Origin of the sequence: Hominisplanchenecus murintestinalis, assembly GCF_943193015.1 — a bacterium.
GTDB lineage: Bacteria > Bacillota > Clostridia > Lachnospirales > Lachnospiraceae > Hominisplanchenecus_A > Hominisplanchenecus_A murintestinalis.
The window spans coordinates 1-57,671 of the sequence record NZ_CALPCM010000012.1 but is presented as its reverse complement, the minus strand read 5'-3'; the positions used below and the strand labels follow the sequence as shown (position 1 = coordinate 57,671).

At 49.4% G+C, this 57,671-nt stretch carries 27 protein-coding genes (1 of these 27 running past the window's edge); 25 read left to right on the top strand and 2 right to left on the bottom strand.

The features are described from left to right. Positions 1-416 carry the 3' portion of a tyrosine-type recombinase/integrase gene (locus tag NFR99_RS06590; protein WP_120482788.1) on the top strand. The gene continues 322 nt to the left of window position 1, outside the view, so the window shows 416 of its 738 coding nt (coding positions 323-738); its start codon lies beyond the left edge, outside the window; it ends in the stop codon at positions 414-416. 68 nt (positions 417-484) lie between these two features. Here the strand turns inward: NFR99_RS06590 and NFR99_RS06585 are convergent, their stop codons facing one another. Next, the gene (locus NFR99_RS06585) at positions 485-1,438 is read right to left on the bottom strand and encodes a 3'-5' exonuclease (RefSeq protein ID WP_243126583.1); all 954 of its coding nucleotides are present in this window, start codon (positions 1,436-1,438) and stop codon (positions 485-487) included. Between the two features lie 198 nt (positions 1,439-1,636). Between NFR99_RS06585 and NFR99_RS06580 the strand changes: the two genes are divergently transcribed. From NFR99_RS06580 to NFR99_RS06460, 24 genes are all read left to right on the top strand, one after another. Next, positions 1,637-2,749: an ABC transporter ATP-binding protein gene (locus tag NFR99_RS06580; protein WP_120482786.1), complete on the top strand. Its 1,113-nt coding sequence runs from the start codon at positions 1,637-1,639 to the stop codon at positions 2,747-2,749. Positions 2,750-2,817: 68 nt separating this feature from the next. Then, the gene (locus tag NFR99_RS06575) at positions 2,818-3,906 is read left to right on the top strand and encodes a PucR family transcriptional regulator (RefSeq protein WP_120482784.1); all 1,089 of its coding nucleotides are present in this window, start codon (positions 2,818-2,820) and stop codon (positions 3,904-3,906) included. Between the two features lie 90 nt (positions 3,907-3,996). Beyond that, positions 3,997-4,923: a DUF7916 family protein gene (locus NFR99_RS06570; RefSeq protein WP_251353255.1), complete on the top strand. Its 927-nt coding sequence runs from the start codon at positions 3,997-3,999 to the stop codon at positions 4,921-4,923. Positions 4,924-5,012: 89 nt separating this feature from the next. Continuing rightward, positions 5,013-7,304 (top strand): hydratase, encoded by a 2,292-nt coding sequence (locus tag NFR99_RS06565; protein ID WP_251353254.1) that lies wholly within the window; start codon positions 5,013-5,015, stop codon positions 7,302-7,304. Positions 7,305-7,621: 317 nt separating this feature from the next. After that, entirely contained in the window at positions 7,622-15,409 is a 7,788-nt protein-coding gene (locus NFR99_RS15315; protein WP_277613454.1) for an InlB B-repeat-containing protein, read from the top strand. A 525-nt stretch (positions 15,410-15,934) separates the two neighbouring features. Next, on the top strand, positions 15,935-39,043 hold the full coding sequence (locus NFR99_RS06550) for an SdrD B-like domain-containing protein (protein ID WP_251353253.1): 23,109 nt from the start codon (positions 15,935-15,937) through the stop codon (positions 39,041-39,043). Between the two features lie 375 nt (positions 39,044-39,418). Further along, the gene (locus NFR99_RS06545) at positions 39,419-40,900 is read left to right on the top strand and encodes an NlpC/P60 family protein (RefSeq protein WP_135975895.1); all 1,482 of its coding nucleotides are present in this window, start codon (positions 39,419-39,421) and stop codon (positions 40,898-40,900) included. A gap of 310 nt (positions 40,901-41,210) precedes the next feature. Next, a complete protein-coding gene (locus tag NFR99_RS06540; protein ID WP_120482772.1) occupies positions 41,211-42,158 on the top strand; it encodes an L-lactate dehydrogenase in 948 nt (315 codons plus the stop codon). Positions 42,159-42,271: 113 nt separating this feature from the next. Next, a complete protein-coding gene (locus NFR99_RS06535) occupies positions 42,272-43,069 on the top strand; it encodes a CoB--CoM heterodisulfide reductase iron-sulfur subunit B family protein (protein ID WP_251353263.1) in 798 nt (265 codons plus the stop codon). After that, positions 43,066-43,455 carry a 4Fe-4S dicluster domain-containing protein gene (locus NFR99_RS06530; RefSeq protein ID WP_135975894.1) on the top strand — a complete coding sequence of 130 codons (390 nt, stop codon included), beginning with the start codon at positions 43,066-43,068 and terminating at the stop codon, positions 43,453-43,455. The genes NFR99_RS06535 and NFR99_RS06530 overlap by 4 nt, the downstream gene beginning before the upstream one ends. A gap of 7 nt (positions 43,456-43,462) precedes the next feature. Then, complete coding sequence (locus tag NFR99_RS06525; RefSeq protein ID WP_251353252.1) at positions 43,463-45,451, top strand: CoB--CoM heterodisulfide reductase iron-sulfur subunit A family protein; 1,989 nt, start codon at positions 43,463-43,465, stop codon at positions 45,449-45,451. Then, positions 45,442-45,885 carry a hydrogenase iron-sulfur subunit gene (locus NFR99_RS06520; protein ID WP_120482766.1) on the top strand — a complete coding sequence of 148 codons (444 nt, stop codon included), beginning with the start codon at positions 45,442-45,444 and terminating at the stop codon, positions 45,883-45,885. Before NFR99_RS06525 ends, NFR99_RS06520 begins: the two co-directional genes overlap by 10 nt. Next, entirely contained in the window at positions 45,873-46,847 is a 975-nt protein-coding gene (locus tag NFR99_RS06515) for a 4Fe-4S dicluster domain-containing protein (RefSeq protein ID WP_120482764.1), read from the top strand. Before NFR99_RS06520 ends, NFR99_RS06515 begins: the two co-directional genes overlap by 13 nt. A 3-nt stretch (positions 46,848-46,850) precedes the next feature. Beyond that, on the top strand, positions 46,851-47,891 hold the full coding sequence (locus NFR99_RS06510) for a 4Fe-4S dicluster domain-containing protein (RefSeq protein ID WP_251353251.1): 1,041 nt from the start codon (positions 46,851-46,853) through the stop codon (positions 47,889-47,891). Next, positions 47,891-48,745 (top strand): FAD/NAD(P)-binding protein, encoded by an 855-nt coding sequence (locus NFR99_RS06505; protein ID WP_135975891.1) that lies wholly within the window; start codon positions 47,891-47,893, stop codon positions 48,743-48,745. Before NFR99_RS06510 ends, NFR99_RS06505 begins: the two co-directional genes overlap by 1 nt. Before the next feature lie 171 nt (positions 48,746-48,916). After that, positions 48,917-49,591 (top strand): 2Fe-2S iron-sulfur cluster-binding protein, encoded by a 675-nt coding sequence (locus NFR99_RS06500; RefSeq protein WP_120482827.1) that lies wholly within the window; start codon positions 48,917-48,919, stop codon positions 49,589-49,591. Between the two features lie 12 nt (positions 49,592-49,603). Continuing rightward, entirely contained in the window at positions 49,604-51,214 is a 1,611-nt protein-coding gene (locus tag NFR99_RS06495) for an FAD-dependent oxidoreductase (protein WP_251353250.1), read from the top strand. A 167-nt stretch (positions 51,215-51,381) separates the two neighbouring features. After that, a complete protein-coding gene (locus NFR99_RS06490; protein WP_243126582.1) occupies positions 51,382-52,545 on the top strand; it encodes an aspartate-alanine antiporter-like transporter in 1,164 nt (387 codons plus the stop codon). Between the two features lie 32 nt (positions 52,546-52,577). Then, complete coding sequence (locus NFR99_RS06485) at positions 52,578-53,420, top strand: fumarate hydratase (RefSeq protein WP_251353249.1); 843 nt, start codon at positions 52,578-52,580, stop codon at positions 53,418-53,420. A 1-nt stretch (position 53,421) separates the two neighbouring features. Further along, positions 53,422-53,979 carry a Fe-S-containing hydro-lyase gene (locus tag NFR99_RS06480; protein ID WP_251353248.1) on the top strand — a complete coding sequence of 186 codons (558 nt, stop codon included), beginning with the start codon at positions 53,422-53,424 and terminating at the stop codon, positions 53,977-53,979. 3 nt (positions 53,980-53,982) lie between these two features. After that, positions 53,983-54,666 carry a YoaK family protein gene (locus tag NFR99_RS06475; protein WP_251353247.1) on the top strand — a complete coding sequence of 228 codons (684 nt, stop codon included), beginning with the start codon at positions 53,983-53,985 and terminating at the stop codon, positions 54,664-54,666. Between the two features lie 73 nt (positions 54,667-54,739). After that, positions 54,740-55,327: a hypothetical protein gene (locus NFR99_RS06470; RefSeq protein ID WP_251353246.1), complete on the top strand. Its 588-nt coding sequence runs from the start codon at positions 54,740-54,742 to the stop codon at positions 55,325-55,327. A gap of 112 nt (positions 55,328-55,439) precedes the next feature. Beyond that, positions 55,440-55,778, top strand: a complete 339-nt coding sequence (locus NFR99_RS06465) for a hypothetical protein (RefSeq protein WP_251353245.1) — start codon at positions 55,440-55,442, stop codon at positions 55,776-55,778. Further along, positions 55,747-56,838 carry a HigA family addiction module antitoxin gene (locus NFR99_RS06460; protein ID WP_251353244.1) on the top strand — a complete coding sequence of 364 codons (1,092 nt, stop codon included), beginning with the start codon at positions 55,747-55,749 and terminating at the stop codon, positions 56,836-56,838. The genes NFR99_RS06465 and NFR99_RS06460 overlap by 32 nt, the downstream gene beginning before the upstream one ends. A 33-nt stretch (positions 56,839-56,871) precedes the next feature. On the opposite strand, the gene NFR99_RS06455 is transcribed toward NFR99_RS06460, so the two are convergent. Then, a complete protein-coding gene (locus NFR99_RS06455; RefSeq protein ID WP_251353243.1) occupies positions 56,872-57,546 on the bottom strand; it encodes an ABC transporter ATP-binding protein in 675 nt (224 codons plus the stop codon). Positions 57,547-57,671: the final 125 nt, after the last annotated feature.

Here is a 57,671-nt window from a genome sequence, read left to right as displayed (position 1 = left end):
AACAGGCTTACCGTGTATTTAAAGGAGTGGGAAAAAACATGGGGCTGAATTCTATCGGTGCGCAGACAATGAGAAAAACTTTTGCGTGGAGATATTATAAGGCGACCAACGATATTTATTATCTACAGAATCTTTTAAATCACGCGTCCCCGTCCATTACATACCGTTATATTGGTGAAAAGCCCAATGTAGAAGTAGTGTTAAAGAAAATGACGCCAGAAGAAAATGAACGCAGCCGTTATATTTTGTACAAGGACGGCATGGGAAAGAAGCGTATCAAAGAGCTGATGGATATGCTGGAGTACTTGAATAGCGAGCTGGATAACCCTACGAATAATGATGCGTTTTATGGGAGAGTGGACTGTCTGTTAACAGAAATGGAAGAACTGGCGGATAATTTTAAACACACTGTATAAAAGATGTTATTGTGGGTGGATTGAACAGAGTAGCGAAAAATGAGAAGCTGGCGGCTGGTACCGGCTTCTCATTTTTTGTGTTTGCATTTCATGGCGTCCTTTTTCTGCCGTACTTCTTCGGCTTCTTCCGGAGTGATAAGTTTTAAGATTTTTATACAGAAGTAGTTTCCGCTTTCGGCTTTCCGCAGTTTGATCTTTCCTTTCAGCCAGCCGTGTTCTTCACAGTAAGAAAGGCTGAAATAGCTGCCGTTTCCGTTGGAGAACCAGCGGATTTTGCGGCGGGCGTTCTTTTTACAAAGGAAACATCTGGTGGAAGTTACTTTCCAGTCTTTCATGGCCTGGACTTTTGAGGAAAATTCACGGGATACGAATTTGGCATAGTTGTCGTATACAGCATAGATTTCTTCTTTCCGGCTTTTAGGATTCTGGAAATAATCAATGGAAAAATTTTTCAGGACGGTTTCACTGGGAAGGCGTTTCAAAATTTCGGCAGTGTATACAGAATCGTTTAAGGCATTATGAAAACGCTCTCCCTTTTCGAGCTTCAGGAAGTCTGCCGCATGTTCCAGGGAGCGCCTTACTTTTCTGTCGTCGTAAACGATGCTGAAAATTTTCTGGATATCATAAAACCGGAGCGGAGCACGGAATGGATTTTTCATTCCATGATAGCGCATATTCCGTTGGAGTTCGTACAGATCCGAGACGCCCCAGGTGCAGAAATGAACCCGTTTCCCGCACCAGGACAGGAAATCCGCTGCTGCTTCAGGAAAGGTACGGGCATTTTTCAGGCTTTCCATGTCTATATGAAGGAGATCCTGTGTGTATTCATGCATAGAAGTGTACACCGCGGGACAGATTTGTTCGTGGAATCTGCCAAGTTCATGATAGTTGCTGTCAAGCTTTATGGCCCCGATTTCCAGAATTTCAAAAGGAAGCGATGGGTCTTCGAATTCTTTCCCGTCAGGGCACTGGTTCCATTCTAAATCAAATATAATGTAGTTCATAATACTATGAGTATACACGGCATTCGTCATTTTGTATAGAGTATTTGAGGGATTTTCGGCAGAATTACCGAAATGGGTTATTATTTCTACATTCATAAGCATATTTTACAATCCAAAAAGGAAATCTTTGTATAATTCGGGTATGGCTGAAAAGCAGGTTATCTAGTATACTAAGAACAGTTAAACGGCAGTTGAAAATTTTAGGAGGTTAGGAAAATGGCAAGTTTATCATTACAGCATATTAACAAAACATACCCGAACGGATTTGAAGCAGTGAAGGATTTTAACCTGGAGATAGAGGATAAAGAATTTATCATTTTTGTAGGTCCTTCAGGATGCGGAAAGTCTACGACACTGCGTATGGTAGCGGGACTCGAAGAGATTACAAGCGGCGTTTTGAAAATCGGAGACAGGGTTGTAAATGATGTAGAACCGAAAGACAGGGATATTGCGATGGTATTCCAGAACTATGCGCTGTATCCTCATATGACAGTATATGATAATATGGCGTTTGGCCTGAAGCTCAGGAAAGTTCCGAAAGATCAGATTGACAAGATGGTAAAAGAAGCAGCAAAGATTCTTGATTTGGATAAATTGTTAGACCGTAAGCCGAAGGCTCTTTCCGGAGGACAGAGACAGCGTGTTGCTATGGGGCGTGCCATTGTGCGTGACCCGAAAGTGTTCCTGATGGACGAGCCGCTGTCAAATCTGGATGCGAAACTGAGGGTTCAGATGCGTATTGAGATTTCGAAGCTGCATCAGAGACTGGGTGCGACTATTATTTATGTAACCCATGACCAGACAGAGGCTATGACACTGGGAACCAGGATTGTTGTTATGAAGGATGGTGTGGTACAGCAGGTAGATACGCCGCAGAACCTGTACAACTACCCTGATAATTTATTCGTAGCAGGATTTATCGGTTCTCCGCAGATGAACTTTATGGATGCGCAGGTTGAGGTAAAAGGAAACGATGTGAAACTGGTTGTCGGAGAGTTCAGCATTAAGCTTCCGGCTGACAAGGCAAAGAAGCTGATTGACGGCGGATATGCAGGAAAGACTGTAACTATGGGAATCCGTCCGGAAAATGTATATGATTCCGAGGAGTTCATTAAATCCTCACCGGATACTGTTATAGAGTCTAAAATCAGAGTATATGAGCTGCTGGGTGCAGAAGTATTCTTATACTTCGATGTAGAAGGATATAATATGACAGCGCGCGTAAATCCGCAGACCACGGCAAGGACAGGCGATACCGTAAGGTTTGCCCTGGATGCTACGAAGATTCACGTATTTGATAAAGAGACAGAGAAGGTTATCACAAATTAGTCTTTTGAGAGCGATAGGCCCTCCCGATGAAAGTTGGGAGGGTTTTTCATTAGACAGGAAGGGGAAACATGATTTCAAGTCAGGTTTTACAGACGGCAATTGATGAGCTGAAAGAGATTACCAGGGTGGATTTATGGATCATGGATTTGGAGGGGCATACACTCCTGTCTACATTTACCGATGAAAATATTCCGGCAGATGCCGTGAAGCTGTTTGCAGACTCAGTGGCAGACAGCCAGGTAATACAGGGATATCACTTCTTTAAAATTCTGGATGATAAATCATTGGAATATGTTCTGGTGTCGAAAGGTTCCGGTGAGGATGCATATATGATAGGGAGAGTAGCGGTCAGCGAAATCCAGAATCTTCTGGCAGCGTACAAGGAGCGGGTTGACAAAAATAATTTTATCCAAAATCTTCTGTTGGACAATATGCTGTTGGTGGATATCTATAACCGTGCAAAGAAACTGCATATTGAAGTGGAGGCGCCCCGGGTAGTTTTTATTATTGAGACAAGGCGGGAAAAAGATAATATTGCGATGGAGACGCTGAAAACGCTGTTCGCGTCCAGGACAGGGGATTATATTACCGCAGTGGATGAAAAGAGTATTATCCTGGTCCGTGAAGTGGAAGAAAATGAATCTTACGGTGATTTAGAAGCGGCTGCCCAGATGATGCGGGATATGCTGAATTCAGAAGCTATGTCTGCGGTGCACATTTCTTACGGTACGATTGTGGAGCAGATTAACCAGGTTTCAAAGTCTTATAAAGAGGCTAAAATGGCTCTTGACGTGGGAAAAATTTTCTATTCGGAAAAGGACATCATCGCATACAATACACTGGGTATCGGACGGCTGATCTATCAGCTTCCGGTACAGCTTTGTGAAATGTTTATGAAAGAAGTATTTGGAGAAAACCTGCCGGATACGTTTGATGATGAGACGCTTGTGACTATCAGCAAATTTTTTGAAAATAACCTGAATGTGTCTGAGACGGCGAGGCAGCTTTATGTCCATCGGAATACGCTGGTGTATCGGTTAGAGAAGCTTCAGAGAAGCACGGGGCTGGATATCCGGGTATTTGATGACGCGCTTACTTTTAAAATCGCGCTGATGGTTGTCAGCTACATGAACTATATGAAGAATCAAGAGTATTAAGACAGGCTTTCGGGGAATGCTTCTATAATATAGTAAGACATATAGATATAGGTTTTGAGATTATCATACAGAATGAAAGGCAGGATATTTATGGCAAAACGGGTTTTAAATATGACACCGAAGGAATTGATAAATTTATCAAAAGAGGAAATAATCGCTGCAATCGCGGGCAGCGAGGGGCGGGTGCTGGCAAGTGAGACAATCGGTATTACGATTCCGCTGCTCAGCGATGTGACAAATGCAGAGTTTGCGGCGTCTATGGGAGCGGATATGATTCTCCTGAATATGTTTGATGTACAGGATCCCGTAATTCTGGGGCTTCCGCAGACAGACAGACAGGAGACCGTAAGGAAAGTGAAACAGCTCACCGGACGGATGGTGGGAATTAATCTGGAACCGGTGGATGATGCGGCGGCGTCCGAGAATGCAGAGACTTTGTGGGCTATGAGCGCGGGACGCTATGCTACTGTAGAAAATGCGGCGCTCGCTCAGAAAATGGGTGTAGATATGATAGTTCTCACAGGGAATCCCGGAAACGGCGTAAGCAATGATGCAATTGTTTCATCTCTTCGGGCGATTTCCGCTGAAATCGGGGACAAGATTGTGCTTGCTGCCGGAAAAATGCACGCATCGGGAGTTATCGGTGAAGGAGGAGAAAATATCATCACAAAAGAGGATATCCGCCTCTTTGCCGAGGCAGGGGCAGACGTGATACTGATGCCTGCGCCCGGGACTGTTCCGGGGATTACTACCGAATATATCAGGGAGCTGGTAAGCTATGCCCACAGCCTGGGGAAACTGACGATTACCGCTATCGGAACTTCACAGGAGGGGGCAGATACAGATACGATAAAAAGGATTGCGCTGGAATGTAAAATGACAGGAACAGATATCCACCACATTGGGGATTCCGGCTATGTGGGAATGGCTTTGCCGGAAAATATTATGGCGTATAGCGTAGCAATCCGGGGAATCCGGCACACGTACCACAGGATGGCGCAGTCGGTGGAGAGGTAGTCCCGGCAATCCTGCAAAAAAACTTGCTTTTTTCCTACCGTGCCTTTATACTGGATGCAAGAACAGGATAAGGAACAGGAGGAGATTTCATGGTAAAGTTATATGATGGCGGTGCATATCTGATAAATGGCGCAGAGATTGTGGCAGATAATCAGGATGCAGCAGCTGTTTTGAAGAGTAGATTAGGCGATTGTGTTCCAGAGAAAGCAGAAGCTGCCAGGAACACAATCGCTTATGGTATTTTAAAAGAGCATAATACTTCGGGAAGTATGGACAAGCTGAAAATTAAGTTTGATAAGCTGACTTCCCATGATATTACGTTTGTAGGAATCATCCAGACGGCACGCGCGTCGGGCCTGGAAAAGTTTCCGGTGCCTTATGTGCTGACCAACTGCCATAACAGCCTTTGCGCAGTAGGCGGAACGATTAATGAGGATGACCACATGTTTGGACTGACTTGCGCGAAGAAGTACGGCGGCGTGTATGTACCGCCTCATCAGGCAGTTATCCACCAGTTTGCCAGGGAGATGCTGGCAGGCGGCGGACGGATGATTTTAGGCTCGGATTCCCATACCCGTTACGGGGCTCTGGGAACTATGGCGATGGGCGAGGGCGGCCCGGAGCTGGTGAAGCAGCTTCTTAACCAGACCTATGACATCAACATGCCGGGCGTAGTCGGGGTTTATCTGGACGGGGAGCCGATTCCGGGTGTGGGGCCTCAGGACGTAGCGCTGGCGATTATCGGCGCGGTGTTTGCAAATGGTTATGTAAATAATAAGGTAATGGAGTTTGTAGGCCCGGGCGTAGAGAAATTAAGCGCGGACTTCCGTATCGGCGTGGATGTTATGACTACGGAGACGACCTGTCTGTCTTCCATTTGGAAAACGAATGACGAAAAAATTAAAGAATTTTATGATATTCACGGCAGGGAAGATGACTACGCGGCGTTGGAGCCGGGAGCTGTGGCATATTATGATGGCATGATTTATGTGGACTTGAGCCAGATCCGTCCTATGATTGCTATGCCGTTCCATCCGAGCAATACATATACGATCGAAGAGCTGAAAGCGAATCTGATGGATATTCTGGATGATGTAGAGAAGAAGGCGTTGGTGAGCCTGGACGGAGCCGTAGATTTTACCTTAAAAGATAAGGTGCGGGATGGAAAGCTTTACGTAGACCAGGGGATAATCGCAGGATGTGCGGGCGGAGGATTTGAAAATATCTGTGCGGCAGCCGATATTCTGAAAGGGACAAGTATCGGAGCCGATGAATTTACGTTGAGCGTTTACCCGGCAAGTACGCCGATTTATGTAGAACTGGCGAAAAACGGAAAGCTGGCGGATTTGATGCAGACGGGAGCTATTGTAAAGACGGCATTCTGCGGGCCATGCTTTGGCGCCGGAGATACGCCTGCAAACAATGCATTTAGTATCCGCCACTCTACCAGAAACTTCCCGAACCGTGAGGGAAGTAAGCTGCAGAATGGACAGATTTCTTCGGTAGCGTTGATGGATGCGCGTTCTATCGCGGCAACTGCGGCAAATAAAGGGTACTTGACAGCAGCGACAGAGATTGATGCGAATTTCAGCAATCCGAAATATTTCTTTGATAAGACAATTTATGAAAACCGTGTATTTGACAGCCACGGCGTGGCGGATTCCTCTGTGGATATTAAGTTTGGCCCGAACATTAAGGACTGGCCGGCGATGTGCGCATTGACGGACAATTTGGTGCTGAAAGTAGTATCTGAAATCCATGACCCGGTGACAACCACTGACGAGTTGATTCCTTCCGGCGAAACGTCCTCATACCGCTCGAACCCGTTGGGACTGGCAGAGTTTGCGCTGTCAAGGAAAGACCCGGCATATGTGGGGAGAGCCAAAGAGGTTCAGAAAGCAGAGAAGGCAAGGGAAGAAGGAAAATGCCCATGTGAGGCGTTTCCGGAACTGAAACCAATGTGGGACAAGATAAAAGAGGCGTTCCCGGAAATGGGCAGTGAGAATACCGGAATCGGAAGCACTATTTTTGCAGTGAAACCGGGCGACGGTTCTGCCCGTGAACAGGCAGCTTCCTGCCAGAAGGTTCTTGGCGGATGGGCAAATATTGCAAATGAATATGCAACGAAGCGTTACCGCTCGAATCTGATTAACTGGGGTATGCTTCCGTTCCTGATTGAGAAGGGCGATTTGCCGTTCTCGAACGGAGATTATATCTTTGTTCCGGATATCAGAAAGGCGGTTCAGGAGAAGCAGACAGAGATAAAAGCCTATACAGTAGGCGATGGATTAAAAGAGTTCACGTTAAGGATGGGCGAGCTGACGGACGATGAGAGAGAAATAATCTTAAAGGGCTGTCTTATTAATTACAATAGAATTTAATAAAAATAATATTACAACAGCCGGCAGGCATTATGGCCGGCTGTTTTGCTATGTATATACATGCGCTTTATTAAGAATTTATTAATTTTTGCGTAATATCTTGAAACGAAAAAACAGAGTGCTATAATTAACGTAAAATACACCGTACAGCATATCTTACATATTATAGTACCAGGGTGTCAGATGCCAAATGTAATCCTCACGGAATTCTATAAGGATTGCATTGACATAGATTACAGGGATAGCCTGAATGATTAGGTATCTCTGTTTCTGCATTTTTTAACAATAAAGCAAAACGAAAGGAGAGAAAATGTAAGATGAAAGGTAGGGAAATGAGAAGGCGGTTATTAGCATTGTTCCTCTGCTTTATCATGGTTTTGGGATGTGTTGGAGGATTTGCTCCCATAGGAGTATCAGCAGCAGTCAACGCCGGAAATAATCCGACGCCAACGATTGATATCGCTGTCAATGTGCCGAGCGATTATCCGGGAACCTTTTTGGAATTTAAAGAAGAATTGACGCAGAAGCTGTTGGAACAGGGATTGGAGCCGGGTTCGTTCCGTATCACAGATACGAAGGTATCGATTGATACAACGGACTTGAATGGATGGTACGTATATGATCACTATTACAGCCAGGGAACATACGATGCGCTGAATCTGTCGGATGAACAGAAACTGAAACAGCCGCTTCGTCTGGCGAGTGATAGATCGCAGAATGGAACGCAGGTACAGATTGAAAATTATTTCCAGAACGGAGCACTTCCTACGACTGTTTATAATTATAACCATCATATTCTTTCTTATCAGAAGGATGGGACGGCGAATATGGCGTTCGTGGGTTATGCGACGCCGGCATGGGCGGATTTTATGATTTATCCGGCGCCGAGTGATTCCACCAGGAATTTTAGTTTCAACTTGGATGCGTCGTATTTAGATACGCATACGCTGCATGGCGGCGGTTTCCTGATGAATGCCGGAATCGTAGACGGTAAACTTTACGGATATCTGCTTTATTACAGCGGAATCAATACCAGCAGCGGTGCGGCGACATTAGGAATTTATAAAGTGAACGGCGTTACTCCGGCGGCAAATACAGTTACAACAAGCTACCTTGGCAGCGTAGTAGCATCAAAGGGCACAAGTCTTGGAAACGAGAAAAAGGCCCGCATCTCTGTGGAGCTGAAGAGAGACGAGATCACCGTACAGTCCCAGGCATACGATGCATCGGGAAATCTTGGGGCGATTACAAACATTTACGATAAATATAAGATTCCCCAGGTAATGGAAGATAATACCTTGAATGGATTTGGACCTTTCGTCGGTTATTCGGCGCATGGGTGCGCTTCCCTTTCTCGTTTCCAGTACACGGATCTGGAGATGAGTTATGAGACGACAGCCTTTGACGCATTGAAGAATGTGCAGTACTATCAGGGGGCAGATTATAAATATTTCGTGAACCTGGCGGGAGAGAGCAATGATCCTAATATTCCCTTAGAGACGGATCCGTCTTATCCCGACGGTATTAAGCGGTTGAATGAAAATGAGATTTTTTATGTCTCAAATGTAGACGATGGTAAGATCCTGACAGATACGAAGAAGGATGAGGACGGAAACATTATCCATCAGGGTATAGGTTCTTCAAATGGCTTTATTGCAAACGGCGATGATTATGCGGGGCTGATGGCACAGTACATTTATAATAACTATATAGAAAATGTGAAATTTAATCAGGCTCCGATTATCAGTGATATTCCACTGGCAAACTTTTATATGAAGGATTCCAGCACTGGCGAGCAGATTATGACAATTCATCTGCAGCATTTGAAAAACAGTAACCAGTCGATACCGGTGAATATTGTCGATAAGTCAAAACCCGGTACCCTGGCGGGTGATGACGGCAAGATTAGCCAGTGGAGTTATAAAGTATATGACCCAAAGAATACGGTGGTATACCAGAGCGGCTGGGTAGACAGCGTGGATAAATTGAATGATTATATATTTAATGGCAGCAGCGCTTCGGGTCGATGGACTTTTGAGCTTTCAGTGCGGGATCAGGAAGGGAATGAGTCAAAATCTTCCCAGACTTACCTTGTGGCATTTCTGGATAATGAAGCGCCGTTTATCAAAGGGGAGAACACAGGGAAGAATATCGCTACGATTACTCTGACAGATACCGGAATGGGTATTGATGAGGACGGAATCACATTCATGGAGGATGGACGCGGTTCTGGCGTAGCTGCTTACTGGATTACAAATGACAATAGCGCAACTCCCGGCGAAGATGACTGGGAAGAGCTTGAAAGTATAGATCACAGCTATGCATTTGATTATGAAATCGACAGCAACCTGCCTGTGATTGTATGGGTAAAAGACGAGTGTGGAAATATAGGCAATAAAGCTATTTTCCAGCCAATTCATGTAGTTGTTGAGGATGCGGACGGAAATCCGATTGATGATTATTATGTAATAGGTGATAACCCAATCATTGTGCTGCCGGAAGATGAGGACGTGCCGCCGTCAGAGGATGATGAGGAAGAGTTCAGCGGATGGGTTATACCAGGCAAAAACCCGGGTGAAGATCCGGATCCTATCACACCGGGGGCGCAGCCGGAAGGCGGAGAGGACCATACGATTATTATCCGTCCGAGCTATTCCAAAGATAAGGCGAAAATCGTGTATGTATCCAACGGCGGTGTGATTACTACTTCTGCAGGCACAGAAGTTCTTACCGATACTTACGAGGTTACTTCCGGCGCCAGCATTCAGACAAAAATTGATGATCATAATATCCTGCCTACGCGGGAAGGGTATGCTTTTGCAGGATGGAAGCTGTTGAATACGGATAATTCTGACAGCGTAAGTAATAGCGCATATATCAACAACGCTGCAAACTTGCTTCCGGTTGAAACAGCAACGGCGGTAAAAGAAACAAATGAGGCAGGTATTACCACAAGAGACACGTATTATCTGATTGCGCAGTGGACAGTTGGAAATTATACATTAAAACTTGACGCGAATGGCGGATCTTTAGGAAATGTGAGATCTATTACAGACATTGCATATGGAACGTCATTTAGTACGCTGGCAATTCCGATTCAGGGGCGCGGCGTTCCGACGAAAGCCGGATATATTTTCCAGGGATGGTCAGAAACCAGTACGAATGATAATGCGGCTATCTTTAAATTCGCAAGCGGAATTTCAGGTACGGCAGCAGCTATGCCGGTGATGCCGGCGCATGATAAAACGGTTTATGCGGTATGGAAAGAAGATACAAGCAAGTTTGTAGTAAGCTTTAACAGCAACGGAGGAAGCAGGATTTCTGATCAGGCATACCAGACAGCGACAGCGGCGAAGTACAATACATTCCTGGTACCGCAGAGAGCAGGTTACACGTTTGACGGCTGGTATATGAAGAGCGTTCTGGATGCAGCAGGAGAAGACGTAGCAACTAATGAAAATGGCATCCTGTCATTTGTGGGGGATGCAAAGGATAAGTATACGGCATATGCCGGAGGCGAAAATATCGAAGCGGCGAATAAAGTGAACCATACATTTGTCGCTATGTGGACGCCGAAGACAGATGTGAAGTATACGGTGGATTCCTATATCAATTCTGGAAAGAAAGATGCGAACGGCAAGTATATTTATACGAAGGTAAGCGAGACCGGAGTGACCAAAACCTATACGGCAGCTACGGAAGAAGTAGTGTCTGTTCAGGCGGGTGATAAGACGGCAGAGCTTACAGTAGGAGGGACGAAATACTGGTATAACGAAGAGAACGAAAATAATGTACTTACCGGAGCAGTTACCGGAAGCCCGGCATTGTCTCTGAAACTTTACTATGACAGATATTTTGACATTGCAGCAACTTCAAAGGGAGAAGGTACTGTAACGGGAGCTACGGGACAGAAAGAAGGTTCTACGCCTACCGTTAGCTGGAAAGCAGCAGATGGATGGTATGTATCTAAGGTTCTGGTAGATGGAGTGGTGAAGGATGATTTGATTTCGGAAGAGAGTTATACGTTCCCGGAAGGAATCCATGAGAACCATAAAATTTATGTAGAATTTGAGAATAATGCAGAAAACCCGAATCCGAATCCGCCAACTGATCCGGATGATCCAAATCCGAATCCCGGAGGAGATACGACTGAGAAATTTTACAGAATCAGTACCGCCGTCATAGGGTGCAGCGATAGCAGCAAATATGAAATCACGCCGACTACAAGTGTGAAATCGGGAGATAATCTGGAAGTCAGCTGGAACGTTAAGGATTCCAATTACCAAGTAGTTAAAGTTGAGGTAGACGGACTTCCATATAGTAGCATGGAAGGACCGATTTCATTCACAGGAATCAAGGCAAACCATGATGTGGTTGTTACGGTTGAGGCATTGCCGACAATTGGAGGCGGCAGTACGGAAGGACAGTATACCGTAACAGTGAACCGCTATGGCGGAGACAGCAACGTAATACTCAGCCCCAGCCAGGTAGTTGACAAAGGCGCGGCAGCAGCAGTGTCATGGGATGCGACAGGTACGAAGTACCGCGTTTACAAAGTCGTTGTAGACGGAGAAGAAGTCACGATACCAGACAGGCAGAAAGTCACAGGAACTTACAAGAAGAGACCTTTAACGAACATTCAGGCGAATCATGTGGTGGATGTTTACTTTGCAGAGGTCAATGACGAGAATGAAGTGATTCCTCCAAGTTTTTCTGAGGAAGAGTATGTGAAGCTGACGACGCAGATTATCGGTGGATCCGGCGAGATTACCGGAGGCGCGGTTATCAGCAAGGATGAAGAGGCTGGAACGGTATCCTGGGATCTTCGGAATCCGGATGTGTCACATGCAGATGAAGACGACTACACCTACTATGAAGTAGAAAAAGTAGTGGTTAACGGCGAAGTCAGAAAGGACTTAAAAGATAAGACAGAGGTTACGCTTGGCCAACTGGCAGATGATACAGATGTAAAGGTATACTTGAAACCGGTGCTGTTCCGTGTAGAGGTTATCAAATATGGAAACGGTACAGTTCCAGGTTCGAGGACAGTTTATAAATACCAGAATTATAAAGATCTTGTTGCAGAAGCGGCTGAGGGTTCGGCAGTTGCGAAGATAGTCGTAGATGGTGAGACAGTTTATGAGTACCAGGCGGCAGGAAGCGGCGGTTCGACAACTACTAAGGCGGCTCCGGCAAAAGCAGCTGGTGTATTAAAGAATACATCAGGCACTCAGGCGAAAAAGGTTGTTATGTCAGAAGCGGCGCTTAAGACGGCAGCAGAGACAAAGAAAACACCAGAAACAGCAGCTGCTACAGAAAGCGTAAAAACGCCGGAAGCAGAGAAGACTACGGAAGCATCTGAAAAGACTACAGAAACCGGAAAATCTACAGAGACATCCAAAAAGGAAACGGAGAGCGGAAAGTCTACGGAAGCATCCGAGAAGACGACAGAGAGCGGAAAGTCTACAGAAGTATCCGAGAAGACGACAGAGAGCGGAAAGTCTACAGAAGCATCCGAGAAGACGACAGAGAGCGGAAAGTCTACAGAAGCATCTGAGAAGACGACAGAAGCGTCTGAAAAGACAACAGAGAGTGGAAAATCTACAGAAGCTCCTGCAAAAGTGGAACCGAAAACAAATGCTCCGAAAGTGAACGTGCCGAAGGCACAGGACACAGATAAGAAGATTACTAAAGAAGGAGAAGAACAAGTCACAAGGAAAGAAATTGACGATATTCTTCGTATCGAAAAGGATCATAAGATTGAGGTCTACTTTGCGGAGAAGAATGATGATGGTACACTGAAACCAATTCCGGATACGTCAAAACTGTATAAAGTAACAGCTGAAATCGTGGGTGGTTCCGGCACAGTTGAAGGCCAGAGTATGGTAGAGAAGGATGGTTCCGTTACAATCAAGTGGAGCGGCATTCCTGAAGGCTATGAAGTAGAGAAGATTACGGTAAATGATAACGTTACACAGGCAACAGGAAGCGGAAGCCTTCAGATGAATGATATTACGGAAAACAAAACCGTAAAGATTTATCTCAAAAAGTCTCTCCCAGGAGACACACAGGGAACAGAGGGAACGTTCCGCCAGCCAAGCTTTAATGTTACTACAGCTATCAGCGGAGGTAATGGGACTATAACAGGAAACCATTCTGTGACGGAAGGCAGTGATACTACTGTAACCTGGAGCGTAGCAGATCCGGAAACAGAGGAAGTGAAGTATGTATTTGTTAACGGACAGCCAAATACAGCAGCTCAGGGAGAGGGAAGCGTTACCATAGAAGGCATTAATGCAGATCAAAAGGTCGTTGTAGTCCTTGGAAAGAAAGATTCTGCACCGCCAACGAATGTAGATACAGACGGAGACGGGAAACCGGATATCAACATTGATAAAGATGGAGATGGAAAACCGGAAGTGAATGTAGATACAGACGGAGACGGCGACCCAGATCTGAACGAGGATAAAGATGGGGACGGCGAGCCGGATGTCAACATCGTAGATAAAGATGGGGACGGCAAACCAGATCCAATTGATCCAGAAGACCCAGAACCGCCGAAACCCAATGTAAATGTAGATACAGACGGAGACGGCGACCCAGATTTGAATGTAGACAAAGATGGGGATGGCAAACCGGATGTCAACATCGTAGATAAAGATGGGGACGGCAAACCAGATCCAATTGATCCGGAAGACCTGGAACCGCCGAAACCTAATGTAAATGTGGATACGGATGGGGACGGAGACCCGGATTTGAATGTAGATAAAGATGGGGATGGCAAACCGGATATTAACATTGTAGACAAGGATGGAGACGGAGAGCCGGATGACATTGATCCGGAAAATCCGCCGAAGCCTGACGTAAATGTAGATACAGATGGGGACGGAAAACCGGACATCAACGTGGATAAGGATGGAGACGGAAAACCGGATGTGAACATCGTAGATAAGGATGGAGACGGAGAGGCGGATAAAGACATTGACCCGGAGAACCCGCCAAAGCCGGACGTAAATGTAGATACAAACGGAGACGGACTTCCTGATATCAATATTGATGAGGATGGGGACGGAAAACCGGATGTAAATATCGACGAAGATGGAGACGGGAAACCGGATAAGAATATAGTAATATATTATATTATTACAACATCTCTGAGCGGTGGTGAAGGAACGATAGACCCGACCCATTCCGTCCGGAAAGGAAACGATACGAGTGTAAGCTGGACTGTGAAGAACAGCGGAACAGACGAAGTAAAGTATGTATTTGTCAATGGCAAGCTGGATACAGCGGCGAAAGCAGCAGGACGCATCGAATTTAAAAATTTAGGAGCTGACCAGAAGGTCGTTGTGGTTTTAGGAAAGAAAGGTTCTACGACACCTCCGGTAAATGTAGATGTGGACGGAGATGGCAAGCCGGATATCAATATTGATAAAGACGGAGACGGCAAACCGGATGTAGATGTAGACACAGACGGGGACGGCAAGCCGGATATTAATATTGATAAAGATGGAGACGGCAAACCGGATATCAACATTGATACAGATGGGGACGGAAAACCGGATGTAGATATTGATACAAACGGAGACGGAAAACCGGATACCAATATTGACACAAATGGGGATGGCAAACCAGATGTCAATATTGATAAAAACGGAGACGGAAAACCGGATATCAATATTGACACAAATGGAGACGGAAAACCAGATATCAATATTGATACAAACGGAGACGGGAAACCGGATCTGAACATTGATACAGACGGAGATAATGTTCCGGATGTGAATATTGATACAGACGGGGACGGCAAGCCGGATAAAAATGTGATAGGACAGACGGAACCGACAGAGACGGAAAAGCCAAAGAAAAAGACTCCAAAGAAAAAAACGCCAAAGAAAAAGCCGACCGATCCGTCAGAGACAACAAAGCCAACAAAGCCAACCGGACCGAGGTATTATTCTTCGAGCTGGAGAACTACGGCGAATTCGCCAAAGACAGCAGACATGTCTGGAAATCCGTGGATATGGATGACAGCTGCATTTGCTTCCCTGGGAGCAGTATTGACTGCAATGAGCAGGAGACGCCGGACAAAAGGCAGTAAGTAAACGCCGCAGATGAACAAAAAGGACTCCCAGAAACCAAATAGGTTTCCGGGAGTTTTTTGTTCGCTCAGTAATTGATATTTACTTCAAAAACTTGACAAATTTGAAAGAACGCGGTATCATTTAAGAAAATATATTATAAAAAAAGTATAAAAATTTTGATACTTTTATTACAAACATAGCAAAAATAATAAAAGACAAAGAGGTGGAGAGCACGGGATTGTAAAAAATGCACAGTTTCGTGCGTGGTTTTGTTTTCAAAGAGACCACATCGAATATGGATAACTGGTCATTTTGTATTTCTGCTAAGTGAAAGGATGTATGGCATGACTGTCATTTTTCGTTAGATTCGGAATCCGTATCTGCAGCAAACAGGTTTTGTCAGAGATAAATTTTTATATTATGTGATGATACGAAATTCAGCACATCCGTTCAGAAATATGAAAGGGGCAGTACGAGTAGCCTTAGGAGTACATTGCTTTTTGTAGAGACTGGAGGATGTGTTTTTATATGAAAGGAAGGGGAAAAATGAAAGAAGGAATAAGGGAAACCATGAAGAGGTGGGTCTGTCTGATACTGGCAGTGGCCTGTGTCCTGAACGGGCTGCCTTATACGCCGATGATAGCGCGGGCGGATGAAGGAGGGGGAGCGGGGCTTCCCGCATTCCGGATGACGTTTGGGCAGGTCGGGGGAGCGGCAAACCAGGTATCGACCGGAGTCTATATGTTAAAGAATGCCGGGCAGGCTACCTACAACCTGTCGCTGAACCCGGGCTACACGTCAGGGGGGGCGCAGGATATTACGGTAACGCTGGCGTCGCCGTACCTGGTGTATGACGCGGAAGGGAACCTGACGACTACCTTTGAAGCGCCGGAAGATTATACGGCTGCGGGCAGGAGCGTGCGAACGACGATCGTGGATGTACCAAATGGAAACTGGTATGTGGAAGGTACGGAGAGCACGGTGCTTTATACGGCGGCAGGGGAGATTATGCCCTATCCTGAGGGGAAAACAAGTTGGAAAGGAGAGGCGCTGGTTCCGCCGCTGGTAGATTCCGTAACGTTTACCGGGATGGTAGAAATAAAAATCATAAGCACAGCATGGCAGGGGCCGAATGCCGCTGCTATACAGCTGGGTTCTAAATTTTATGGTGATGTGCCGGAGAACGCGAGCGCGTCGGTAGATGCGGGTCTGAGCTACAGGACTTATAAAGATGCTGCGGGGAATATTATAAACGGGCTCCAGGTAATAAAGCTGGGTGGAAACCCGAATATTGACAATGGGGACTATAACTCTATCGCATTTATTAACAGTAACCTGGACTGGAGCGCTGCAATCAATGCGATCACGCATCCGCCAATGTGGGATCAGTATAACTATATGACCTACCGGGTGACGGTAGAGAATATTTCGGCAAAGCCGGAGAGTTTCCTGGACGGCTTTGATCTGAACCTTTCGCTGATGAACGGAAATGACGGTTCCAGCGGTATCCTGCGGAAAGATATGATGGCGTGGAAATGTAACGATGACGGGACGCTGACAAAAAATACCGATTTGAGTATTGAGGCTACCCAGTATGCCTACTCCGGGAAGCCGGGGGAGGGAGGCGTACTTATCTGGGACGTGACGGATGTTCCGGAAGCGGAGCTGTCAGAGTGGAACCTTGATGACTTTTCAAATATTAATGCGCCGCTGATTCCTTATTACTATCCTATGGAGGCTACGCTCAATATTAAATTTACGGATATGCCGCTGTATTCCCCGCATGATCCAAATCCTGCGAGACATGCCCAGAGGGTTTTTTACATAGCGGTACCCTATCCGAACAATTTCGGGGGTAACCTGTTTAACGCGACGACGCTGCGTCCTACCATTTTCTTCGGTAAGACGGCGGATCGTGTGACAGGGTATTCCTGGAGTAAGGAGTACAGGGATACTACGGCGTTTGACAAGACGGTAATAAATGTGACGCAGAATAAATATGTCCTGAATGATGCGGGAAATCAGGTAAAAACGATAGAAAGCGGAATCGGGCAGCTGGCGTCTTACTATCTTGACAGTTTTGAAAATAAAGGAAATGTGCCGATCTTTGATTCTTATGCGCTGGATACCATTCCGAATCATTTCCAACTGGAGTATATTAAAATCTATCTGGAGGACGGTATGGAGCTGGAAGACTGGTTCCGTGCGGCAAAAGATGGCCCTCTGCTGGAGATGGAGGTACAGGCAGGAGATGGAACCCTTTCCTGGGTATCCTGCGGCACTCTTGGAGGCGCACAGACGGAGGCGGATGGAGGAACCAGCTATACCATTACTCTGGGGGAAGAGATGGAGCAGTGGCTGGCAGGGAATAAAGGCAAATCGTTTACCAGGAGAATACGGCTGAACTTTATGCACCGTATCCGCAGCGGCCTGAAGTTTAAAGGGAAAGTTGAAGTTGCAGGCTATCCCCTGCAGGCTGTCAGCTATGTGAATAATGTACAGACAAATTATCAGCAGTGGACGTATTATGACAGCCTGATTGAATATGACGGGGCGGGGGGGTATAAGAAGAGGGACTTGAACAGCACGGCCAGCAAGGCAACGATCAATGCGAAGCCGACGAACCCGGCAGTGGCCGCGTCAGGGCTGCGCTATGAAGATGGCGCAGTGGTGGAAAGCGCCAAGACGGTCCAGGTCCCGATGAATGAGGAGAAGGGCGCGTACCGTTACCTGCTCACAAACAACAGCCCGTCAAAGATGAGCCCGGCGATCTTCTACACAGACGGTAATTTCTTAGGGCGCGATTCCCACAACCAGTGGGGAGGCTTCCGGGCGAGGGAGGTGCGCCTGAGCGCAGGGCTTTTGCAGCAGTCAAAGATTGCATCCATAGTTTTTACAGATGCATCAGGAGGCACATGGAGTATTCCGGGGGGCAGCCTGAATGGCTATATACAGGATGGAGACGTGGTACTGGGGTATGACGTGTGGAAAAACCACACGCCCGATCTGCAGAAAATCCAGGTTTTGTTTGACGGATTTGAATCTGATGTGACTGCAGCGGAGGACTGCCGGATTGAGATTAAGGGAAGCCCGAATATGGCAGAGCAGCGTACCGTCGCAGGCGTGTGGAGGACCGATTACGACCCGGAACTGGGCGTCTCAAACCGCCAGGGGAGGGACAGCGCGACGCTTACCGTAAAGGCAATCAACCCCCAGATCAGCGGGACTACATATTATAAGGCAGAAGACGGGACTGCAAAGACAGGAAATGTCCCATACCGGGCAGAAGACGCGTGGTACAGTTTCACAGTGGAAAACCGCAGCCCTTCGGCGGCAGAGGATACGAACCTGGAATTCAGCATCAACAGCCTTTCCCAAAAGACAACGGGTATCAGGGGATTTAAGACAAAAGAAATCGTGATTGAGAAAGGCTGGGACCAGGTGGTCACGCCTATGGTGGTCTGGCTCTATGACTGGGACCAGGATCCTCACGGTACAGGGGCGCCGAAAGTTTCCCTGAAATGGGAGGACGTAGAGGCCAGGTATATGGATGCAGACGGAAGGGTAAAGATTCCGCTGTCAGATTTTCCGGAACTTACGGAATTGAAGCAGGTGCGTCTTGTATGTACCCATCTTTTTGCGGATGTGTATGCGAAAGGGCAGAACCCGGAAGACCCGGCACAGGATAATGCGCTCCGGGTGGAGCTGCACGGGACCCCTGACTGGCATAAGACGCTGCAGGCAACGGGCGCTTTACTTCCGCAGAATTATCTGTATTCAGACTTTGGGAAGACACAAAACGTAAATATGAATGTGGCGGAATTTGCGCCAAAGGTGACAGCCTCTACCCATTTAATCAGGAACGGAGTACAGCAGAACGGCGGTTCGGATACGCCGCATACACTGGCTTCTGAAAATAACCGTGAAGTCTGGTATGGGTTCCGGATGGCAAACAGCTCCATCAGCCCGTCCGGCCCGGCATATTCGGATATTAATCTGTCCAGCGTGGTTAACCGGAGCAGCACAGGGACGTCTGTCCACGGTTTTAAAAGTAAGGAAATTGTGATTTCCGCGCAGGCTGTGCAGGCATGTAAGATTGAGGATTTGGAGCTGTATGATTATGCGGATATGAACGGGACAGTTCTGGGCACGCCTTCCGAAGTGGTTACGGCCAGCGTGCTGAAAGGGTATCAGCAGGCAGACGGCAGCATCCGGATCCCGCTGGCGGATTTCCCCGGGATTGCTTATCTCCGCTATATACGGATACATTATGAAGATTTCTATGGAAGCGGGAAAGCGGCGGGCAGCAGTCTGCAGCTTGACCTGTATGGAGACACAGACTGGTTTGGCAACCTGGATGCAAGCGCAAACCTGGTGCAGGATGACGAGGACTACACGGACAATAAGAGCGCGTCGGATTGGGCAAGGTTTGCAGTGGCGGAGTTCGCGCCTGTAGTGACGGCCTCGACTCATTTTATAAAGGACGGCCAGCAGCAGAACGGCGGCTCCAGTTCGCCGCATACGCTGACGGTGGCAAACAATCAGAATGTGTGGTATGGATTCCGGATGGCAAATAACTCCATCAGCCCGTCCGGCCCAAGCTATGCGGATATTAATATATCCAGCGCAGTCAACCGGAGTTCGGCGGGGACGGCTGTTCATGGTTTTAAGAGTGAAGAAATTGTTATCTCTGCACAGACTGCCCAGGCGTGTGAGATAAAGGATCTGGAGCTTTATGACTATGCGGACATGAATGGGGCGAACCCGGGCACGCCTTCCAGGGTATTTACTGCAAAAGAGCTTGAAGGCTATAAACAGGCGGATGGAAGTATCCATATTCCAATGGAAGACATAGCGGAGATTTCATACCTCCGGTATATACGGATACATTTTACGGATTTTTACGGGAGCAGAGATGCGGCAGGGAGCAGCCTGCAGCTCGACCTGTATGGAAATACCGATTGGTTTGACAACCTGGATGCCGTTGGAAAACTTGTGCAGGATGTCCCGGATTATACGGCGAATAAGAGCGCGTCCGACACGGCAAGGTTCAATATCCAGAGGCCCTATTTGGCGCTCCATTCGCATATCCAGTATGTAGATGTAACGGAGAGCTCCCGGGGCGCCGGAACGACGGATGGAAACCAGACCCTGCTTGGAGTGCCGTATGACAGGGATTTTAAACTGTGGGTGCAGATGGAGAATGGTTCATCGCCTGCGGCTTCCGGCTACAGCGTTTTCTCAGTGCTGGACGATGTGGACCTGACGGTTGACCTGCCGATCAGGGACAGTGCAGGCGTGCGTTTTACCGACAAGTCAGGCGCAGGGGCAGCGGAGGCGCATACAGGCTTCCACACGACAAAGACGGTCGTACGCAGGGAACTGCTGGACCAGTACCGCACGATCGGAAGCATACAGCTTGCTGACGTGGACAGCCCGGACAGCCCGGCAGTGCTGACCCCGGTGACGGGAGCGGGCGGAAAGATTACAGGATTTGATGCGGCGGACGGGACACATTTCAATGTGACGGATGAAGGGCTTGTACTGGAAGAGAGCCAGCTTGAAGGACTGGGAATACAGTACCTCGCCCGTCTGCAGGTTTTGGGCGGCCGTGATATGAAAGTGACGGGCAATGCGGACAGGGCGGCGCTGCGCGTTGAGTTCTATGGTTATGAAGATTCAGCGATAGGCACGACAGATACGATGAATGTCCATAGTGAAAACTATCTGGACGGGCTGCGGGAGGACGCTTACCGTGTCAGCGCAAATGACAATACTGCCATCTATATGAGCAAGATGTATTTCGATACGGTGGTATCTGCGTTTTACAATGATGGGGACGCCGGCAAGTTTACGGCAGAAGCCGACGCACTGGAACACATCAGGGTCAATTATGCAGGCGGCGGTTCGTACTGGAATGATAACTCCGAGCTGGAGCTTGGCTATAAAGCTCTGGGATCCTTTGGCATAGATTTCCGGCAGTACCTGAACGTAGGGACGAACCTGCCGGTACCGGCGCCGGACCACGGGAATTATTACCGGCAGGAGCACTATGATGCAGGATGGGTGCGCCTGCAGTCCCTGAATACTGCTGCTACGGTAAATATGAGCATTAACGTTCCTTCGCACATTTTTGATACGTATTACCTGAAAATAAATCCGAATACACGCAGTTATCTTAACTGGATAGAAGTTACCAGGAAGGATGGGACGAAATATCAGGTCCTGCCGGATGACTGGGTGGGGAATGCGGTTGAGACGGGGGCGGCCGGAAACAAGTATTTCCGCATTAACCTGGCGAAAGGCCAGGCGCCGGACTATGGCGCCGATAAAGAGGAATTCTGGACAGACGCTTATGCGTATGATTTGGATGGGCCGGAGAACCCGATTACGAAAATTGTAATTAACATGGATGTGAACCAGGATGGCTTTACCGATGCCAGCAAGACAGCGGCGGGCGTCCCGGACTATGGAACATGGTACAGGGAGAATGACGCCAATACTCGTTCCGCGTTCGAGGTGACCGGGCGCCTCTACAAGACAGGGAAGGCAGAGCTTACGGCAAATACTACGCTGACGATTGGAAAGAGCGGCCGGGTAAAAGAACGTACAGATTCCGGGCAGGAAAATGGCCGCAGGGTGCAGTCCTCCTGGTCTTACTGGAATAATTACAGAAGCTATAGCTGGAATGGATACCATGCGGGAGACTATGAGTCCACTGCACGGGATATGAAATCTACGGCGGTCATGAGTGTAATCCGCGATGATGTATGGGTGAGGAAAGGCGTACACAGCGCTACGGAAACGGAATATGATGATTCAAACGTGAAGTTTGCGGACGCAGACCAGTTTGTCATCAGTTTTCGGCGGGGACCGCGCTATACAGGGAACCTCACGACAGGGCTGAACCATGATTATTCCCAGACCGGAAACTGGGGCGGCTGGTGTTATCAGGATGGATATAACTGGGGAGGACGCATCGGATTTTCCGACAGGATCCTGCTCACGGATACCCTTCCGGTTATTGAGCCGAACAGTGAGTTTAAATATTATGGTTTCCTGACTACCGGGCTGGTAATACAGAATGAAGTGTTTGCCCATATGACGTCCATTACCCTGAACCTGGGCGGCTACCGGGAGATTACAGATGCGGAAGGAAATGTGACGGGATATCAGGCAGACGCATCCAAGACAAAGAGCATCACGCTTACGAAGGAGGAGCTGGGGACGCTGAATGAGCTTTCTTTCTTATATGAATCTGAGGAGCAGACGGAGGACGAAGCAGCAGCGGTCAACCAGATTTGGCTGGAGAAGTGGCAGTTTGTGAACAGCATTGCTATTGATACCAAGGACTGGGGCGGAAATGCGGACTATACGAAGGAGACCGGGCGGACACGCAGCCCGGAAACAGGAGGCGGCGTAAAGGATATCGACGTCGTTGTAAAGGGTAAGCCGTATGTATACGTGAACCAGCCGGCAACAGGTCTGGGCGACAGTATCAGGCATGCCCAGAACAGGATTACACCGACGGATTATTTTGTGTATGATCCGAACACGGCACACACCAGCCCGCAGCACAATACAGAGAGATATTATGTGAGCGACAGCTCCGCGCCGAATCATGGCTGGAGCGATACTTTTGAGACAGCCCATATGAGGGGGTATCTCATACCATACCAGGCGGGGTATGCAGTAACGCCCCGTACCTCCAAATTAAATGATTACCAGGCGGATAACCTTACGCCGAATGTGCAGGAGTACACGGTAAAAATCTGGAACCGCAGGGACGGGAGCACGGAGAGAGACGCCTCTTCCCGCCTGGACGGGGCCTATACAACGAATACGATGAATGCCAGCTTCAATATGCAGAAGCTGTATATCCCGAAAGAATTTATTGACGGGGGATGGTTCCGGGTGAGCCGTCTGCTGCTTACCGGGGCCAGCAACCAGCAGGCGTCCTTTACGCTCGATGAGCTGAAGGCCCTTTTGGAACCGGATGCAAACGGCAAAGATTATGTGCTGGATGTCGAAAAGTACATCCATGATAACCCGGGCATGACGACTGGGTACAGCATTACGCTGCCGGAGGGGACGGCACGTCCTTATCTTAGGGCGCACATTAATTCCTTCCGCCTGGAATTCAAGGCTGTCGCAGGGAACCGCGAGAAGCCGGAGACGGTGCTTCAGGCAGGGGAATACCTGTCGGCGAGCAAAACGGCTTCGGACTATGCATTCCGCTATGACGGTGTGTTTGTGGACCGGACAAAAGAAGTCTTTGAAGGGGAAAATTACAGGGATTGGGATGAGGACTCAACACCGACCTTTGGAAAAAGTCCGAACGGCTATGGGGTTGACGTGCTTATAACAAATAACCTGGCGACAACATTTACCACGATTGACCCGAACCACGGGACATTCAGCGAACTGAGCGGCACGGTGAAGAAAGCCGACAGTTATTTGTCAAACCTGGTAGGGAACCTCCTGGTAAGTGTGACCAGGAACAGTGATACGAATAAGTTTGCTTATGATTTAGACGACTGTTCGGCAGCAGCGCCGCGTACAGAAATCGACAAGGATCATCTGATGCCGTGGGATTATGTGGAATATAAAGTCACGGTACAGTCGGACGCCAGCGCGCCGATTCCCCAGGAAAAAACAGACCTGCGGTTTGACACGGCCACAGGACAACGGATTGTGAAGTGGGAGGTTATCAGCAATACCACGGATATTCCTGCGGATCAGATTACCGCAAATCTTCCGGGGACGGGAGGAGCGGAGCTGACAAAAGGGACAGATTATTCCAGGGATGAAGCTGCGGCGGATGACGCTGCGCTGACAGATATTAAGCAGGTGGTATTCCACCTGGGGACGGAAGGCGATGCGGCACAGATTAAACAGGGCAAGGCGGTGACGCTGCGCATTGTCACCCAGCTGACGGATGAGTTCGGCAAGAATTTCCAGGGGCAGCTTATGACCAGCTGGCTGTATACGACCAGCCGGATTAAACATGGATATACCCAGTACCGGATTAACTATGGCCGGGAGAATATATCCGGCGCCGGAAGAGGGACCGTAAACTATTACCGGAACGAGTCGGATAATGGGACGACAAGCGGAAACAGCAATACGGATGTCAGCTACTGGCGGAATACGGTAAGCAACGTGGTGCTGGACGGGCGCAGCCAGTATGCATCCCGAATAGACGCAGGAGCGCTGTTTACAAGGCTTCGGTCTGATCTGGCGATAAGTTTTGCGTTTGCACCGGAAGCACAGGGCGTTTATGACGGCCAGCCTGGCAAAGTGACCGTCCAGGGCATAAAGAATTATACGCAGCACACGCAGGAGATACAGGAGACGGCCAGCTTTTTGAAAAAGGTGGGAGACCGTTATCTGCAGGGCTTCGAGCTTACAGAGCTGTGCAGCATAGATTACCCGGCGGGACTGGCGGAGAACGCCATCAGCCCCAGGCCCCCGGTCAAGATAGAGTATTATGTACTGAATGAAAGCAGTACAGCAAAGCCGGACGGCTATGATCCCAACGCGTATAACAATATGAGCCGGACGGAGGAAGATATCAATAACGGACAGTGGGTAAACGCCGCAGACTATAAGGACAATCCGGAAGAGTTGGAGGCAATGCTTTCCAGGGTTATCCGGGTACGCTGGACGTACTATGACGTCCCGGCGGGGCAGGCGATGGATAAGGTTGTCTTTAACGGTGTGGGACGCTATCAGGATGAGCGTCTGGGCAATAAAAACACTGCAGCGGCAGATACCTTTACGTCGCTTCTGACGATGGATGAAGTGTACACCCATGTGCATACTGAAGAAGAACATCTGGGAGAAGTGAAAAAGACGGTGATGAACCATGCCGTACAGACGGCCCCGTCTATACGGAGGGAGATTCCGGTCGTACAGTTCCAGACGCAGGTGTTTGGGACAGAGGAAGAGGCATCTGGTGAATACAATCCGTCAAAGGCGCAGAAGACAGGATACCGCCCGAATGAAACGTTCTGGTATAAGAGCACCTTGATAAACTTAAGTACGGCAGCGAGCGGCGAGGCGGTTCAGGGCGCGCTCCTGAACCCGGTATTTTATGATAAATTCCCATCCCAGTATGCGGACCAGACAGCTTTGGAAGCCGCCGCAGGCGGGGATATGAGCGGGCTGCACATTGTCTGGACGGATGCAAACGGGCAGGTAAAAAATGCAGATGCCGACTGGGAAGTAACGAACTTGGGTACGGTGACTGCACCAGACTATGGCGGCGCGATGGTCTATATGGACCATGCGTCGACAGGCTACGGCGGCTCAGGCTATGGCGGGAAAGAGTACAGGGATTTGGATCCGAGGGCTGCCGGAGTGTCCAAAGAAGCAGAGTATACCGTATACAGGATTTGTCCTGTAAGCGGGGCAGACGGGAAGCTGCGCATGGAAGTGGGAGATCAGATATCTTTCTACTATTCGGCAACAGCACATCAGGACGGACTGCCTATGGTTATGACTGACCAGGACAGGAACCTGGGCACAGCGGCGGATCAGTCCCCTTCGTATTTCCCAAGGGTAGGCGAATACTGGTCCCAGGGGTATACGGGGCAGGCCTGGCCCCTTGCGACAGGGAATAACAGCGGAGGGATGATAAACCGCCAGCTGGAGACGGCGGATAAACTGATGGATATGGATCACCTGATCCATGACGTAGGATTTTCGGGTGACAAAAACGATCAGATTGACAGGTATGAGATGTTCGGCAGGAGTAAGCTGTACATCCCCGGAACGGCGAATAATGGAAGCGCCTGGGGCAATGACGGCCGGTTTATGGACTATGATATAGCGACAGGATCGTATGTCCAGAGGGCAGTCTATACGCCGATACTTGGCTCAGGGAACATAGACGGGCTTCCTGTCCAGATACAGTATAGGGGGGCAGATAATGCAAACCGCGATTACTATGCGTATGTGACAGGCCCGAGGACAGCATCCAGCCAGAACTGGGAGCAGGCCGGCGAGGGTGAGGAGCGCACGCCGATTGTATGGAGCGAGGTGCGGACGCATCTGCAGAAAGCATGGCTGAACGCGGCGAGCCAGATGATTCCTGACCTGGCAAATGAGAACGGATATTCCCAGTTCAATGTCCACGACGCAGCGAAGCGTTATCTGGCAGGGAAGCATTATCCGAATGACTGGCCGCGTTCTGGAAGCTGGGAGTCCTATATCCGCTCCGCGAATGATTACCTGTTCAACCGCTACATTACGATGATGGAGTACCAGCAGACGTATACGGCGCGGCTCACCGCAAGCAATTATGGCGACTGGGGCCTGGACGGGGTAGAATTTACCTATACGTTCCCCTTGGGGACAGAGCCGCTGAGGGATGCGGACGGGAACCTCCAGATAGCCGGGAAATACCTGACGGCGCCAAATACCTGGGGCGCGGACATCCCGGCTGACGCTATCCATGCAGAACTGGTCCAGACGCCGGAAAATGACAAGGGGTACCGGGCGCCAAACCAGGTGCAGGACCCGCAGTGGAACGGCACGATGGATACAAGTTATTACCAGGGGGAAGATACAGTACCTTATGTGGTGAAGATTGCCGTAAGCCATCCGCTGAAACGCTGGTTCGGAAGAGGCAGTGGTTCGGGGTATCAGATGAGGCTGGATATCAAGTGCCATGTGCAGAGCACAAGTACAAATGGCAGGTGGTACGACAGGCTCCGGGTGAAACCGGCCATTACAGGTGAGAACTACTATTATTACCAGATCTATGATATTTCTCAATGGTGCGGCGCGAACCGTTATAAAGACGCCCATTACCAGATCCACGGAATGGACTACATGTCCTCCTGGTCAAGCAGCGGCTATTATAATTACGTGAACCCGACAGGGTCTCCGAATACGCCGAGTGTGGACGGATATAACGTCCAGTGCAGCGAGGCACAGGAGACGGCGGACGGTTCCGACGGAGTGAACACCAATAAAACTTACGGGGCGTACCGGACGGGGGCGAAAGCAGATCTGTGTGCTGTAACGGGAACCCGGGCAGAGATGAGGAAGCCTGTGATGCGCCTGTGGTCTACCGTCAGTGACACGGCAGATACAGACATGACCGGCAGGTCAAGGGCCGGTTACTATGTGGATACCGAAGGCGATACCGCACGGATCAATGTGAATGTAGAAAACCGCTACTGGATACATGAATACAGTGACGGCGGCTACTATGGGCTGAGTTCATCCCTGCACAGCAACAGCTATTCCATAAATGGCGGTTCTATGGGCACCTTGTACCATCCGGTAATAAGCGTGCTGCTTCCGGCGGGCATCGTTCCGATGGCTGCGGACGGCAAGGCCTATACGGAGGATAATGCATCGAATGCCGTGCGCCCGATTGCATGGGAGCTGAACAAGAGGGCAAATCCCCAGGTAAACACGATTTCCCCGGCGGACGAGGCAGAGAAGCAGCTCTACGACGCAGCAGTGCAGTATGTGGAGATACCGGAATATGAAGACGGGGAGGCTACGGGGAAGACGGAAGGACGCTACCTGGTGAGGATTGAGGCAAACCTGAATTCCCACGGCGATTTGGCGCAGAAGAATTTAGAGGCCAGGATCCTGTCAGGGGATTTGAGGATTTTCTCCTTCAAAGTATTTGCAGAGGAGCTTCCGAACCTGTCTGTGAAGGGTACGGATGGACAGACGAAACGGGATACTACGAAATATAGGCAATATGAAGATATCCGGACCTACCTGGGCAGTAAGATGGATGGGTTCAGTTATTTGTGGGACAATGGCGGACGTTACAGGGTAGGGACTTATCTGGAGCTTTCAGGTTCTTCAAACTATCAGATGAATGATGTACTGCGTCTGGACCGGGTAGCGAATTATCTGGAAGGAGACCTGAATGCGGATCCGACATATGGAAGGCGGGCTTTCTTTGACAGCGGCTGGGCGTACGAGGAAACTTCTGAGTTTAACGTGGAGCATTACGCGGCGAATATCAGAAACCCCCTGATACTGACAGAGGAGCAGAAAGACTTTAATGCCAGCGGCGCGAATACGCACCCGGATACAGGGGATAAGACGCTGCAGGTTTCGGATAAAGGCCTGTACAACAGGACCCGGCTGTATACAAAGATGCCGCGCGTGACTTCGGACAGCACGGTAGGGTTTACGAAAAATGAAGCCGGCATGGGATACAGCATAAACAGCAGCACGAAACTGCCAAATACGTATCCGGATGCAAATACGCCCCTGGAATATGGCGATGTACTCTGGTACACATCCAGGATATGGAACCATCCGGCATCCGCTTCGGATTACCGCTATGGAGGCGCGCTGCACCATTCCAAGCTGACGTTTGTATTCGACCTGCCCCGGGAGGTTACGTTCTGGGATGAGGATGACACCTATGATAAAGATGACATTATTGTAGAATATTACGATGCGCGCAAAGGCGGGGATCCGGTTACGGTATCCATGGAGGAGCTTTTGGCGGAGGAATCCGGCTGGAACCTGGATATCAGGCATAAAACAGATTATCACGAGCTGGATAACCCGTCAGGACTTCCGGAGTATATGAATACGGATAAAGAGAAGCATCATGAAGCGGAGAGCGTGGTGGTAGAGCTTAACACGCCGGCCGATGAGAATTATCATGGTTATGACTCCATGTATGACGGAGCGATGCCCGGAGGCCATCTGAGTACAGGAAGCTGGGTGCGCGTGAGGATAAAGACGAGGGTAGATAACCTGGGCGAAGAATCCAGTGTCTATACGGAGCCTGACCTCTGGTCTGCCGAGGACTGCCAGACCTATGTGACCGTACATGAAATGGACGGACATTTTAATGAAGATTCGGATCAGCTGCAGGATCAGCCCCAGGATCTGATACTCTGGATGTCACAGGCGAAGGATGCGGAGGCTGAGCCTGGAGAAGGCGCAGAAGACTCAAAAGACGCTGTAGATCATGACAGGGACGGGGATTATGCGGATGTGTATACCGCGGCGAGGACGGCAGCGTTCAAGCTCCGGAAACCGGACGGCGTCGCCCGTGTGGATACAGGCATCAAGAGGACTTCCATCCTGGATGAGGATGAGCAGGTGGTCACGGCGACAGACATCCATACAAAAGGGGCGACCCAGATCCAGTACCTGATCGACCAGGCGCAGAACAAAGGCGGCGCAGTGAACCGGTTTATTGTTGACTTTGCACTGCCGTTTCATGCGACAAATGAGCCTACGGGGGAAATCGCGCCGGTCACAGGCTCAGAGGTTACGCCAAGGATACGTGAGATCCGCACCGGTGTGTGGGAAGTGCCGGATACCCTGGCGGAAGAAGAGAAAGAGGTTCTGGAGCAGCAGCTCAAAGTTTATGTGTTTGCCCGTACCAGCCCGGATCCCCACGCAGAGGACGGCTACCTGTACCCTGATTCCCAGGAGGACAGGGCAGCCTATGATGACGGTTCCTGGATACAGCTTGGCAAGCAGGAGGGATACAGCCTTACGGAGAACGGGACAATCCGGGATTCGAGGGACGGCATCCCTGCGAATATACGCCAGGTACGCTTTGTGGTAAAAGCAGGGCTTAATTATGCAGACAATGTGGCGCCCGTCTACCATCCGGTGCCGTCAGGGTTCCGTCTGGCAGTAGATGCCGACCCGGATACAGACGGCTCCCAGGAGATGGATGATGTGGACCCGATGCGCCTGAATGTAGAAGAGGTAGCAGAGGATGTCAAAAGGAACTGTGCCTATGTACAGGCGGCAACATCTTCCGGTGATCCAACGGTAGTTATCCATTCGAACTACTTTGTACAGTGTCTGACACGGTATGATGATTTGAAATACCTGGAGATGGGAAAACGGGCGCGTGCCGGAATTTATGTAGACCCTGAGCTTCCGTATTTCGGATTCCGGATGGAAATGAGTTATTTCGGCGGTTCTGGTATTACAAGCTACCACTGGAGGAAGAATGAAGGCGGCCTGATCATAGACCCAAGCACGAGCAAGATGATGAAGTACCGTGTGACTGCGGTAAATTACAGTGTTGAGCAGCTCGACCAGAAAAAGTATACCTGGCCGGTGCGGACAGAGACAGACAGCGAAGGGAATATCGTGCAAAAGGAAATAAAGGAAGAGGATACGCTGACAGACCCGAACATTTCCGTAGTGGTCCCGTATATCCAGAACCTGAAAGACCTGACGTATGTCCCATACTCCAGCCTGCTGGGGGACGACCCGGATTATTTGAGCGACAGTTACTCAAAAACGGGGGGAAGCCCGCAGAATCCGCTGAAAAATCTGGACGATGCAGTTCCCCACTGGACTTGGACCCTGGTGCAGGATAAGATAGACCCTGATACAGGTGAATTGATTCTGGACGAGGAAGGGCAGCCGATACCAGAGCTGGTAGACAGCGATGATATAGAAGTAGAATTGTCAGAAGACCCATACTTTGTGGATAAGGTGGTTAACCTGGCGACCGGGCGCCAGCGGCGGATAGCGCTGTTCAAGTTTAAAGGCAGGCTGTGGCCCGGCCAGCGCCTGATGATAGAATTCATGATGCCAATCAATGCAGACAGGGGCGCCGCTGTTTCCCAGGAGCTGATGGAGTCCTATGGCTATGGGTTAAAAAAGGGCAACTATACGCCGTATATCCCGACGGCGGAGGACGGGTTCGGAAGCTGCGGCCTGGTAACAGACTCCCGTGATGTGAACGACAATGGGATGACCGTGGAAATGTCCTTACGGCGTACGATTTCAGGGCTCAGCTTCAAGGAGGAACCGACCCTCAAGCAGATCAAGAAGGTAGACAGCCAGATCCACAGCGACTACGATTATAACAGCGGCCCGGCCAGCGTGCCGGAAGGGACGGACTATACGTTCCATGTATCTGTCATGAACCAGTCTACCGGGGACCCGAAAGAGCACAGTGAAGTATCCCTGTATGATGTGCTCCCGCACCTGGGGGACAGTCAGACCTATAGCGGCGACACCGCAAATAACCAGATCCCAAGGGATTCCTCATGGAACGGCTGGCTGCTGCCGGATTCGATCGAGGTAAGGGTATATGACCCGAACAAGTCTACGGAGTTCCCGGAAGGGGAGCTGCTGGAGATGACGAAGGATGCGGCGCACCCGAAGGACTATGATATATGGGTAGGCCCCTTTGAACAGACAGGAAATACCTATAAGCCATTAGATGTCTCTGCGCTGCCGCCATATAAGGCGGATGAGTCCCAGGGCATGGAGTTCGGAACCAAGGATATGTACTTCTACGGCGTCCTGATCGGGGATGACGCCAGGAAGAAGAGCCGGAAGATGGTGAGGCTGGCAGACCTGATTGCCGCTACGAAAAATAATCCGGACGCGTATGAGGCTGCCATTAAGGCGATACGTTCCATCTGGATGGAGATGGAAGATAAGAGTTACTATATCAAAGACTATAACCGTATTGAAATGAGCTACTCCATGCACGCACCGCTGAACGTGCCGAAATACGTAGGGGATGTTTCAGGAGACGCCAGCACACAGTTCATTGATTCCAAGGGTTACTGCGGATGGAATACTTTTGTACACCATGCCGTGGGCGCAGGCATGACCGGAGAGAACAGTAAAGCCGGAGTATATCTGAATGCGCCGGAAGGCAGGGGGTATATCGGAAGCTATATATGGCATGACTTTAACTATGATACGCTGATGAATGAGGCAGAATACGAAGAAGGCACGAACGGGCGGCTCCAGGTATCAAAACTTACGACAGACCTGGACTTCGACGGTATACCGGATGACCCGGGAATCAACCATGTGAAAGTGGAGCTGCTGAGCGAGAATGGCTATGTGGTGAACCGGAACGGCGAGGCTATTACAGAAGTGAAGCGTGATGGGGAAGGCGTGAAGTATGCGCTCATTGACGAGGCTACGGGCGAGATACAGACAACTGGTGAGAACCAGATTAACCGTTACACGGACTGTGGGCCGGCAGCGGCTTATATCTCAGAGAGCGACTACTTCGGGCACAAAGGCTACTACATGCTTTCAGACCTGAAGCCCGGCAGATACAGACTGCGGTTTACCTTCCCGGAGAGCCTGGCGAACTATGCGGTAACGACGCTGGATATCGGTGACACAAAGACAAAGCTTGATATTTACCGTAAGGGTGACACGCTCCCTGACCTGGGGAATGAAGGCGTAGGAGATGCGCCGGGAGATGCGATGGCAGTGACCAGCCTGGTGGCGCAGACAAGGGATGTGATCCAGGTAAATGCGGCAGATATGGATGACACTACGGTGGGCGCAGACGGGCTGACGCCACACCAGCGTTATGACCTGGCCATGACTTCCTACAATGTGGGAATCGGCAGGCCGCATACGATAGGCGGCTGGGCATGGTTTGATGAGCACATGGACCCGGACAGCGGGGAGGATACGCCGGATATCGACGGTTTCATGGATGACAGCGAGGATAAGCTCGGAAAAGTACGGGTGACGCTGTATGAGTATGACCCGGATACAGAAGAGCTTAAAGAAGCAAACGACATTGACGGAAAGCCGGCATCTATCCTGACAGAAATTACAGATGTTTCAGATTTGGCCAGTGCGGAGAACGGGAAGTTCGCGTTCCGGGTACGCCCGGGATGGTATCTGGTTAAGGCAGAGAATGAAGATGACGCGGTTATTTTAAAGCCGACGCCTTACAAGCACAATGACAGTGCCCTGGCGGCAGAGAACGACAATGATTTGGAGAAAGTCGGCCTTTCCATGCAGACGAAGCCTTTCGAAGTGCAGTATGAGCTGGGAGAAGACGGCAGGCCGCTGTATGACGCGCTTGGCCAGGGATATAAGCATAAGATGCAGCTGGGGCTTGGCTTTGTAGATGCCGGAAGAGGCTTCCTGGGCGATACGATCTGGAGTGACGGGAACTACAACGGCATCCAGGAAGGGCTGGAACCAGGCATCGGCGGCGTGGCCGTGACTGTGGAGAGGTATTACTGGGATAATGAGGCAATGCAGTGGAAACAGCAGGAGGAGCGTTTTACATCCCAAAAGACGACTACGGATGCCGGGAATTTCGTGTTCCAGGAAAAAACCACCTATACGCCGGATGGCGGGCCCGCCTGCCTGGCAGGATACAGGCTCCGCATTGATAAGGATGTTTTAGAGGGGCTGCCTGCGCACTATGCGGTCACTAAGTATCAGAACAGGCCGGATAAAGAGCTTGGCGAAGAGCTGGACAGCGATATGCTGACGGAGGCGAAAGACACGCCGGACGGAAAGAAAGCATATTATCTGACGGATATCGACATGATGCCAATCGTGCTGGCTAATGAGGCGCAGGAGGGGGCAGATCCCAAAAACCTGATGCCTTACGGAAGGAAGCTTTACGATGTGACGGATGGCGGCAGCCGGCTGATTCACGACGGCGGCTTGAAAGAGTTCGAGAAAATCCAGGTGAAAGGTATCATCTGGAATGACAGGGACTACGACGGCATCCGCAAAACGGAAGTGGATCCAGATGATCCGGACGATATGGCGGAGCCGGGCATTCCAGGCGTAACCGTGGTACTGGAACGGTATATCCGGGATTCCGGGGACTTCCGCAAACTGGATGAAAGGGAAGCCGTTACAGACAGCACAGGGCACTATACCTTCAATAATGTAGGGACTTACTATGAAGACCCGGATGCAGGAAGCTGGCATGTGACGTACTACAGGCTGAAGCTTAAGGAGCTTCCGGAGGGCTACCGTGTCACCAGGTACCACCAGGGAAAGGATACGTCTGTGGACAGCGACCTGGCAGTGACAGACCTGTACCTGACAAAAGGAACGGCGCCTGTGGAGAAGGATTACTTCGCAGCGGCAAGCACATCCAGACAGCCGCATAATGAGGACTACTGCCTGAATGAAGGAAAGGTTAAATATGACATCGTCCAGGGCGGCGGAAATATAGGCGGCTATGACGGCGGCCTGAAAGGGCCGGAAACAGGAAGCCTGTCAGGGCTTATCTGGAAGGAGAAAGCGTATGACGGCATCCATCAGGAAGATGAAGAGGGCTTCCCGGGATTAACACTTACCATTGACCAGTATTACCTGGATGCAGATGGAGAGTGGACGAAAGAACAGGCAGGATATGCACAGGCAGTTACGGAGGATGACGGCGGATACCTCTTTGAAGGGCTCCCGGTGCATATCGAGAAGGAAGGAAAGTGGTATCTGGCAGGGTATAAGATGACGCTGCCGCGCCAGGAGAAGATAACAGGTTATGAGACCACCTGGTACCATAAAGGGCAGGATAATGAGATCGACAGTGATGCCGTGGGTACGATGGATTTAGGCGAAGATTACCCGCTGGTAGACCGCGACGGGACAACGGAACGGGAATTCAGCGTGACGGCAAAAGAGGCGGCAAAAGGGACGAATGATGACAAAGGCGCATATGTGTTTGAATACGCAGGCAGGGAATATGATATCCTGACAGGGACCAATGCGCATGGCCCGGATGTGGGCCTGAAAGAGCTGGAAACGACCACCATGTATGGCTGGGTATGGAATGACAAGGATTATGACGGCATACGGCAAAGTGATAAGACCGTGGACGTCCCAATCGAAGGGCAGACGGTATACCTGGATCAGTACTATCTGTCAAAGAAGGGTGAGTGGGAGCAGTCCCAGGCCGGATATGCCACGACGCTTACTGACGAAAACGGAAGGTATGAGTTTGCGGATATCCCTGCGATGCTGGAAGTCGGGAATGTAAGGCGGCTGACAGCATACCAGGTGCGGATGGATGCCATGAACCAGGGCTGGACGCTGACGAAGTATCGCCAGGGAAAAGAAAGCCTCAAGTGGAGTGATTTAAGGCAGGAGGATCCGGATGCGGCAGCTGCCCGGGAAGGTGTAAAAGCAGTGCAGGATGGGCCGGAAACGGGCGAGCCGGGCGAAACGAAGCCAGAAGAAGGAAAGCCGGATGAAATGAAAGTCCCGCTGACCCTGATGGAGGATGAGGAATTCCTCCCGGCGGCTGATGAAGTCGAACGGGCACACAGCAGCTACTGCGTGATGGCGCCAGACGGAAAGATTTACGATATGCTGGCGGCGCCGGAGACGAAGGCCAGCGGAAATGCGGGAGAGCTGCCTTACGCGACGGGAAGCATCAGCGGATGGGTCTGGGAAGACAAGAATTATGACGGCATCCAGGATCCGGACGAAAAACCGGTTACAGAGGCATTGACAGTAAAGCTGGAGCGTTTCATTTATGAAAACGGAAACTGGGTGAAAGATGACGGGTTTGCAGGCAAAGAAGCCCGGACGGATGCCGTGACAGGAGGCTACCGTTTTGATAAACTGCCGACCCATCAGGATGCGTACGACGAGGATGGGAATATCATACTTGGCAATTTCAAAATCTATGGCTACCAGGTACGCATCGATATGGACAGATGCGCGGCAGACGGCCTGTGGGATACCTATGCGGTGACGAAGTACCGGGCAGGAAGCAACCGGGCGAAAGACAGCGACTGGATCATCTCGGATGATGCGGACAGCGGCAGGCTGACGGCGGCGGATGAATACATCGTGGTAGCTGCAGAGGCAGGGGAGAATGCAAACCCCGTCAATGTGGCGGAGGTGGAGGGAATCTCCTATGATGCCTGCCAGGGCACGGATATAGACGGGCTGGATGCAGGGCTGAAACGCTATGAGGATGCGGCACTGCTTGGCATAGTCTGGAAAGACGCCAACCATGACGGCATTCTGGGCGAAGGCGAAGAGAAGATAGAAGGACTGGAACTGGTATTGACCCAGGCATACTATAAAGATGGCAGGTGGACGGAGGCAGAAGGCTTCAGGCAGGAGAAAAAGACGGGAGAGGACGGGACGTATAAGTTTGGGAACCTTCCGGCATCCCTGAATATCGACGGCACACGCTGTCTTGCAGGCTACCGGCTTCATGTAGACGGGGACGGTGCGATACTGGCGAAAGTGCTCAAACAGTATGCCGTGAGCAAATACATGGTTGAGGACGGCAGCGAGAAGGACAACAAGCTTCTGTGGGAAGGGCTGCATATGTCCTGGCCCGAAGAGGAGAACAGCGGCTGGCTGGTATTTGCGAAGGAAGCTGCAGGCGGTTTTTCAGGCAACAGCTACAATTACCGTCAGGCTGGCGGCAGGAATTACGACCTGGCGTACTCGGAGGATATCGGCAGCATGAATGCCGGGTTCTCCCCATACCAGACAACTTCCATTACAGGAACCGCCTGGACAGAGGATTATGATGAGAAAGGCGAAGCCGATGGAATCCGTCAGGAGACGGAGAAGCGGCAGGCAGGCATAAAAGTATTCCTGGATCAGTACTATCTGGATAAGGGCAAATGGAAAAAAGCGGATAAGTGGATTTCCTTTATGAGCGCCCAGCCGGAACAGGAACCGGAGCCAGAGCCGGAAGGCAGGAAAGCAAAACGCCGGGAGGCGGAAGCAGACGGGAATCTAGGAGGAAACACAGGTGAAAACCCAGACGGGAATCCAGGAGGAAACACGGGTGAAAACCCAGACGAGAATCCGGGAGGAAACACGGGTGAGAACCCAGATGAGAATCCGGGAGGAGATGCGGGTGAAGTTCCCGATGACGGCCTTGAGGACAGACCGGTATCTGTGCCGGATAAAGACGGGCTGGTCACTGCAGTAACGGATGAGAATGGCGTTTATCGGTTTGACGGACTTCCTACTAACGGAATCTTGAAAGAAGCAGGCGGCACGGAACGCAGGGTTATCCTGGGATATAAGCTGAGGGTTCCGGAGCTTCCGGAAGGCTTCGATGTCACTTGGCATCTGGCAGGAGATGGCGTGATGGACAGTGACTTGGATGAAGCGACCACGGAAATGACGCCTGAAATCCTGGTGGCGCCAAAGACTGCAGATCCGGAGGAGACAGATGAAAACAAGCTGGACGGCTACAGCATTGTGCTGGCAGAGAGCTATGACGGCATTGATGCCGGGTTCATGCCTTACAGGGGAAGCCTGGTCGAAGGAATCGTGTGGAACGATAAGGACTGGGACGGCCTGCAGGGTACAGAACCGGGGCTGGAAGGCCATAAAGTATATCTGGACGTAATGATTGAAGGTACGGACATTGAGGAAGGGGATACGGCCTCAGGACTGGCGTTGTTTGCAGACAAGGAAGAGGAAGACCCTGATAAGGAACCGCCTGAAGGCACAGGCGGGGAAGATCCGGATAAGAAGCCGTCTGAAGGCACAGAAGGAGCCGGGACAGATGAAAACGCGCCGGACAGGAAAGCGGTGAAACGTACGGCAGATACAGAAGCAGGTACAGAAACAGAGAATAAGGATCCATCTGAGGGAGCAGGAGATAAGAATCCGTCCACCGGGGAGGAAGACCCGGATAAGAAGCCCGATGAGACGCCGGAAGAGCCGGAGTGGATATCACCTGTCGAGACAGATGTGCCGGGCGAGGAGACAGACGGAATCCTTCAGGATGGCGTCTACCGGGCATATGCATCCTGTACCACGGATGCGGAAGGGAACTACCGCTTTGGGGATGTGCCCGTACTGGACAGAAAGACCAGGCGGCCGTACAGGTACAGGCTGCGCATGGAGAAACCTTCCAATGCATACTATGTGCCCCTGAATGCTGGGGACGACAGTGTGGATAACGATTATGCCCACCTGAATCTGGCAGGATACCTGACCGACCAGGCACAGGGCATCACCCGGAGCTTCCGGCTGGGCGGGGCGGCAGAGAAAGAGAACGCCTATGGCTACAGCTACCACATGGGCTACACCACCGTGCAGGATATGCTGGACTTTGGGCTGCATGTACTGGATACGGAAACCGTAGTGGCAGGAAGTGTGTTTGTGGATGAAAACAAAGACGGCATACGGAACGGGGAAGAGCAGGGAAGGAAGGCAGTAAATGTCATCCTGTACCGCTATGACGCGGCTGCACAGATGTGGAAAGAGACGCCGGATGCGGACGGGAAATCCCGTATACTGACGGAGGAAGACGGGCGCTACATGTTCCGCGTCCCTGTGGCAGATATGGAAAAGGAATCCAAAGAATATCTCACACCGTACCGCTATCGTGTATCGATTATGAAGCCGAAGGACGATGCAGCCTTCTCCGTGAAGTACCCTGGAAGGCAGGCCACCAATGCGGCGGCGCTGGGGGCCGGGCTGTATGATGCATCAGAGGACTACCAGGCGCTGGCAGAAAAAGTCAATGACTTCAATGATGCGACAACGATGGAAGGGAAAGAGGAGAGCGGGCTTCCCGCCGCAGGGCCGCAGCTGGTAATCAGCAGTGAGTTCGAGCTGGCGGAAGTACACCGTGACTACTATCTGGGACGGGACGTAGTTTCCCTTGACCAGATACATGTGGACATCGGCCGCGGCGCGGCGCTTCTTGAAGATGGCGGCGAGGGCATTACCGCAGATATGGAGGTATGGCCGCTGCCAAAGAACCAGCCGTATGTACCGGGCACAGAGCCTTTAGAGACAGAGACAGACGACCCGGTGGAAACGGTACGTACCGGGGATGATACCCAGATAGGGAAATATATCCTGGTGCTGGCGGTATCAGGACTGATGATAGGGCTCCTGGTCTTCTTCAAAAAGCGTAAGAAAGAGGACGAAGAAAGCTAAAAAGTGAAAATGTCCCTGGCAAAATGCCAGGGGCATTTTCGTGTTTTTAAGTATGCAAGTTCCAATTTTTTATGTGTAGTAAAGCTTTTTATATAGAAGTCTGTGGTAACAGTTCAGCCCAGGATTTTGCACTTGCTGCAAAGTCCGTGAGAATGCGTAAATTCAGCCGGAGAATCCAGCCCTTTGCGAACAGCAAACTTTAAATGGGCTGGATTCCGTAACAGTGAAGCCGCAGGCTGAACTGTTACAGTCTGTGAAATTTCCATGATTTTCTTGCATTTTGAGTAAGAAGGGTATAATATATAATAGAAAAAATTCTATGAAGTGCTTATATAGCAGTTTGATTTTCAAGTCATATATGAGTAAGGAGTACATATGAATTTAAAAAAATTAAGCAAGATGACAGGATGCCTGGTACTGTCGGGCGCTTTGGTTCTGCAGACTCCCGGAATGGTATTTGCGGCAGAGCGAATAACAGATATCAAAGAAAGACAAGCGGATTCAGAGATGGTTACGGAAGGTATTTCTGAGACGCAGACAGAGAAAGAAACTGAGAAACCAACAGAGAAACCAACAGAAACAGAGACACAGACGGAGACACAGACAGAATCCCACACAGAGTCAGAAACGACTATGCCGACAGAAACAGAATCGGAGAGTGAGACGGCAGCTGTTGTGCAGACGGAAACGGTGAAACAGACAGAGTCGGAAACACCAACGGTTACGGAGCCGGATACTGTGGGGACGACGGAAGAAACTCCTGAAACACCGGGAGAGAAAAAGGGAAATAAGAAAATAAAAGGGAAAAACGGGCTGATAACCATAAAACGCCCGAAGCAGGCAAAGGAGCAGGAGGATCATTCGGATGCGAACGCCAATCTCCTGGCAAATATCATCGCAGGAAATAAGATTTATCTGGAGCAGCTTTCGGCATCTTATCATCTGAGTTTCGACGAGGAATTTTCAGAGGTTATGGAAGAAGTCGAAAAGGATTTTTGCCAGTGGCTGGAACAGCCGGACGAATTTCAGGTGCAGAACTGGCAGGATGTGCTCGCGGTTTATGTGCTGAGAGTCCAGGACGGTGATTCGGGCAAAGCAATCCACCTGGATGCGGAAGCGAAAGAAGAGCTGGAAAAGATATTCTTCTTTATGAATGTCCGCAGGGATTCGATTATTACAAAGAAACTTTCGAAGGAAGTGGATTTGGAAAAGGAAATCTGCTCCCTGGACATCCATGATTATGCGGAGCTGAATAACTTGGATGAAAGCGGAAGAAAGCTTCTTGAGAAATATACAGGGGATGAATGCAAGCGGCTGTGTACAATCGCAGCCGCAGCAAAGGGTTTTGCTTACGGAGGAACAGGAAGCGGCGTGTCAGACGCAAGGGCGGCGATTGTAGCAGCAGCGTGCAGCCTTGTAGGACGGGTCGGTTATTTCTGGGGCGGAAAGTCTTATGCTATGGGCTGGGATACCAGATGGGGAGAACCGTCTAAAGTTACCGCAGGAGGAAGCGTATCGACAGGAACGACCAGGGGATTTGGCCTTGACTGCAGCGGATTTGTATGCTGGGCATTCTATAATGCCCTGGGCGGGACAGACGGCGGTATCGGTAACCATACCACGACCCAGTGGAATGCTTCAGAGATGGTAGACGGCAACGAGGCGCTGCCGGGAGATTTGGTATTTTATGCATCTCCTGAGGCGGGAGACAGGAATCATGTGGGAGTTGTGGTTGGCAGGAACTCAGACGGAAGTCTCATTGTGGCACATTGTTCTTCCAGCCAAAATGGAGTAGTGATAGGCGAGGCGTGGTCGTCAGGGTTTAAATATGTGAGAAGGCCAGTTTTCTTGAAATAAGAAAAGGATTTTGTAATAAAAAGTGCGCACAAATTCAGAAATTTGTGCGCACTTTTTTAAAAGCAAAAAAGTTCAGAATTCTCTTGTTAAATTCTTATCAATGTGTTATGATGTGTGTAATGAAATCGAGCGAATGCTTCCTTAAGTGCGGAGTAATGAAGCGGTTTACTCGGATTGTTTTTTGGCGTCCACGTTTACCGTACCCTCCGCTTACATTTTATAAACGGGGAATACGGTAAACGGGCACGGTTTCATAATTTTTTTGCTATGATTGTTAAAATAAAGACAATGTAAAAAGGAGGAAACATTTATGAGCAGTAAAATTACTATTATTGGTGCGGGAAGCGTAGGGGCAACGATAGCATATACGTTATCCACACAGGATATCGCATCAGAAATTGTCCTGATTGACATTAACAAGCAGAAGGTTGAGGGTGAAGTGCTGGATATCGCCCAGGGAACCTGCTTCCGCGACCCGATTGCGATTACGGCCGGTGAGTATGCGGATGCAAAGGATTCTGATATTGTTATTATTACTTCAGGAATTGCCCGTAAACCCGGACAGACAAGGATTGAGCTTACACAGACAAATGTGGATATTTTAAAATCCATCACACCGGAAATCGTAGCGGCTGCACCAAATGCACTCTACGTAATCGTAAGCAATCCTGTGGACATTATGACCTACGTATTTACAAAGATTTCCGGATTGCCGGAGAACCAGATTGTAGGTTCCGGTACGCTTCTGGATACGGCGCGTCTGCGCTGCGGGCTGTCTGAGCATTTTAAGGTTGCACAGAAAAATATTCACGCATATGTATTTGGAGAGCATGGAGACACCTCTTTTGTACCGTGGACAGGCGCGTATATATCAGGTGTAAGCGTGGATGAATACTACAAGCTGCTCCGCAGCATGGGCAGGGATGTAGAAGAACTGGATAAACCGGGTATGCTTGAGTACGTACAGAAATCCGGCGGAAGGATTATTGCCAATAAAGGGGCTACCTTCTATGCGATTTCCGCGGCAGTATGCAAGCTGTGCAGCATTCTGTCCTCATCCTCGGATTCCATGGCTACTGTGTCATCCATGATGCATGGCGAGTATGGCATTGAAGATGTATGCCTGAGTACCCTGACTCTGGTAGGTCCGGAAGGTATCCGTGGAAAAGTGCCGATGCGTATGAATAAGGGAGAAATTGAGCAGCTACAGGCAAGCGCAAATGCATTGAAAGCAGTTATCGCTCAGATTGATCTGTAAGATTCTCCGGTTAAATTCAGCGGAAAACTGCTGCGGCTTATCTGTTATTCCATTGGAGGAGCGGTCGGGCCGCAGCGTATCCCATAATTTTTAGAAGAAAGGACAACATAATGATGAAGTACAGTTACTATCCGGGATGTACCCTGAGAACAAAGGCGAAAGACCTGGATGCTTATGCCAGAGCCTCAGCGAAGGCGCTGGGATTTGAACTGGAAGAGATTGAGAACTGGCAGTGCTGCGGAGGCGTTTACCCGCTGGGCAGCGACGAGATTGCCACGAAGCTTTCTTCCGTGCGTGCTTTAAATGAAGCAAAAGAGAAGCATCAGGATCTGGTGACGCTCTGTTCTGCCTGCCATCATGTCATCAAGCGTGTGAATGATGATATGCAGAATGTAGAGGACATCCGTACCAGAGCGAACAATTATATGAAGCTTGAAGAGCCCTACGCAGGTGAGACAACAGTCCTTCATTTTCTGGAAGTGCTGCGGGACCGTGTAGGGTTTGACACGCTAAAAGAGAAAGTTACAAATCCATTGACCGGGAAGAAAATCGGCGCTTACTATGGCTGTCTGCTTCTGCGCCCCGGCAAGATTTTACAGTTTGATAACCCGGAGAATCCGAAGATTCTGGAGGACTTCATCCGTGCCATCGGTGCGGAGCCGGTGATTTACCCGTACAGGAACGAATGCTGCGGCGGCTACATCTCCCTGAAAGAAAAAGACATGTCAAAAAACATGTGCAATAACATCATGGAGAGCGCTGAAGGCTTCGGTGCGGAAATGCTGATTACTGCCTGTCCATTGTGCCTGTACAATTTAAACAACAGTGTGCAGAACAGGCTTCCGGTGTACTACTTCACAGAGCTTCTGGCAGAGGCGCTGGGTGTGAAAGAGGAGGTGGCGAAGGCATGAGCAAAGAGAAGAAGCAGGCAGAGCTTATCAAGGAAATAAGCGGCGTCAATCCTTTAAAATGTATGAAATGCGGCAAGTGTTCCGCTACCTGTCCGGCGTATAACGAGATGGACATCAAGCCCCATCAGTTCGTTTCCTACGTGGCAAATGAAGATATTGAGACACTGGTACAGTCCAAATCCCTGTGGAAATGCCTCTCATGCTTTGCATGTGTGGAGCGCTGTCCGAGGGATGTAAAGCCGGGCAAGCTGATTGATGCGGCAAGGCAGATTGTCGTCCGCCAGAAGGGGCAGAATTACCTGAAGGCAGACGAGATTCCGGAGCTTCTTGACCCGGAGCTTCCGCAGCAGCTTTTAGTCAGCGCATTCAGAAGATACAGGAGGTAAGCACAGAATGCAGAGGATAGGAGTATTTGTCTGCCACTGCGGAAGCAATATCGCCGCTACGGTAGATGTAAAGAAGGTTGCCGAGATGACGCTCCTGGAGCCGGGAGTGGTTCATGCCGAGGATTACCAGTATATGTGTTCTGAGGCAGGGCAGGAAAAAATCATCGCAGCCATCAAAGAGAAAAATCTGACAGGAGTCGTGGTATGTTCCTGTTCCCCGCGTATGCACGAGACAACATTCCGGAAGGCCGCAGAGAAAGCCGGACTGAATCCGTACATGGTGGAAATCGCAAATATCCGTGAGCACTGCTCCTGGATTCACAAGGATATGGAGGAGGCTACCGAGAAAGCAGTCATCCTTGCCAGGGCAGCTATCGCGAAGGTAAACTTAAACGCACCGCTGAAACCCGGCGAGAGCCGTGTGACCAAGAGGGCGCTGATTATCGGCGGAGGTATCGCAGGCATCCAGACAGCGCTTGACATTGCGGATGCAGGGTATGAAGTCGATATCGTGGAAAAGGAGCCGAGCATCGGCGGAAGGATGTCACAGCTTGACAAGACGTTCCCGACCCTGGACTGTTCCGCATGTATCCTCACACCAAAGATGGTGGAGGCGTCAGCACACGAGAAGATTCATATCCATACATATAGTGAAGTGGAAAAAGTAAGCGGGTTCGTGGGAGATTTTACCGTGGATATCCGTAAAAAGGCAAGATATGTGGACATGGACAAATGTACCGGCTGCGGCGTCTGTCAGGAGAAATGTCCGTCCAAGAAAGCGGCAAGTGAATTTAACCGGGGGCTGAATACGAGAAGCGCTATCTACACGCCGTTTGCGCAGGCGATTCCAAATGTCCCGGTTATCGATACCGAGAATTGTATCAAATTTAAGACCGGAAAATGTGGTGTCTGCTCGAAAGTCTGCCAGGCAGGAGCGATTGACTACACACAGAAGGACGAGATTATCACAGAGAAATACGGCGCCATCGTGGTTGCTACCGGATTCGATACGATTAAGCTGGACAATTATGATGAGTATGCTTACAACCAGAGCAAAGACGTCATTACTTCCCTGGAGCTGGAACGTATTATGAATGCGGCAGGACCGACCAAGGGACATCTGGAACGTCTTTCCGACGGAAAAGCGCCGAAGGAGATGGTATTCGTACAGTGTGTGGGAAGCCGCTGTTCAGACGACAGAGGAAAGCCATATTGTTCCAAAATCTGCTGTATGTATACGGCAAAACATGCGATGCTGATCCGTGATAAATATCCGGATGTAAACGTGACGGTATTCTATATTGACGTACGTACGCCGGGCAAGAACTTTGACGAGTTCTACCGGAGAGCGGTGGAGCAGTACGGCGTCAACTACATCAAAGGCCAGGTAGGAAAAGTCATTCCTCAGCCAAACGGAAAGCTGCTGGTTCAGGGTTCCGACCTTCTGGACAATAAGCAGATTTTAAAAGAGGCGGATATGGTCGTTCTGGCGACAGCCATCGAACCGAATCCGGGCGTGAGAAAGATTGCGACCATGTTGACGGCCAGCATTGATACCAACAATTTCCTGACGGAAGCACATGCGAAGCTCCGTCCGGTAGAGTCCCCGACCGCAGGTATTTTCCTGTCCGGCGTATGCCAGGGGCCAAAAGATATTCCTGAGACGGTAGCCCAGGCAGGCGCGGCGGCAGTAAAAGCCATCGGACTGCTGGCAAAGGATAAGCTGATGACCAATCCATGTACCGCGCAGTCCGACGAACTTCTGTGTAACGGATGTTCCACCTGTGCGAATGTATGCCCGTATGGAGCCATCACTTATGAGGAGAGACAGGTCAATGACCACGGAAGCCGCGAGACGCGCCGCTTAGCGGTAGTCAACAGCGCACTGTGCCAGGGATGCGGGGCTTGTACCGTTGCCTGCCCGTCCGGCGCTATGGACCTGCAGGGATTCTCGAACAGACAGATTCTAGCGGAGGTGGATGCAATATGTCAATAGAAGCAAAAGAAGAATTCAGACCGAAAATCGTGGCGTTCTGCTGTAACTGGTGCAGCTACGCAGGCGCAGATTTGGCAGGAAGCAGCCGTCTTGGCTATCCTGCGGACGTAAAGATTATCCGTGTTCCCTGTTCCTGCCGCGTGAATCCGATGTTCATCCTGCGGGCGTTTGAAAAGGGAGCCGACGGCGTCATCATGTGCGGCTGCCATCCGGGAGACTGCCACTACAGCACCGGAAACTATTACGCGAGAAGGCGTATGACGCTGCTGTTTTCTATGCTGGACTACATCGGCGTGGAAAACGGACGTACCCGTGTCGAGTGGGTGTCTGCGGCAGAGGGCGTGAAGTTTTCTACAACTATGAATGAGTTTGTAGAGAAAATCCGCTCTTTGGGCAAGAACGTAAGATTGGAGGATTTGAGATGCAGGAAGTAATCAACCGTGCAAAAGAGCTGCTGGCTGACGGAACAGTCGCACGGGTTCTCGGCTGGAAAGCCGGAGACCTGCCCTACAATCCGGAGCCGGCATACTTTGAAAGCGTGGAGAGCCTTGAGGATTTCGTTTACAACGGATTCTGCGGGGCGAACCTCAGCAAATATATGATAGAAGCTTCCAAACTGGAAGGAAAGACTATGGTTTGCCTGAAACCATGCGATACATACAGCTTTAACCAGCTTATTAAAGAGCACCGGGTAGACCGGGACAAAGCCTATATCGTGGGCGTGGGCTGCAAAGGCAAGCTGGATATTGAGAAAATCAGAAAACAGGGCGTCAAGGGAATCGAGAGCATCAAAGGCGCGGAAATCACCGACGAGGCGGATAACCTGACGATTCAGACGCTTTATGGGGAAAAGACCTGCTCCTATGCGGACGCCATGCTGGAGAGATGCCATGTGTGCAAAGGCAAAGAGCACAAGATTTACGATGAAATCATCGGAGAGTCCAAAGATACGAAGGATGCGGACCGCTTCACAGAGGTAGCGCGCATCGAGGCGATGAGCCCGGAAGAGAAATTTGCATTTTTCCAGAAGGAGCTGAGCAAATGTATCCGCTGCAACGCGTGCAGGAACGTCTGTCCGGCGTGCAGCTGCCGCAAATGTGTCTTTGACAGCAATAAATTCGACAGCGCCCAGAAAGCGAACGTGGATTCCTTTGAAGAGAAGATGTTCCATATCATCCGCGCGTTCCATGTGGCGGGAAGATGTACGGACTGTGGCGAGTGCAGCAGGGTATGTCCCCAGGGAATTCCTCTGCATCTGTTCAACCGGAAATTCATCAAGGATATCAATGAATTCTACGGTGATTTCCAGGCAGGCGAGGATACAGAAGCAAGAGGGCCGCTCACGGACTTCACGTTTGATGATGTGGAGCCGGGTATCGTGGGAGAAAGGGGATAATGTATGTATAAGATAGCAAAAGAGAATCTGTCGGCATTATTCCGGTTAATTGCCGAATCCCAGGAATTATATCTGCCGGTGAGAACCGCAGAGCAGGTGAATTTCGGTGTGTGGAGCGAGGATGCAGAAGTAGATTTGGACACTTTAAAAAGTGTAAAATCCCCGAAAGACGCATTTTTTCCGCAGAGCGAGAACCTGTATACCTGTATAAAGGAAGGAAAGAAGATTCAGATAGAGCCGGAGGCATTAAAAGAGCAGAAATTCGTGGTTTTCGGGATGAAAGCATGTGATGTCCAGGGGGTTCAGGTGCTGGATAAAGTATTTCTGGCAGACCCGGTAGATACCTTTTATGCCGCAAGAAGAGATCATGGAACTATTGTGGCTATGGCATGCCATGAGCCGGAAGAAAGCTGTTTCTGTAAAGTGTTTGGCATTGACTGTGCCGAGCCGGCCGCCGATGTAGCGACATGGATGGTGGAAGGAAATCTGTACTGGAAATCCCTTACAGAGAAAGGCGAGGCGCTGACGAAAGACGTAGAGAACCTTCTGGAGTCTGCGGGCGATGCAGACGAAAAGAAGGTGGAGGACGAGAAAGCCGCTATCCGCAGCATCGTAGAGAAGCTGCCGTATTCGAATCTCTCCTTAGAGGGATGGAACGGAGACGCGCTTTCTGAGAAATTTGATTCCCCGCTTTGGGAAGAACTTTATAAACCATGTCTGGCATGCGGGACATGTACGTTTGTGTGCCCGACCTGTCAGTGCTATGATATCAAAGACTATAACACCGGGCACGGCGTGAAACGTTACCGCTGCTGGGATTCCTGCATGTATTCAGACTTTACCATGATGGCTCACGGAAATAACCGTACCAGCCAGATGCAGAGATACCGCCAGAGATTTATGCACAAGCTGGTGTATTTCCCTGCAAACAATGACGGCATGTACTCCTGCGTGGGCTGTGGCCGCTGTGTGGAGAAATGCCCGGCATCCTTAAATATTGTAAAGGTCATCAAAGCCTTTCAGAAACAGGGAGGTGACAAGTAATGAGCGAATGTACCTGTCATAAAAATTACACACTGGATACGCTGATTCCAAAGGTAGGCGTAATTACAGATATCCGTCAGGAAACGCCGGATGTAAAGACGTTCCGCGTGAACGCGCCGGAGGGCGGAAAGCTCTTTGAGCATATGCCGGGGCAGTGCGCGATGGTGTGCGCGCCGGGCATCAGTGAAGGTATGTTTTCCATCACCTCATCACCGACCAACAAAGAATATCAGGAATTCAGCATCAAGAAATGCGGTGTGCTGACCGACTATCTCCACAGTCTCCAGGTAGGCGACGAGATTACCGTCCGCGGGCCATATGGGAATAACTTTCCGGTAGATACCGAGCTGAAAGGAAAGAACCTGCTGTTTATCGCAGGAGGTATCGGGCTTGCGCCGCTGCGTTCCGTGATTAATTATGTGCTGGATAACCGTGCAGACTACGGAACCGTGGACATTGTCTATGGCTCCCGCTCCGCAGACGATCTGGTGCAGTTGAAGGAAATCCAGGAAGTCTGGATGAAAGCAGAGGGCGTAAACGTGTACCTCACCATTGACCGCGAGCAGGAAGGCTGGGACGGTCATGTAGGATTTGTCCCGAACTACGTCAAAGAGCTGGGCTTTTCCACAGACAAGACGGCGCTTCTGTGCGGGCCGCCCATCATGATTAAGTTCACGCTGGCGGGCTTACAGGAGGTAGGCTTCTCCAAAGAGCAGGTGTACACTACCCTGGAGCTGCGCATGAAATGCGGCATCGGAAAATGCGGCCGCTGCAACATCGGCTCTAAATATGTCTGTAAAGACGGACCTGTGTTCCGCTGCGACGAGATCGATGAAATGCCGGCGGAGTATTGATAGGCATGAGCAGTGCAGCGGACGGCATAAACACACAGACGGATGCTTGCATACGGATGTGTGTTTATGTTGGACGATATAGGGCGAAGCCCTCAAGCGAAATGAAGCGAAGCGGAATTGAGCTGCACTGCGGAGTTGAAGATAAAATATAGAAAGGACTGGTACCTTACAATGGAAAAAATGGTAAACGTATATTTTTTCGGCAAGAAATATAGCGTACCCGCGGATTTAACCATCATGACTGCAATGGAGTATGCCGGATACACCCTGAAAAGGGGCTGTGGCTGCCGTCATGGATTCTGCGGCGCGTGCGCCACGATTTATAGAATTAAGGGCAAGAATGAGTTGAAAACCTGCCTCGCCTGCCAGACACAGGTGGAGGAGGGAATGTATGTAGCAAGCATCCCGTTCTTCCCGACCGACAAGAGAACGTATGATATCAATGAAATCAAACCAAACCAGCAGATTATGATGGAGCTGTACCCGGAAATTTATAGCTGCATCGGCTGTAACGCATGTACCAAGGCATGTACGCAGGACTTGAACGTTATGCAGTATATCGCATACGCACAGAGGGGCGAGTTCGAGAAGTGTGCGGAAGAATCCTTTGACTGCGTAAGCTGCGGCTGCTGTTCCGTGCGCTGCCCGGCAGAGATTTCTCATCCGATGGTAGGACTTCTGGCAAGACGTCTCACAGGAAAATATATTGCGCCTGAGGCAGAGCATCTGAAAAACCGTGTAGAGGAAATCAACAAGGGTGAATATGACGAGCTGATTGAGCAGATTATGCAGAAGCCAATCACGGAGATGAAAGAACTTTACAATACGAGAGAAATAGAGAAATAAGGAGGGCAGAATATGTATACACCATATCCAGAGTATATGATGGAATCTATCAAAAAGGTAGAGGCCACAAGAAAAGAACGTATGTCTACAGAACCGAGACGGTTGACGGCAGATGAAAAAGATGCGCTCCTTAAGGAATTCCATCCTGATTATAAAGAAGAAGCCTTCGAGGAGATTAAGGTAGGGCCAAACAAGGGACAGAAGGCCAACAAAGAGCTGGTACATCTGCTCCACTCCAACAGCCGTCTGCTGGCAGACAAGGTTGATTTGGATAAAGTGGATTATGATGTGGATGTCCTGGTCATCGGAGGAGGAGGCGCAGGCTCTTCCGCAGCGATTGAAGCGCACGAAGCAGGCGCGAACGTTATGATTGTGACAAAGCTGCGTATCGGAGACGCCAACACCATGATGGCAGAGGGCGGCATCCAGGCGGCTGATAAGGAGAATGACTCTCCGGTACAGCACTATCTGGATGCTTTTGGCGGCGGACATTTTGCTGCGAAGCCGGAGCTGGTAAAGCGTCTGGTTATGGAAGCGCCGGATGCAATCAAATGGCTGAACGACCTGGGCGTGGAATTTGACAAAGAAGAGAGCGGAAGAATGATCACCACGCACGGCGGCGGTACTTCCAGAAAGAGAATGCACGCTGCGAAAGATTACTCTGGGGCAGAAATCATGCGTACGCTTCGTGATGAAGTGCTGAACCGTCAGATTCCGGTCGTAGAGTTTACTTCTGCAGTAGAGCTGATTAAAGATGACAAGGGCCAGGCAGCGGGAGCCGTTCTTTTGAATATGGAAACCGGAGACTATCTTGTGGCAAAGGCAAAGACTGTTATCATCGCAACAGGCGGTGCGGGACGTATGCATTATCAGGGATTTCCGACATCCAACCACTATGGCGCAACTGCAGACGGACTGGTTCTGGGCTACCGTGCAGGAGCACAGCTTCTGTATCAGGATTCTATCCAGTATCATCCGACAGGCGCTATTTATCCGTCCCAGATTCTGGGGGCGCTTGTTACAGAGAAGGTTCGTTCCGTAGGAGCGCAGCTTGTCAATGCAGAGGGCGAGGCGTATATCCATCCGCTTGAAACCCGTGACGTCAATGCGTCCGGCGTTATCCGTGAATGTAAGGAAGGCCGCGGCGTAGAAGTTCCGGGCGGAGAACAGGGAGTATGGCTGGACACTCCGATGATTGAGATTCTGGGAGGCGAAGGAACCATCGAGAAGAGAATTCCGGCAATGTTCCGTATGTATATGAACTACGGCATTGATATGAGAAAGGTGCCGATTTTGATTTATCCGACTCTTCATTATCAGAACGGCGGTCTGGAAATCGGCGGAGAGGGATTCACAAAGGCAATCGATAACCTTCTGGTAGCAGGCGAGGCAGTTGGAGGGATTCATGGCAGAAACCGTCTGATGGGCAACTCTCTTCTGGATATTATCGTATTTGGAAGGAATGCAGGAAAAGCAGCTGCCGCAAAGGCAAAGGACGTAGAACTTGGAACGATGAATCTCGACCATATCGAGACGTATGCGGAAGAATTGAAAAATGCAGGTGTGGCATCCGGGGATGTTTCACCGCTGCTGCTTCCGAAATATGCGCGTCACGAGAGATAAGAAAGACATATGGGAAACAGTCTTTGACGGAAAAAACGGCGGAGGCTGTTTTCCGATACATGTACAGATAGAAATTGTGGCACATATTAAAAGGAAGAGAAAGAGTTTGGAAGTAAATTTCCAAATTTACCAAGATGACGCAGCAGGTGCGTCAGAAAGAGGAGAATATGATGATTTTGGAATGGTTTCAGGAAAACATTTTCAGTAATACGCTGATGATGGTGTTCCTGATTGCCGTTATCGGTTATCTGGTAGGAAGTATTAAAATCAAGGGTCTGGAGCTTGGAACTGCCGGAATCCTTCTGGTTGCCTTAGTATTTGGGCATTTCGGCGTGGAGATTCCGTCCCTGGTGCGCGAACTGGGGCTGATTTGCTTCGTGACTTCGGTAGGCTTCATTGCAGGACCCAAATTTTTCCGTAACTTTAAGGTAAATGCCACTTCTTATATCCTTTTGGGAATCATTATCATAGCGTCAGGCGCGCTGACCTGCGCCCTGGTGATTAAAGTGTTTGGGATTCCGGCGGATATCAGTACAGGAATGATGGCGGGCGCGCTCACCAGTACGCCAGGTTTGGCGGCTGCTCTGGAAGCGACAGGCTCTGACGCGGCTTCTGTGGGGTATGGAATTGCCTATCCTTTTGGAGTTGTGGGCGTGGTTCTCTTTGTGCAGCTGATTCCGAAAATTTTGAAAACAGATATGGCTGCTGAGAGGGCAAAGTTTGAGGCGGCAGCAAATGTTGAAGTAGAAGATTACCATAAGACGAAAAAAGAATCCCTGTTTTATGCAGACAGTATGGGATTTTTCCCGTTTTCACTGGCGATTGCGCTGGGAATCATCCTGGCAAAGATAGAGATTAAGCTTCCGGGCGGCGGTATTTTTGCGCTGGGAACTTCCGGAGGCCCTCTGATTGCGGGACTGATCCTGGGACACTTTGGGCGTATTGGCAAATTGAGCGTAAAGGTGGAAAAGCATGTCCTGGAATGCCTGCGGGAGTTTGGACTGGCTCTGTTTCTTCTGGGTGCGGGCGCACAGGCAGGCGCGGGCTTCGTGGAAATCTTACAGGAGCATGGTGTGCTGCTGTTTGTGTACGGCGCACTCATGACGCTGATTCCGATGCTTCTGGGTTATGTGTTCGCTGCAAAGGTTCTGAAACTGAGTATTTTCAATACGCTCGGTTCCATCTGCGGCGGCATGACGAGCACTCCGGCGCTTGGAACGTTAATCCGTGTGACAGAGACGGACGACGTGGCGTCTGCTTATGCGGCGACTTATCCTGTGGCGCTGGTTATGGTGGTGCTGGCATGCCAGTTTATAGGTATCTTTTTATAGAGTTTTAAATTTATTCAGGAGGTGATTGTATCATGCGTGAAATTCAGGCACAGCAGATTACAGATGTTGTAGAGAAATTATGTATCGAGGCAAATCAGTATCTTCCAGGGGATGTGCAGGGGGCAATCCGCCAGTGCCGTGCATGCGAGGACTGGGAAATTGCCCAGGGAGTGCTGGACAAAATTATTACGAACTTTGAGATTGCGGAAAATGAGAACGTTCCCATCTGCCAGGATACGGGAATGGCGTGCGTATTCCTTGAGATTGGCCAGGATGTGCACATTGTGGGCGGAGATTTGTCAGAGGCAGTCGATGAGGGAGTGCGCCGCGGATATACGAACGGTTATCTCAGAAAATCTGTCGTAAAAGATCCGGTGCGCCGTGGAAATACCGGGGACAATACCCCGGCGATGCTTTATACAGAAATCGTTCCGGGCGAGCAGATAAAAGTGACAGTAGGACCGAAAGGCTTCGGAAGCGAAAATATGAGCATGATCCGCATGTTTAAACCATCCGCAGGGCTTCAGGGAATCAAGGATTTCATTTTGGAAGCAGTAGAGACGGCAGGGCCGAACCCGTGCCCGCCTATGGTAGTCGGCGTGGGAATCGGCGGTACGTTTGATAAGTGCGCGCTTCTGGCGAAGAAAGCGCTGATGCGTCCAGTTGATTCTTCCAATCCTGACCCGTTCTATGCAGATTTGGAAAAGGAAATGCTGGAAAAAGTCAATGAGCTTGGCATCGGGCCGCAGGGCTTTGGCGGTAAGACGACGGCAATTGGGCTGAATATCGAAACACTGCCAACCCATATCGCAGGAATGCCCTGTGCGGTAAATATCAACTGTCATGTGACACGCCACAAAACGGAGGTGATCTGAGATGGAAAAACATATTCAACTGCCTTTGACGGAGGAAGTGGCAAAAACCCTCCATGCCGGGGACAGCGTATATCTGACCGGAACGATTTATACATCCAGGGACGCAGGGCACAAGAGAATGTGCGAGGCTCTGGCGAAAGGGGAAGAGCTTCCCTTTGATCCCACGGACGCAACCATCTACTATGTAGGACCAACCCCCGCGAAACCGGGGCAGGTAATTGGTTCCGCAGGTCCTACGACCAGCGGGCGTATGGATGCCTATGCGCCAACCATGATGTCGGTGGGCGCGCGCGGGATGATTGGAAAAGGCGCAAGGCTTCCGGAGGTTGTGGAAGCCATGAAGAAATATTCCGGCGTTTATTTTGGAGCCATCGGCGGCGCTGGCGCATTGCTGGCAAAGTGCATTAAGAAAGCGGAGCTGATTGCATATGAAGATTTGGGCGCGGAAGCACTGAGAAAGCTTTATGTGGAGGATATGCCGCTGGTAGTTATCATAGACAGTGAAGGCAATAACCTTTATGAAGAGGGAAAAGCCGCATATCTTTCAAGCAAGAATTAAAAGATGAGTTTTTTACGGAAACAGGCATCCGAATCTTATCTCGTAGGCGTACTGCTTGCCATAGCAGGGGGATATCTGGATGTATATACCTATGTCTGCCGGGGCGGCGTTTTCGCTAATGCACAGACGGGAAATATCGTGCTGCTGGGCATCAATGTCGCAGACGGAAACTGGGAAAAGCTTGGCGGATATACCTGGCCGATTCTGGCGTTCATGGCCGGAATTCTCGTGGCGGAGCTTGTGAAACGGGAATTTCGGCACGAGACAGTCATACACTGGCGGCAGATTGTGCTGGTGCTTGAATTTGCCGTACTCTGGACGATAGCTTTCATCCCGTCCGGTGCCCATGATGAGGCTGTGAATGTAGCAGTGTCTTTCGTGTGTTCCATGCAGGTAGAAAGCTTCCGAACCTTTCATGGAAGCAGCGCCTATGCGACGACCATGTGTACCGGAAATCTTCGCAGCGCCACGGAGCAGTTTTTTAAGTACAATGTAACGAAAGATAAACAGGCGATTAAGAAAAGCCTCCAGTATTATGGAATTATCCTGTTTTTTATCGTGGGAGCAATTGTAGGAACCATAATTACACGGATATTTATGGAAAAGTCGGCGCTGGTGGCGTGTGTGCTGTTATTGGCAGTAATTGTGATTATGTTTATCCCGGCAGGGGATGGGCAGAGGGAATAAGGTTAGGAAAACCGTCGTGCGGGGGCTGCGCGGCGGTTTTTGAGTATAAATTAGAAGAATAGGAGAAAGAAGAATGGAAAGGGAATTCGAAGTTGTTAAAGAAAGGTGGAGAACTGCCAACAAGATACAAAGAATGGGAATCTGTCTTTTTGGAGTTATAGAAGTATTAGGAATTGCATGGGGAATATCGCAGAGCTTGGAGGCATATAAAGAGGATAAAGATACTATATTAGGCCTTGTTGTATTAGTACTTTATTTATATCCACTGTTATATTCTTTTTTTTCGGAAGTTTATAAGAAGGATAAAGAAATAAAGGGGATTATAGAGAGGAATCAAGTTGACGAAATAGAAAAGGAACTGGAGATGTTTGAGTATTATACACTGCCGCATTTTATGGCAGATGTGTTAAAACAATTTTCTACATTTTGGATTTTTATTTTTATACAAATATTGTTTAAAGATGTTCCGGAATTAGTTAATTGGGATTCAGTAGCTACGGCGTTGGTATATAAGGGCATTATAGGGATATCGTTACCGATATGCTTAGGGGCATTTGCCATTGGGGGGATCTTTTTTGAGTCAATAATACCTTTAACAAGAATCAAACATATTTATGGCATATTAAAAAGGTATGGATTGTCAATTGAAAGAACTGAGTAAAGGAGTAGCGTGTCGTTTTGTATTTTTTTATTTTACAAGAAATGTTGACATATAGAAAAATATATGCAACAATATAGTTAACCAAAAGGTTAATTTGAAAGGTGATAAATGAGTGGAAATTACATATGCGAATAGCAAAGTAAAGAGATACTTTGAAGACTATAGTAAAATGCAAAAGAAATTACCTTTTGAGTGGGTAAGAACAATAAAGAAACATATGGATCGGTTAAAAGCAGCAGAGTGTTTTGGGGATTTCTTAAAATTGGGATTGGGAAAACCGGAGCAATTGGAAGGGTATCGGCAGATTCGCTATTCTTTACATGTAGCGCCGAATGTCAGGTTAATCATTGAACCGAATGCAACACAAGATAGTATTATGATTTGTAATGAAATTGAAGTGGAAGGAGTGAGCGACTACCATGGCAGGAAAGAAAATTGGTATATCCCGTGATTTAATTATCCATCCAGGAGAAACGATTGCCGATGTGTTAGAAGAACGCGGGATTACACAGGCCGAGCTGGCGGCAAGAGCAGGAGTTTCTCCAGCTTATGTGAGCGCTGTGATTGCAGGTAATAAGGGGATATCTGCCAATTTTGCGATGGGCCTGGAATATGCACTGGAAGTTCCCAAGTCCTTTTGGTTGAACCTTCAGGCAAATTATGAGTCAGAACTTTTAGAAGCAAATGAAAGTGGGACAATTACCGAGGAAGAAAGAAAGGCAAGAGAGGATTTAAAAGATATTGTAAAGTATTTAAGGCAAAGAGGGATGATGCCGATACGGGAAAAGAAAGATGATTCCATTTTATCACTCCGAAAGGCTTTGCAAATCAGCAATATAGCAAATCTGAGAGAAATGGTTCCGACGGGAGCTTTTCGGATGGCGGCGCATTCGAATGTTAATCCGTATGTGCTTGGGGCGTGGATTCGTTTATGCCAGAATGCCGGAAGCAGTGAAAATATGCCGGCAAGGTTTGATAAAAAATATACACTTGAGTTAGTAAACGAAATAAAGGGCGTCATGTGCAAAAGAGATGCAAATTTGCAAAAGGATTTGAAAAGTGTAATGGGAAAATACGGAATAGATTTTTCAGTCGCAAGGAACTTTAGAGGCGCGCCTGTACAGGGGTATATTTCCCAGAGGAGTAATGGGATATATCAGATGGTTTTAACAATACGGGGCGCGTTTGCAGATATTTTCTGGTTTTCTTTGTTTCATGAGATAGGGCACATTGTGAATGGAGATATTGGAAAGACTTCAAAATTTATAGATGATGGTAGTGACCGTGATAAAGAGGCGGCAGCCGATCTTTTTGCCAGCAATATGCTTTTATCGCCTGAAAGCTATGAAGAGTTTGTTGGAAAAGGGGATTTTTCTATTGAAGAGATTCAGAAGTATGCAGAGTCACAAAATGTAATGCCGTATATTGTGATAGGTAGGTTACAGAAAGAAAAATATTTGGATTATATGACATATTGTAATTATAAATTGCGGTATAAATGGGGAAATTAGATAATTAAGATATTGTGAGAAAACCTGGAGGAATCAATACAGCCGCTTCCAGGTTTCCTCAAGCCGCCTGGGCTTTTGTTCCACGGCGGCGATTTTTCCATTTTTTAAGAAAATGCAGAAGTCGGAAATCCCGCCTGCGAAGTCCAGGATATGGCTTGAAAGAATGATTACGCTTCCGTTATCCTGGGCAGTTCTGATGTATTGTTTCAGGGTGAGTATACCTGATGTATCTACGCCGTTTGTAGGTTCATCAAGTATAATCAGCCGGGGGGTTCCGATGAATGCCGCGGCCATCGACACCTTTTTCTGGTTTCCCATGGACAATCTGCCGAATGCTTTATTTAGGTAAGGACTCAGGCCAAATTCTGAAACCGCCTGGTCAATCGCATCTTTAAACATCCCGTCATATTTATAATCGGATATCATATAAAGAAAGTTTTTGACAGTCAGGCCGCGTGCCAGTGAAAGGCTGTCGGGCATATAGCCGATAATCCTTCGTGCCATATATTCGGAAGTGTCATATTCATCAATGGATACAGAGCCTGTATCTGCTTTTAATATTCCGGCTATGATTTTCAGCAGTGTGGTTTTCCCAGAGCCATTAGGTCCGATTACTGATATGACTTTTCCTGTATCACAGGCAAAGTGAATATCTGTGACGCCGCTTTGGCTGTCATATAGTTTTGTGATATGATTTACAAAAAGCATTTTAGGTTCCTCCATTTATGAATAGTCCATCATTTATGGGAAAAAGTACACCTCCTAGTATAATAATGGTGTAGTCAATCAAGACTACTTGGTTAATAAATTTCTAAAATTAGATAACAGAAGAA

What these genes read in the sequence shown, in the direction of transcription:
- NFR99_RS15315 (WP_277613454.1), top strand. Translation starts at nt 7,622, where the DNA reads ATGAAAGGTAGGGAAATGAGAAGGCGGTTATTAGCATTGTTCCTCTGC.
- NFR99_RS06485 (WP_251353249.1), top strand. Translation starts at nt 52,578, where the DNA reads ATGCGTGAAATTCAGGCACAGCAGATTACAGATGTTGTAGAGAAATTA.
- NFR99_RS06480 (WP_251353248.1), top strand. Translation starts at nt 53,422, where the DNA reads ATGGAAAAACATATTCAACTGCCTTTGACGGAGGAAGTGGCAAAAACC.
- NFR99_RS06470 (WP_251353246.1), top strand. Translation starts at nt 54,740, where the DNA reads ATGGAAAGGGAATTCGAAGTTGTTAAAGAAAGGTGGAGAACTGCCAAC.
- NFR99_RS06575 (WP_120482784.1), top strand. Translation starts at nt 2,818, where the DNA reads ATGATTTCAAGTCAGGTTTTACAGACGGCAATTGATGAGCTGAAAGAG.
- NFR99_RS06565 (WP_251353254.1), top strand. Translation starts at nt 5,013, where the DNA reads ATGGTAAAGTTATATGATGGCGGTGCATATCTGATAAATGGCGCAGAG.
- NFR99_RS06510 (WP_251353251.1), top strand. Translation starts at nt 46,851, where the DNA reads ATGTATAAGATAGCAAAAGAGAATCTGTCGGCATTATTCCGGTTAATT.
- NFR99_RS06500 (WP_120482827.1), top strand. Translation starts at nt 48,917, where the DNA reads ATGGAAAAAATGGTAAACGTATATTTTTTCGGCAAGAAATATAGCGTA.
- NFR99_RS06475 (WP_251353247.1), top strand. Translation starts at nt 53,983, where the DNA reads ATGAGTTTTTTACGGAAACAGGCATCCGAATCTTATCTCGTAGGCGTA.
- NFR99_RS06550 (WP_251353253.1), top strand. Translation starts at nt 15,935, where the DNA reads ATGAAAGAAGGAATAAGGGAAACCATGAAGAGGTGGGTCTGTCTGATA.
- NFR99_RS06455 (WP_251353243.1), bottom strand. Translation starts at nt 57,546, where the DNA reads ATGCTTTTTGTAAATCATATCACAAAACTATATGACAGCCAAAGCGGC.
- NFR99_RS06495 (WP_251353250.1), top strand. Translation starts at nt 49,604, where the DNA reads ATGTATACACCATATCCAGAGTATATGATGGAATCTATCAAAAAGGTA.
- NFR99_RS06520 (WP_120482766.1), top strand. Translation starts at nt 45,442, where the DNA reads ATGTCAATAGAAGCAAAAGAAGAATTCAGACCGAAAATCGTGGCGTTC.
- NFR99_RS06530 (WP_135975894.1), top strand. Translation starts at nt 43,066, where the DNA reads ATGAGCAAAGAGAAGAAGCAGGCAGAGCTTATCAAGGAAATAAGCGGC.
- NFR99_RS06460 (WP_251353244.1), top strand. Translation starts at nt 55,747, where the DNA reads ATGGCAGGAAAGAAAATTGGTATATCCCGTGATTTAATTATCCATCCA.
- NFR99_RS06505 (WP_135975891.1), top strand. Translation starts at nt 47,891, where the DNA reads ATGAGCGAATGTACCTGTCATAAAAATTACACACTGGATACGCTGATT.
- NFR99_RS06535 (WP_251353263.1), top strand. Translation starts at nt 42,272, where the DNA reads ATGAAGTACAGTTACTATCCGGGATGTACCCTGAGAACAAAGGCGAAA.
- NFR99_RS06570 (WP_251353255.1), top strand. Translation starts at nt 3,997, where the DNA reads ATGGCAAAACGGGTTTTAAATATGACACCGAAGGAATTGATAAATTTA.
- NFR99_RS06490 (WP_243126582.1), top strand. Translation starts at nt 51,382, where the DNA reads ATGATGATTTTGGAATGGTTTCAGGAAAACATTTTCAGTAATACGCTG.
- NFR99_RS06515 (WP_120482764.1), top strand. Translation starts at nt 45,873, where the DNA reads ATGCAGGAAGTAATCAACCGTGCAAAAGAGCTGCTGGCTGACGGAACA.
- NFR99_RS06545 (WP_135975895.1), top strand. Translation starts at nt 39,419, where the DNA reads ATGAATTTAAAAAAATTAAGCAAGATGACAGGATGCCTGGTACTGTCG.
- NFR99_RS06540 (WP_120482772.1), top strand. Translation starts at nt 41,211, where the DNA reads ATGAGCAGTAAAATTACTATTATTGGTGCGGGAAGCGTAGGGGCAACG.
- NFR99_RS06525 (WP_251353252.1), top strand. Translation starts at nt 43,463, where the DNA reads ATGCAGAGGATAGGAGTATTTGTCTGCCACTGCGGAAGCAATATCGCC.
- NFR99_RS06580 (WP_120482786.1), top strand. Translation starts at nt 1,637, where the DNA reads ATGGCAAGTTTATCATTACAGCATATTAACAAAACATACCCGAACGGA.